Here is a 56,773-nt window from a genome sequence, read left to right as displayed (position 1 = left end):
GCGCTCAACGCCGAACGCTCCGCCGCCGGCCGGCCCGTGACCACGGCCTATGTGGCCTTGCACGCGGGCGAGGTGTTCTACGGCAACATCGGCAGCCGTGACCGGCTCGATTTCACCGTCATCGGCCCGGCCGTGAACGAGGTGGCCCGCATCGCCGGCCTGTGCCGCTCCGTGGACCGCGACCTCCTGCTCTCGGCCGCCATCCACGACGCCCTCGACCCCGCGATCCGCGACGACCTCGTCAGCGTCGGTCGCTACGCGCTGCGCGGCATGGGCGAAGCCCAGCACCTCTTCACGCCCGACCCTGGCATCGCGCGCGACGAGGCGAGGAAGCTCGCCTGGTGGCGCAAGCTCGGCGTGGACGGCGAGGCGGTGGAAGAGGGCGGGTGAAGGGGCGGCGCGGGCTGCGACAAGCTCGACATTCGGCTTCGACGGCGCCGCGGCGCCACCTGCTCGAGGCGCGCAAGTCGATCGGGCGAAGGGCCAGAGCGCAGGCGCCGCGTGCGCCAACAGCTCTCCGCCATTCTGCCCGGGCTCGTCTTCACGCCGGAGGCATCCCTGACGGCCGTTCGGGGACATCCCTGACACTTTCGCGGTGGAGCCGCTGGAGGTGCGCGTGGGCCGGCAGGAGCTTCGGGTGTCTGATCGATGGCGCGAGCTCATGGACCCGCGAGGGCCCCGCTGCGTCCGTTCACACCTCCAGGGTCAGCAGGTCGCGTCCCATCACGATCCGGCCCGTAAATACCCGGGCCACGTCGGCCTCGATCTCCGTGAGCAGGGTGTCGTCCGGGCGCGGGCGGTGATGGGTGAGCACGAGCGTCTTCACCCCGGCCCGCGCCGCGACGCGGCCGACCGTGTCGGCGCAGGCGATGATGTGGGTGGCGAGGCGCCGGGCGTCGTCGCCGCGGATTTCCGAGCGGGCCAGGAAGCAGGGAATGACCAGCATGTCCGCGCCCGCCGCCAGCCGCTCGAGGCCCGGGCAATCCACCGTGTCGCCGGAGATCGCCACGGTCTTTCCGTCCGCCTCGACCCGGTATCCGAGGCAGGTCCAGCGGCGCAGGAACGCCTCCGGCAGGCCGAGGCCGTCCCCGTGGCGGACGATCTCGGCCGTCACCGTCAGGCGTTCCGTGGACAGCACCGGCCCCGCCACGATGTCGTTCACCTCAACCGGGGCCCAGCCGCCGGAGGAGGGCTCGGCCAGTGTGCGCCAGGCGATGTCGCGGTCGTAGACCTGGGTCGTCAGCGCATCGACGATCTGCCGTGTGCCCGGCGGCCCCCAGATGGTGAGCGGCGCCGTGCGGCCGGCCATCCAGGTGTTGAGCATGACGTCGAAGAGATCGCCGATGTGATCGAAATGGTGGTGTGTGACGAACACCCGCGCCAGGCTCGCCAGCGGTATGCCGGCCCGCACGAGCTGCACCATGACGCCGCGCCCCGCATCGAACAGCAGCGGCTCGCCACCGGCCTCCACCAGCGTCGTCGTGGCCATGCGCGCGGGATCCGGCCGCGGCCCGCCGGTGCCGAGCAGGGTGACCTTCACGCCTCGTCCTCCTGCGTGTCGTGCGGGGCCCTGTTCTCCCCGATCGACAACGCGCAGATGCGCGACAGGTGCGTGCGCGGCAGCCCGGTGTCCTGCGCCCAGGCATTGAACTGCGCCTGGATGCGCGCGAAATCCCCCTTCGAGGTCGGCTGCTCGGCGATCTTCACCCCCGCGTCGCGCAGGCAGGCCACCACGTCGCGCGACAGCGCGAACCCGTCATAGCCGAGGAAGCGCAGCAGCATCTGCCCGGTCATGCCGCCGAGCCGGCTGCCGCGCCGGGTGAGCAGCGCGAGCAGCCCCACCTGGTCGTCCGCCGGCCAGCCGGCGAGGAACCGCCCAAAGCTGCCGTGCTCGCGCGCCACGTCCATGACGAAGCCGGCATTGGCCTTCACCGAGAGGATCTTGGCCGCGTGGCGGACGATGCGCGTGTCGCGCATGCGATCCTCCCAGAACTCGTCCGGCTGGAACAGGAGCGCGCCGGGCACGAACCCCTCGAACGCCGCCTCGAACCCCGCCCACTTGGCCTCGATGACCCGCCACGCGAACCCCGAGCAGAACACCCGCTTCGCCATCTCCGCCAGCACGCGGTCGTCGGAAACCTCCGCCAGCGCCGCAGCCGGCTTCACTGCCGGCAGTAACGCCGCCAGCGCCTCCGCCCCGCCCTTGCGCCGCTCGGCCCGGGCGCGGATCGCGGCGAAGGAGTGTGCCCCAGGGGCTTTGGCCATGGCGGATGCTCCGGCGCCGGCGATGAGAACAAAGCAGGACCGCACCATGCCACCGCCAAGCCCGCGCGACAACACCCGCCCCCGCCCCGCCTGCGTCCTTGACAGCGGCTGAACCCCCGCCCTATATCCCTCTCGCCTTGCGGGAGCCGACCCCCCGCAGCCTGGGGCGGAGTAGCTCAGTTGGTCAGAGCAGAGGAATCATAATCCTTGTGTCGGGGGTTCAAATCCCTCCTCCGCTACCACTCCCCAAGTCAAATTGCCCGCTGAAATGCCTTCGGAAGGCCGCGCAACCTTGCCGCGAACCGGGCTCATGCGCCCCCGGTCGTTCCGGCGGCCGCCCGTTCCGGAGCGCCGATCCCGCGCTGATCGAGGGGAGCGGTGACGCTCGCCCGACGGACTCGGTGTCACGCGCGGGCCACCGCAGCGCGTACCGATGGAGAGCCGCTGGAGCTCGCCCACCCTTTGCCCCGCAGGAACCGCGCACGGCGCAACCGACGGTTCTCCCATGACAGGTTCTGACACCCGGGCCGGGCAGGCTCAGGGTGTCAGGGGACGGCAGCGCAGGGAGGCGCATCGATCGTGGACCAAGACCAGGACGAGGACGACGACCGGCTGCAGCAAGATGAGGACGTCCGGTCGGCGATCGCGATCACGCGGATGGTGGACGATCTCGAGAAGGCCCATCCGCGGCGGACCCGCCGCATCGAGACCCAGTTGCTCTGGATCCTGGCGCGCCGGGCGGGCTATTCCGGCTACGGCCCGGAGCTCCTGCAGGTGGTGCGCAGTGCCATTCAGCAGGGAGAGGACGACCGGCGGGAGGAGGAGGCGAGGGCAGCCGAAGCGGCCGATCCCGCCATGCCGCGCCCGACGACGGACTGTGTCGGCCATGCCTGATCGGCCGGTCCGCCCATGCCATCGATGAAGGAGAAAACACATGACCGAATGGACGCAGGTTCTCGCGGCGGCGGACGCCGCGGCCCGCTGGCATGTCGCCGACCGGCGCAAGGGCCAGGCGAAGGAGCCCTACATCAACCACCTCATCGAGGTGGCTCACCTCGTGGGCCAGGCCACGGCCGGTGGCGATCCCGCGCTGGTCTCCGCGGCCTTCCTGCACGATGCCATCGAGGACCAGGGCGTGCCGGCGCAGGAGATCGCGCGCCTGTTCGGCGCGGACGTCGCCGCGCTGGTCGTCGAGGTGACCGACGACAAGAGCCTCGAGAAGGCCGAGCGCAAGCGGCTGCAGGTCCTGAACGCGCCGAAGAAGTCGGCCCGCGCCGCTCTGCTGAAGCTCGCCGACAAGACCAGCAACCTGCGCGCGGTCGCCGCGAGCCCCGCCGAAGGCTGGCCCGCGGAACGCCGCCTCGCCTACGTGGCCTGGGCCCGCGAGGTGGTGGCCGGGCTGAAGCACGACAATGCCTGGCTCGCGGCCGAGTTCGTCCACGCTGCCGATGCGGCCGAGGCAAAGATCCGGGCCGAGGCGTGACCGCCGGCACCGAATGAACGCCGCGACGGAGGACCCTCGCACGGGCCGCACCTTCGCTGTCTCTGCGGACCCGCGATCGACGATGCGCCCGGCCCCACCGTCGCGTTCTCGCCGCGCGGCACGAGATTGACCCGTCACCAAACGCTTCGGCGTCGCGCCCTCGTGCCGCGCCGACGCAGGGGCGCCCCACGAGCGCGCCGCCCCCCCTGAATCCACCGCAAGCTGAGCGGCGGAAAGACCAAGGATCATGGGGCTGGGCCGGCGCTGGCCGGCTGCATCGTCGCAGGGGCCGTTGTTGCCTTGCCTCTCGCTTCGATGGGCCTACGATGGTCCAGCAGAGAAGGCGCTTGGGGGAGGGCCTGCGGTGAACGATGGCGACGGCTTTGGCCGCAGCACAGGCGCGGTTCCGTGGCCGGGCAGCATCGTCGCCCCGCCCTTCGTCGCGGCCGAGATCCTCGATCAGGCGAAGTTGCCGCAGGCGCGCAGGAAGCTCTCGGCCATCGTGCACACCGAGATCCTGCCGCGCCTGATGCAGTTGCACGTCACCGGCGCCATCGGCGAGGGGGCGGACTTTCGGGGGCCGACCCAGCCCGAGATCGCGCGGCTGGCGGCGCTGGTGCTCGATCCGGACGTGCAGGTCTCCACCGATTTCGTGAGCGTGCTCAAGAACCGGGGCCTGTCCTGCGACGAGCTGTTCCTCAAGCTGCTGGAGCCGGCGGCGCGCTGCCTGGGAACCATGTGGGACAACGACGCCTGCAGCTTCGTCGACGTGATGCTCGGCGTCGGGCGCCTGCAGCAGTTCCTGTCGGTCTTCAACGAGTCGTTCACGGTGCCCGCCTTCAGCGAGAAGCGGCGGGTCTGCATGGTGTCGATCGCCGAGGAGCAGCACTCGTTCGGCGTCGCGATGGTGGAGACGTTCCTGCGCGCCGGCGGGTGGGACGTCCGCTCCGAGCGCGGCACCACGCTGCAGCAGGTGGCGCCCCTCATGCGGGCGGAGTGGTTCGCCGTCGTGGGCCTCACCGCGAGTTCCGACGGGCAGCTCGCCTCGCTCACGGCCACCATCCGCCAGATCAGGGAGCACTCCCGCAACCCCGCGCTCGGCATCATGGTGGGCGGGCCGCCCTTCACCCACCGTCCCGAGCTGGCGGCCCAGGTGGGCGCGGACGCGTCGGCCGCCAATGCCACGGCGGCCGTGCTGCTCGCTCAGCGCCTGTTCGACGCGGGCGCCATGTCGAACTGGCACGATTCATTTCCCGGCGCCGACCAGGGACACACGCGCCGGCGGTGACTGAGCGGCGGGGAGCGCCACGGGGCCTGGGCCAGAGCGCCCTCCCGCGCGCCCTCCTGCGCCCCTTGGGGGCGCCGAAGTCGCGAGGCCGTTCCGTTCCCCTTTGAGCCTTCACCCCAAAGGCGCATTCACGCTCCCCATGTTGCGCGCTTGACGTGTGGGCACCGCCTGAGCGCATGATTGCGCCGGAGCGGCAGCATGAGGACGATGGTGATGCGTTGGACGGTCCTGCGGAGCGATCGAAACGTCGTGCGTAGCCTCGCCGTGGCGGGCCTGCTCGCAATTTCCCTGGCGGGGTGTCAGACCCCGGAACAGTCGATGATGAGCGCGCAGGACCTGTGCGTGGATTCCGGCTACCGGCCAGGCACGCGCACGTACAACCGGTGTGTGCAAGGGGCTTATGCCGAGAACCGGCGGGATGCCCAGGCCGCCAGCAATGCCGTGGCGGCCGGCGCGGTGGCGGGCCTGGTCGGCGGGGCGGTGGTCGCCGCCAGCACGGCGCCCGTCTACGGCCCCGGCTACTACGGCTATTACGGCCCGCGCCCCTACGGCTACTACTACGGCCGCGGCTACTATGCGCCGGGCTACTACTACCGGGGCTGGTGAGCCCCTCCTCGGGCACGGCGTGAGGCGCGCGCGTCAGGCGCGCTCTTCCCAGTAGGCGGGGTCGCCGAAGGCGGTGCGCAGGTGCGCCACCAGGGCCTTGATCTTGCCTGAGGTCGCCCTGTCGCGCGGGTGGGCGACGAAGAGTTCCGCGCCCTGCGGGGCAAGCCCCACGTCGACCATGGCGAGGCGTCCGGCGCGCAGGTCCTCGTCCACGATGAAGCGCGCCAGCAGCGCGATCCCCAGCCCCGCCAGCGCCGCGCTGCGCATCATCATGCCGTTGTTCAGGCGCAGGGCGGAGCCCGGCCGGATCACCAGCGTGCCGTCCGGCCCCTCGAAGCGCCAGTCGGACTCGCGCCGGCTGTAGAGGATCGCCCGGTGCCCCGCCAGGTCCTCGGTGCGCGCGATGGGCGCGGCCCCGGCCAGATAGGCGGGCGAGGCCACGAGCAGGCGCGTGCTCGCCGCCAGGCGATGCGCCATGAGGTGCGTGTCCAGCACCGGACCGTGCCGGATCACCGCGTCGAATCCGTCGGCCGCGGGATCGACGAAGCGGTCGTCGAGCTCGAGCGAGAGTTCGATCCGGGGATGGAGAGCCAGAAAGGCGAACAGCGGCCCTGCCAGATGCAGCGTGCCGAAGCTCACCGGGGCGGACAGGCGCAGCGGGCCGGCCAGCTCGCTGCCGCGCTGGGCCAGCTCGGCCACCGCATCCTCGGCCTCGGCGATGAGGCGCCGGGCGCGGACGAGGAAGGTTCGGCCGTTCTCGGTCAGCGTGGAGCGACGGGTGGTGCGCTGCAGCAGCTGGGCGCCCAGCACGTGCTCCAGCTCGGCCAGGCGCTCGCTTACCACCGACTTGGCGAGCCCGAGGCGCTGGGCCGCCGCCGTGATCGATCCCGCCTCGGCCACGCTGACGAAGGCGGAGACGCCATCGAGCTTCAGCATCGTTCGCCCTTTCCGAACACCCGAAACGCCGGACGGCGGCTACTGCCGACGATGGCGGAGAGGCACCTTGCTGTCGAGCGTCCCCTCGATCCCCCGGAGCCCCCCATGCACACCCTGATGACGTTGACCGCCGTGGCCTTGGCCGTCACGGCGATGATGCCGTTATCGGCCACGGCGCAGCCCGCGCCGTTCCCGGCCGACTTCACCACGCGCGAGATCGCCACCAACGGCACCACGCTGCACGTGCGCCTGGGAGGGCAGGGGCCCGCCGTGGTCCTGCTGCACGGCTATGGCGAGACGGGAGACATGTGGGGCCCACTCGCCGCCGACCTGGCGCGAGACCACCGCGTCATCGTGCCCGACCTGCGCGGCATGGGCCTGTCCGCCAAGCCCTCGGGCGGCTACGACAAGAAGACCCAGGGCCAGGACATCGCCGGCGTGCTGAGCGCGCTCGGTGTGGATCGCGTCGACCTCGTCGCGCACGACATCGGCAACATGGTCGGCTATGCCTTCGCCGCGCAGCACCGCGGCGCCGTGGGGCGCTTCGTGCTCATCGACGCGCCGCTGCCCGGCGTGGGACCCTGGGAGGAGATCCTCAAGAACCCGCTGCTGTGGCACTTCCGCTTCGGCGGGCCTGACATGGAGAGGCTCGTGGCCAGGCGCGAGCGCATCTACCTCGACCGCTTCTGGAACGAGTTCTCCGCCAACCCCGCCCGCTTCTCCGAAGCCTCGCGCGCCCACTATGCCGCGCTTTACGCCCAGCCGGGCGCCATGCATGCGGGCTTCGCCCAGTTCGCCGCCTTCGACCAGGACGCCCTCGACAACAAGGCCTTCGTCGCCGCGGGCAAGCTCGACATGCCCGTGCTGGCGCTGGGCGGGGAGAAGTCCTTCGGCCTCGCCATGGCCGAGGTCATGGCGTTCGCGGCCACCCGCGTGAAGGGCGACGTCGTGCCGGATGCGGGCCACTGGATCATGGAGGAGAATCCGAAGGCCACGATCGCGCTGGTCGGCGCCTTCCTGCGCGCGAGCCCGTGAGGGGGAAGACGGCTCTATAAATGCGCCAACCGCACTCGGATCTCGGCGGACGCAATCTTGGCGCCAGCGAAATCATACAGCTTGATCGCTTTTCCAAACGCCTTCCGGGCTGCAGCCCGGCGCCGATTTTCGTGGGCGATCTCAGCGAGGCCGACGTAACAGTCCGCTTGCCCGATCAGGTCGTCTGCGGTCCGGTAGAGCTTCTGCGCCAGCTCGTACATTTTCGCGACTGCACTGTTAGCTTTCGATTGGGCCCGAGCCGCGCGCGCCAGCCGAACATGGCATGACGCCTCACCTGACAAAGCGTTCAGACCGCGGAAGATGTCCTTAGCTTTTTCCAAGCAAGTCTTCGCCTCTGAGAAATTGCGCCGCTCAAGATGGGTAGCACCCAACCCCTCGAGGCAGAGGGCCACGCCCATCAGGTCTCCTGCGGCTTGATGCATTGTAAGCGATCGGTTGAACTGTCGCTCAGCCTTTTCCGGATCGCTGCGCCCGAGAAAGATGTATCCCTCTCCCGTGATACAATTCGCCTGGCCGCGGGGGTCGCCTGCATTCTTGAAAAGAGCCATAGCTGATTGATAGTGCTTCCTAGACTCGTCGTACCTGCGCCTTTCCAAGCTAAGTTCTGCCAGCCTAGCCGCGCAATTCGCGGCGCCGAGGTTATGCTCCAGTTTCAAATAACGTCTCTGGGCAAGTTTGAAGTGAGCCCGCGCATGTACGTGATCGCCTCGCGCGAAGGCAATGTCGCCAAAGAATTTGATACAATTAGCTACACCTCTCTGTATTTTTGCCTTCTGATAAAGAGATTTAGCTCGTTCATAACAAAGAAGTGCTTGGTCAAATTCGCTACGCGCGAAGTGAATCTCACCGAAGCGCACGAAACTATCTGCCTCCCCTTTGTGATCGCGGGCAATGCGTGAAAGGATGATCGCCTGCTCGTGGCTTTTGTGAGCCGCAGCGTGTTTGGTGCGGGCAAGGAGTACATCGCCCTTGGCTCGGAGGCACAGGGCCTCGCCCCTCACATCGTCTGCTTTTCTGCACGCTCGGGCGAGTTCCTTGAACACTTGAGTTGGTAGGGACCCGATGTAGGTGAGCAGTCGGAAGCCTTCAACTGCTGCCATCGCTTCGACCCTGTGCCCTTGAGAGATGCAATCGCGCAGCGATGCCTCAAGGTTCGAAAACTCCGGAACAAGCCGCTTCATGGCGGCAGCACCCTTTGGACTTCCGATGGCCTCTCCCAGCGCCTCGAGCAGTCGAAGGAAATGAGAACGCCAACGACCTCGGTCCTCTGGGGAGGGCGCCACGTTTCGTGATGCATACTCGCGAATGGCAGGGAGTAGATCGATACGATCCACATGCTGGACAGCAAGACCGAAGCGCAAAAGAGTTTCCTGTGCTTGAGAGGCTTCTTCTCTCGAGCCAATGAGCTTATCCCGATCGACAGACTTCAGCCCAGCTGGCGAAATCCCAAGTAGGGCGAACAACCGTTTTGCAGCCGAAGTCAAATCGCTTGAATTAATTGCCAACGCAATTGACAGGGGAAGCGAGTTTGAGGCCCCTGAAGGCTGATTTCCACGAGCTTCATTTTCTTCGTCGATGCCTAGCCACTCGCTCCAGCGCTCTCGAAGGGATGCTAGGCGATAGGAGCGCAACGCTACAAGCATGATCGACAATGGATTACCACCAACCTTCTTCAAAAGAGGCGTCAAGTCAGGGTCTCGTTCGAATAGTGTCTGGGCAGTCTTTTGGAACAGATTCCGTGACGCCTGAGGGCTTAGGTCATCCACCTCATGGATCATGCTCCACGCTACGCTACCAACCGTTCGACATCCACTCATGGACACAATCGTTGATAGTGCGGGAACGCGAGATAACTTCGCCAAAGACGTCTCTGTCAGTGCGCGTTCACGAAGTGGCGCCCAACAAGTTTCCAAATTGTCGAGAACCAGCAATCCTGGCGCCTTCCCGAGGAAGGTAAGCGTCGCGTCGAATCCCAGTCTCGGATCAATTCCAACCGTCCTTGCAATTTCATCCTGGAAACGAGCGTTGGTGGATGTGCGTTCGAGCTCGACGAACCAACGTCTGCCTCCATATTGGCGGATCATTTTTCTTTGACTCCCAACTGCGCAGGAAAGGGCGCTCTTTCCAATCCCTTGCGGCCCTGTAATAAGAATCGAGGCGCCTTTGCCAGCAATTGCCTGAGACAATATTGTACTGCTGATCTGTGCTACGTCGTTATCGCGACCGACAAAATGAACTGGCGGTCCAGGAAACACTCGCGACGAATAAGTTGAAATCAGTCGATTTGAGTATTCGATCTCGATCGTTGTGTGCTTATTCAGCTCGTCTATAAGTGTTTCCAGTGAAAATCGAAATCGATTTTGCGAGCCAATCAACGAAACAGACGTCAGTATCGATAAAATTTGATCGGGCGACAAGTTCGCAGGAGGCATCCAGATGGGAGATAGATCGCGCTCTATAGTAGTACGATCTATAACTTCAACGTTTAGTGATTTTAAAACATATATAGATGCATCGGGGTGAAATTTTTTCAGTATTTCATCGATTTTTTTGAGTATTCGCTTTTGTGATTCGTTCAGTCGTGCAAGAAGATCATTCCGGTCATTTGACGTAGAAGCTCGCCTTGCACACTCCCTGAGATTAATTGCAGAATTTGACGGAACGCCGATGATCAAAGAGATCCGATCGTGAGGTGTAAAGATTTTTCTTTGAATCTGCTCCCAAAAAGAACAGAATAAATCTTTAAATTCGGGGGAATTGAAAGAGATGTTTATTCTAACCTGGATGAAAATTTTTGAGCCATTGCCGCAGACGACAAGAATGTCATCCACCGGCTCAAGGGTTTCTAAGTGGATCTCAACAATTCGGTCGTGTTCAGGACGAGGTCGAGGATCTAGCATTCGACCCAAGTACAAGGCGGCAATTGTGTTTTGATAGTGCACGCCTGCGTTTGCAGCCGGACCGCCTGGTTCAACCATTTTGTCGTTCCATACTTTGATGCAATCACACGGTGGGGGCGTTCGTTAGTGTAGCTTTGCTGCTGAAGCAGATTCAGTGGTCAGTGGACGCAGTTATTCGAGCGCTATCTCTAGAAAAAAGAGATTCAATTGGATCTGGAGAATGTAGAGGTTTTCCTCTCATCCACATTTTGATTGCCCCCCCCACGGTCACATCACGTCGAAGTACAGGAACGTGTCGCTCGCCTCGCCATCCTTCCGCTGGATGTGCCAGGCGAAGTCGCAGCGTTCCGCCAGCGCGGTCAGCGTCTCGCGCGCGTCGTCGAGGTCGTCGTCGTCGAGTTGCCAGAGGGACACCACGAGGGCGGCCACGCGCTCGTCGGCTTCGTCGGCGCGCAGGTACTTGGCGGCCTGGCGGGCGGCATTCATGGAGGCCGTCCAGCGGGCTTCGGTGACGGCGAGGGGGACCGACTGCTTGAACTCGAGGGCGTAGGTCTTGCGCTCGGCATAGATCCACAGGTCGCAACGGCCGGCGGCGTTCATGCGCCGGTCGGCCTTGTGGCCCTTCCACACGATGAACTCGGCCAGCGCCAGATACCCGGCCTGCGTCGCGGCGGACGCGAGCAGGCTCACGCTCGCCGTCTCGTTGTAGGAGAACGGATCGTCGTAGAGCTCCCTGTCGAACTTGCCGACCAGCCGGGCCGCCTTCTCCAGCCACGGCTGCCAGTCGAGGAACTCGCTGGTGCGCCTGTCGCCGTGCAGGAACGCCAGCCGCGAGCCGCGCATGGCGGTCACGCCAGGTGGATCTCGACCCATCTTTCGACCCTGCCCTGGGCGGCCTTGCTGGGCCGCAGGTCACGGATGGAGCCGGACGGCACGGCGAAGGGCGGCTTGCCGCTTTCCAGCCACGCATCGTCGGCCCGGATCACGCGGCCGCTGCAGGCCCGCGCCAGGGCGTCGAGAATGGGTCCGTAGGGCATCTCCTTCCAGCCGACATTCGCGGCATCGGTGGCCTTCACGGGCACGAAGGCCGAGAGGTCGGGATGCGTCATCAGATCCAGACCCTTGGCCCTCAGGGTGGCGTTGTGGCTGCCGTGGTGGCCCACCTTGAGATAGACGGTGCGCGCCATCAGGTCGGCGGCGCGGACGGTCTTTCCATCGACGGTCCAGGAGCGGTCCTGCCAGCTCAGCCAGTTGCCCACCTGGGCGTCCGCCGCGAACAGGGCGACGCGGCCGGTGTCCACGAACTCGAAGGCGAGCACGAGGCTGGTGTTGTTGGTGCGCTGGTCGAGCTGCATGGCGAGGTCGGCGGAAAGGCCCAGCCAGTCCGCGTCGATGCGCCGCCACGCCTGGTCGATCTCATTGCGGTCGACGCCGTTTCGCCTGGGCTGTCCGGTCGGCGTCAGGGCGGGCGGCGCAGGCAGGTCGCCGAAGTAGCGGGCCTGCGCGAACTCGGCGAGCGCCGCTTTCACCGGCCGCTTCGGGTCCGGCTCCTTGGCGCCGCCGAGCAGCGAGAAGCTGGTGCCGACATCCGCCTCGAACGGGCAGCCCTCGTCCAGGGCGGAGCCGCCGAGCGCCGCGGCCATGCCGCCGGCCAGCGCCAGGCTCAATGCCGAACCGCCGCTTCCGGATCCGAGATACATTTCGCTCGCGCGTTCCGTCACGCCCAGCAGGGCTTTGTCGCGGGGCGGCCCGAGCACGTAGACCCGCACGCCGTCGACACCGGGCAAGGGCAGGGGGCCTGCGCCCGGCTCGAAGTAGCGCACGGGCCCCTTCGTGAGCTTGATGGCGGCATCGCGCGCGGCGCGCACCTTGTCGCCCTTGGCCCCCATCGAGAAGTTGAGCACGTGCTCGACCGCGGCGCCGAGAGCGCCGAAGCTCCGCTCGCCCAGGCCTGCCTCGGCGAGGCGGGAGACCGCCCCGTTGAGGGCCGCCATCGCGTGGGTCTTGTAGCGGTCGAGCTCCCGCGCCTGGGGGTCCTCCGGGTTCTCCGTCCAGGCGAGCCAGACCTCCCCCACCTGCAGCGGCGAAAACACCTCCTTCGCGCTCAGGAAGGCGGAGACGTGGTCGGTGTGCTCATGGGTGACGACGAGCACGTCGATGACGCCCCTGGTCAGCGCCATGATGTCCGTCGCCACCCCCTTCATGAAGTCGCCCCCGCCCGACACGGCGCTGTGCACGCCGCAGTCGATGAGGATCCAGAAGGTCGTCCCGTCGCGTCTGGGAAAGCCCAGGAGATGGCAGTCGCCGATGCCCTGGCAGTAGTGGCGCACGATCAGGCGTGCGCCGCTTCCGGCGTCGGGCCTGCTGCGCCCGGAGGTCCTGCCGCCGGCGCCGGTTGCCTTGGTCTTGGTCTTCGTTTTCGTCTTCGTCGTCGCTTTGGCCACCGTAGCCTCCCTCAATCCCTGGCATGGAGCCTGGCGAACGGTTCGCCGGACGTGGCGCCGAAATAGAGTTCGCGCAGCGGAGAGCAGAGATGTCCCTGTGCCGCCATGCGCTGGCGGGCCAGTCTCGTCTCGCTGCCGATGTTCTTGACGATGCAGTAGCGGATGTTGCGGCGGTCGGTCTCCGACGAGCCCGTGCGCGCATCGATGATGAGCGTCGCGCCGCCGCGAAACCAGAACCACGCGCCGTCGGGCTGGTCGGGGTCCACCGGCACGGGCTTGCGCTGCATGATGGTGGCGATGACCTCAGGCCGGAACTGGCCGTCGGGGCCGATGCGGTTGGCCAGCCTCACGCTCGACACCTCGAACGTCGTGCCGTTGCCCTCCACGGCCTTCTCGAGCTTGCCGTCGGCGTCGTAGCGGTCCACGCCGGGCGCCAGGCCGAAATGGTAGCAAAGGCTGGGATCGGCCTCGAACTCCTTCTTCAGCGCCATCCACAAGGACCACTTGTTCGCCTTCTCCGCAGCGAACATGGCGGAGCGGTCCAGCACGTGGCCCCACGGCAGCGCCAGCTTGTCCAGCACGCGCGGCAGCCAGGGCGGTTGCGGGTCGCGCAGCGTGCCCCAGGCGAGCGTCTCCTGGGACATGGTCTTGACCCCGCGGGGCAGGATGTCGAGCTCGCGGAACGCCTCGATGAAGGCAAGCCGATAGTGGAAGCGGTCATCGCTCACGAGGTCGATGTCCGCCGTGACGATGGCCCGCAGATACTCCCCGAAGGTGATGTCCACGGAGGGGCAGTAGTCGAGGGCGCGGATGCAGATCCGCAGCACGTGGTTGGCCGCCTTGCAGGTCTCGTCCGTCAGGCGGTTGACGAGGTCGGGATGCAGCGCGCCCGCGGGCAGGATGCCGGTGCCGTTGGTCGCGATCCGCACGAGGTCGGCGGTGCGCCGGTCCACGATCTTCAGGAACGCCCGGAAAACGGCGAGCACCAGGATCGCGCCCCGGTCGTGCACCTCGAAGGTCGTCGCATAGTCGAGGGCCGCGATCTCCTGGCCCAGATAGTCGCGCAGCGCCCGTCCGCGCCCCGTCGCTTCGCCGAACTGGCGGGCCAGTCCGCCCAGCAGCGTCGCCGCGTCCAGCCGTCCCCCGGCGCTGGCCAGCTCGTGGCGCACCAGCTCGCGAATGGCGAAGCGCTGGAACAGCGCCACGATGTCGGCGAAGCCCTCGTGGAAGGCCGGCACGTCGGGGTTGGAGACCTCCTGCAGCCGCCGGTACATGCCGTCGAGCAACGCGTGCGTCATCTCGTGGGCGACGATGTCGCTCGACAGGCACGAGAAGACCATGGTGCCGGCGGTGGTTACGGAGCCGCGGGCCGAGGCCGCGGGGAAGTAGCCGAAGAGCACCGCCACCTTGGCGGGGCTGTAGTAGGCGTTGTCGGTGCGCAGCGCGTGCGGATAGAGCCGCAGGCGAGGCACCTCGTAGCGCTCGAGCTTGGTCGTGCCGTCGGGTTTCGTCATCGGGGCGTAGCGGGGCGCCCACAAGGCCTTGCGCCCGAGCGCCTCCTCGAACCGTTCGATCGTCCGCATCGCCACCGCGTAGACCATCTGCTGATGGAACTTCGGATTGCCCTCCGACGGGGGCAGGCCATCCTGCGCGAGCAGCAGCGGATCGTTCAGGTCGACGGGCGTGTAGATCCTGTCCGAGGCGGGATCCACGTCGACCACCTCCAGATACTCGCCGACCGGGCCGGGCGCGAGATCATTCTCCCAGCGCACCGCGAGCGTCGTCTCGTTCACGTCCACCGACGACAGGGCCTTGCCGATGCTGGGATCGAGGGCGAAGACGCGCAGGCGCCGGCGGGGCGGCGGCATCTGCTTCATCTCGCGCTCGATGACCGGAACCGGCTTCGCCGCCGCCGCGGCGCCGGCCTGCTTGCGTGCCAGCGCCTCCTCCAGAACCGTCTTCAGCGGCGCCGACGGCTGCCCCTCGTCCAGCGCCCACTCGAGATAGCGGCGTCGCGCCGCTCCCGATCCGGTCTCCGCGTCTCCTGCGGCGATGGCCGCCAGGTCGGGAACGGTATGGCGCTGGCCCATCTGCGTCAGTTCGAGCTTCAGCATCGCGAGGCGCGCGGGGCTCGCGGCCACGGCGGGCCCGTCCGCGCCGAGCACGAGGTCGAGCCAGCCCCAGCTTTCCCGGGCCACCGGTGAGGCCGCGAGGCTCGCGGCATTCGCCGGCTTCTGCGCCAGGGCGGCGTCGGCGCGCAGGACGCCCTGTCCGATCTTGGCGAGCGTTTCCTGCGCATCCATGCGGGCAGTCGATTTCGAGGCCGCGGCGAACAGCGCGCGTCGGATCGCTTCCACGCGCATCCAGGGCTTCGGATACTTCATCACCGCGTCGCGGTTCAGCGCGAGCCACAAGGCGGCCGCGGCGGCGATCTGCGGCGTGGCCGACGACGTGCCCGCGCCATCCATGCCCACCACTTTCCCGCAGTCGATCACGGCCCAGGGCACGTTGGGCGTGAACGCTCCCAGCGCCGTGGCCATCTTGTGGTCGGGACCGTAGTTGCCCTGCATCGTGCCGAAGGCGAGCCCGGCATAGGCGCGGCCATCGGCCATCAGGCCGCAGGCGGCGAGCACCCGGTCGAAGCGTGCCGGAAAGACGATCGACTTGGGCGAGGGCAGCCCCGCATAGTTGTTGCCGGCCGCCGTCACCATGAAGAGGCCGGCCTCGTAGGCGGCGTTGACGGCGTCGGCCAGGGCGACCGATGTCAGCCCGCCCATGCTCATGGTCAGGATGTCCGCCTTGCATGCGATGGCGTGCTGGATGCCCTGCACCATCGTTCCCGTCGTGAAGCGCACCACCCAGTCGGCGATGCGGATCGGGATCACCTGGGCGTAGGGCGCCGCTCCGATGAAGTCCTTGTATCCCGGCCAACTGGGCGACGTGCCGTCCAGTCGGTTGCCGGCGAGCAGGGCCAGCGTCGCCGTCCCATGGCCCCGGTTGCTCATCGCACTCTGGCCCGCAGGAACGTGGTCCACGGCCGAGTTGGGGTTGGGATCGCCCTTCACGAAGGTCTTCTGGCGCTTCCTGTCCAGCCCGAGGGGCATGGTGACGTGCTCGGGGTCGTAGCCGGTGTCCAGATGCGCGATCGTGACCCTGCGCAGCGCCTCCTCGAGCTTCGGGCCGAAGGTCTCGCGGGCCTTGGCGAACTCCGAGAACGCATCGGTGGCCTGCCACGCGAGGCCCGGTCCCTTGGCCTTGCCGCCCGAGCCGTCCTGGTCGGTGAAGACGCAGCGATCGCCCCCCGCCGCCACACCCATGCCGCCTCCGGGCTTGGGCGCCCAATCCCAGCTCTGCTCGATGTCGGGTTCGGCCGCCTCGACCGACAGGCCGGGCGCCAGGGCGGTTCCGGGCGTCACGAGCGCATGCGCCGCGTCCCAGGGCGTGCCGGCCGCGGGCGCATCGACGCGGTACCACGCGGTGGGGGCGGCCTTGGCGACCGAGAGACCCGGTCGGCTGCCGAGGTCGAGCACGAGTTCGGGGTTCATTCCCTGGGCCGAGAAGGCCTTCATGGCCGGCCCCTGGGTCCCCCGCATCTTAACGAGCATGCGCCTTGTCATGTGCTGTCCCTCCGCATGTTCTGTGTTGCGTGCGGTCAGATGGTCTTCACGAAGTCGACGACGGCCCGCTCGGCGAAGCAGCCCTCGAAGATGAGTTCGTCGAAAGCGGCGGTCTTCTCGTTGTCCGTGCGCTGGCCCGAGACGGAGATCCGGTAGGCGACGCCGGAGACCAGCGTCCGTCCGCCATAGGAGGGAAGTCTCATCGGGTCGGCACGAAACAGCCCCAGAAGCCTTTCCAGGAAGCCTCTTTGGCCAACCAGCCCCGCCATCACCGGGAGCGATCCGGCCGGCTTCTGAGGGTCCAGCCGGGCGATGTTCACCGCGACCTGTCCGACGACGGTCCTGGGCACGATCCGGACGGAGATCCACGCCTCGTCCTGGTTGGGCTGGGCAACCGGCTCCGACGCGGCCAGCGGTGGCCTGAAGCCGAGCTTTCGCAGGAGTTCGTTGATCGCGGTGCTTCCGCCCGCCAGGATGAACGCCGACAGCCAGCGCGAGAGCTCGTTGCTCTCGGCGGTCGGCTGGAACAGGTTCATGATGCTGGCGAAGATGTCGTAGTGGAACGCCGACGCGACCATGTAGCCGGCCAGCACCATGACGATGGATTTTACCGCACGGCCGTTCAGGAACTCCCGGTAGACGCGCCACTGAAACAGCGTGGTCAGGCCCGACTCCAGCACGGTGGACACCACGAAGAGACCCGCCAGCTGGCCGGCCAGCGCCGATGGCTGGGGAACGGCTGGCAGCGTCCCCTCCGCTCCCAGGGCGGGGCCTGCGAAAAGCCCCGCCAGGATGATGCCGAGGGCTGGATGTCCGGGGCGCCACGATCCGATCATGGGACGTGTCCTTCGCCACTGCGGCGGCCGCGTCCGGCGGTCCGCCATGTCGGCCCGGAATGACGGCGCGGCAAGACGCGGGCCTGCGTCCGGCGCGCGGGGGTCACAGCGGATGCTTCGGCTCCGGCCACGTGGTCGGGGCGGGCTCGCCGGGCAGCATGAAACTGCGAACGGCCAGGTCCATCGCCAGCCAACCCCAGTTGATCAACTGACCCTGCTCCTTGTCGGTGAAGGGGTTGAGCCTCGTGCGCAGGCGCGCCAGCTCATGCGTGACGGCGGCGGAGGCCGTGAGCGTCCGCTTGGCCGAGAGCTGGTCTACGGACCCGTCGATCCCGGCATAGATGGGCAGCCGGTCCTTGCCGCAGTCCTTGAAGAGGAGGCGCTTGCGCAACGCGCGCGCCTGGTCCGTCGCGATGTCCAGCACCCTCATCGCCTGCTTGGGCCAGAAGCCGGTGGCACTTTCCTCCGTCCCGAAGGGCGCCCCGGCATCGCTGACGATCACCGGGTTGAAGTCGTCGACGGTCTCCAGGCCGAGATTGTCGTAGGCGCCTCCATCGGTCAGCGAGAGCTGCGCCGAATAGGCCGGATCGCCGGCATGGATGGCGCCCTGGAAGGGCTTCCAGCCGGCGGGATCGAGGTCGATCGTCACCGGCGACAGGACCGGGGGGAATGCGCTCGACGCGGCAACCGCCACGGCGATCCGCAGGTCGGGCGCCGCGATCTCGCCGATCGTCCATTCGCGGATGCCGACCTTGGCGATGCGCACGAGCCGCCCCGTCTGCAGGTTCGTGGCGTTGAAGACGAATTGCGGTGTGTCGGGAAGATCGCCCAGCCGACGACCTTGGAACATGTCGTCGTAAAAGTCGGCCACGACGTCGCCGATCGTCTTGCCGGGATGGACGCTCCCCCATAGCACGGCGCGTTCGTCGATGTCGCGCCGGCAGAAATCCCGCAACGGCGCGATGACCTCCTGGTCGAGATTGACGAAGCGGCCGTCGGCCAGCGTCAGCCGTGGCCATGCGCAGGCCAGCATGCCTGCCGCGATCGAGCCGCCCGACACACTCGAAAACCGGGCGATGCGGGGCAGGACGCGCAGCTCGTTGAGCCGCTTGAGCGCACCGCAATGATACAAGGTCGCGCGGAACCCGCCCCCGGACAGGGCCAAAGCGGGCTGATTGCGGTCCAGGCTGTCGGGCACTGCATTCCCCCCCATGTCTTGTCGACGGCTTCGCTGGTCTTGTGGCGGTTCGTCGAATTCGGTGATCGACTGCGCAAGATCTGCATACACAGAGCAACGAAAGTCATGCGGCGCGCGAAACCGCGCAACCCGTGACTCGAACACTGGCGATGATGACAAAAATAGGAAAAACGTCAGAATTCACTGGAATTCGCCGGCAAAACGCAACATGAAACCGAAAGCTGCGCAAGCCGGGCGATGTGCGATTTCGCACACGTCTGTTGCAACAACCGGCAGTTTGGAAATCAGGAGACCGGACATCCATTCAGTTGCGTGAAATCGGCGGCCTGCCGAAATGTTTGCTTGCGAGGGAAGCCCGTCTTCTGGCATCCTGACACCGTCATGGGATCGTCCAGCCACTGGACAGGTCGGCCGAAGGTCAGCGGCGAAAAAATCCTCATCAAGACGCCGCGCGAACACTGCGTCACGTAGCATTTCATCGCGTGCAATCGGGTCATCCAACGATGGAAGGCGCAAGAGCGCCGTTCGGCATCTCGGCCGAAGGGAGGAACCATGGCCAAAGGCGAATCAGCGGCAACGATCTATCGGGTGATTACGGCAGTGGACTTGCGACCCGATCCGGACGAGTCATCGAAATCGATGGAAATTCTTGCCGTCGACGCGAAGGTCACGCTGGTCCACGGCCCTCTGGCGGGCTGGATGAAGGTGTCCTTCGAGGCCAGCGACGGCACCATCGTGCTGGGATGGGTGCGCGGAGACTGTCTCCAGGCCGCCCAGAGCGAGTCGATCAAGCTCTACGACGAGCCGCTCGGCGCGGCGCAGGAGATCGTCGGCGCGATCATCGACATTCGCATCCGTCTCCCCGGCTGGAACAAGGTCGACGTCGTGCTGGAGGACGGAACGGCCCGGGCCGGCTGGGTCCAGGTGGCGCCGCAGCCCGCGGGGGGCGGGACGACGAGAGGCCGGGGGCGGAAGGCATCGGACAAGCCGCAACTCGTGCTCGGTCCCAATGCCGTCTACCAGGACCACCTCATGACCGCGTCGGCCCGCTCGGGCCTCGATGCCGCCGCGCTCGCCGCCCTCATCAACGCCGAGGCCGCAAAGCTGGCGGGCGGCCTCTGGAACGCGAACTCGAAAGCGCCGAGTTCGACGGCGGCCGGCCTCACCCAATTCCTTGCCGACACCTGGAAGGGAGAGGCACGCCGGCCGAACACGCTCCTGAACGAGCGGGCCCGCTCGCTGGGCCTGGTCGATGACGCCAATGCCGTCGTGGCCGGGCAGGAGCAAAGGCTCCTCAATCTCCGCTTCGATCCGGAACTGTCGATCGTCGCGGCCGCGGAATACGGGAGGGCGAACCTGGATGCCCTCGTCGCCGCGGGGCTCGTCGAGGACGGGCTGGGCGACGACGAGCGGGCGCGGTTCATCTACCTCGCCCACCACGAGGGGCTCGCCGGCGCCAAGGCGTTCCTGACGAACAGGGCGTCCTATTCCTACAGCGACGTGGTTCGTCAGGTCGGCAAGGACAAGGCGAAGGTGATCGTCGACAAGGCGGGCGGAGACACGACGGCGGCCTACCGGTCCTGGCTCGAAGCGTACATGGACGAGAAGATCAGGCCGTCCGACTTCCGGACCGGTGCGCCCGGGGGCGGCGGCGGGCCGGGGAGCGGGATGCCGGCTCTCAAGAGTTTCGCTGGTCCGACGGTTCCCCTGGCCGAGCTCAGCCAGCGCACGGCCCTCGCCAAGGCCATCCAGTGGCGGCTGACGGAACTCGGCTATCTCGACCCGCCCGCCGACGGCCGGTTCGGGCCCGTCTCGACCTGGGCGCTCGGAGCCTTCTGCGAACTGAACGGCCTGAGCATGGGCGACGGATTTTCAACGGCCATCGCGAGTCCGCTCCTGGCGCCGCGGCGCCTGCTCCCGGCGCTGACGAAGTCCGGCACCTGGTTCGACAAGGTGGTCGCGGCCATGCAGCAGAAGGCCTACTTCATCAACCGCCATCCGGATTGCCTCAACATCGTCTATCTCGAAGGCGTCAACCCCGACGGCACGCTCAATGACGATGCGCCCGACGTGTTCAACGACGTGCGGATCGTGTTCGGCGTGGATGCCCAGGGGAAACCGCGGATCGACGGCATTTGGGACGGCACGACGGAGCCGGGCCGGGTGTGGACCGAGAACCCGATGAATCCCAAGGGCGCGGCCCGGATTGCCTTCAACCAGTACAAGGCATGGGTTGTCGGCACCCACCACGCCGGAACGGGCTCGGCCCACGAGGCGCTCGTCCAGGTGGAGCCCGTCAGCGTCTATCGCGACCTCAACAGGGACTACAAGCGCACCGGCGACGTCCTGGACACGGGGCTCTTCGGCATCAACCAGCACTGGGGCTACGACCAGCCGTCCGGCAGCCTCGGACGCACGAGCGCCGGCTGTCTCGTCGGCCGTACGAGGGCCGGCCACCGAGAGTTCATGCGGCTGATCAAGCGGGATCCCCGTTACGCCGCCAACGGCGGATACCGCTTCATGACGGCGATCATGGCCGGAGACGAAGTCCTGGCATGACGATGCAGGGCGCGAGGCGATCGCCTCGCGCCGCGCGCTCGGCCCGCCGACGGCTGGCGCTTGACGCACCTCAAGGCCCAGTGCCGCCGATCCTGCGATCCTCTCCTCGACTGCAACGCAAGCGAGCCAGCGTGCCATGGGCCTCAAGGACATTCTCGTGCTGATGGACGGGCCGACGCACGTCGCCGTCGACTACGCCGTCTCCCTTGCCGGCGCGTTCGACGCGCACCTGACAGGCGCCGATGTGGGCCCCCCGGTCCGTGGCGCGCAGCGCGTGCCGCGCTTCGTGGTGGAGCAGCAATTGGCGGACGCGCAGCGCGACCGCGACGCCCGGTCGGTCTCCTTCGTGGAGAGCGCGCGGGCCCGCGGCGTCACGGGCGAGACGGTGGCCATCGCCTGCGTCGTCGACGACGCCGCCAAACAGTTCGGCATCCTCGCCCGCCACTTCGACCTGACCGTCATGGCCCAGCCCGATCCCGACCTGGTGCTCGACGACCCCATGCTCGAGGCGGCGCTCTTCGGCTCCGGGCGACCGGTGATGATGGTGCCGTCCGTCCACCGCGCGCCGGCCGCGTTCGAGCGGATCATGGTGGCCTGGGATCGCAGCGAGGTCGCTGCCCGCGCCATCGCCGGTGCGCTTCCGCTCCTGAAGCGGGCTCGCCTGGTGCAGGTGGTGACCGTGGATCGCAAACCGCCGGAGGCGGTGGACCATCCCGGCTTCAACATCGCCAGGCACCTCGCGCGCCACAGGATCCCGACCGAGCTCAAGGTTGTGACGACGACGATCGACATCGCCAACACGCTGCTCTCGCTCGTGGCGGACGAGAGCACCGACCTGCTGGTCATGGGCGCCTACGGCCACTCGCGCCTGCGCGAGCGCATCCTCGGCGGGGCCACCCGCGGCGTGCTGTCGTCCATGACCGTCCCCGTTCTCATGGCGCACTGAACGGCGCGGTCCGGACCACACGCACGGCTGGTCCGGCGGCCGGCCGCTTTCAGGGCTCGACAAGCCGGTGGGGGTGGCCCATCTGAAGGGGATGTCCTCCCCGTCCGCCCCCGTTGTCTCCCGCCTGGGGGCCTTGCGCCATATTCCCGCGGTCGTCCGGCTCGTCTACGAGGCGAGCCCGCTGCTGGCGGTGTCCAGCATCGCGCTGCGCACGGTCCGGGCCCTGCTGCCCGTGGCGATCCTTTTCCTCGCCAAGCTGATCCTCGACGAGGTGGTGGCGCAGGCGCGCGGGCCCTCGCCGGGCGGGATCGCCGCGTGGTGGGCGGCCGGAAAACTGGACCGCCTCGCGCTGCTGGTGGGCGCCGAGTTCGTGCTCGGTGCGGCGAGCGACGTGCTGGCCCGCGCCAGCTCGCTCGTCGACAGCCTGCTGGCGGAGCGCTACAGCAACCACGCCAGCGTCCGGCTCATGCGCCACGCCGCCACGCTCGATCTCGAGCAGTTCGAGGACAACGACCAGCAGGACCGGCTCGATCGCGCGCGCCGGCAGGTCACCGGACGCACGACGCTGCTCTCCCAGCTCTTCGCCCAGGCGCAGGACCTGCTCACCGCGCTCACGCTCGCCGCCGGCCTCGTCGTCTATGCGCCCTGGCTCCTGCCGCTGCTCCTCGTGGCGCTGATTCCCGCGCTCGCCGGAGAATTGCATTTCAACGCGCAGGGCTATCGGCTCAACTATTTCCGCACGCCCGAGCGGCGCAACCTCGACTATCTGCGCTATCTGGGCTCGAGCCTGGAAACCGCCAAGGAGGTCAAGCTCTTCGGTCTCGGCGACTTCCTCGTGCGCCGCTTCGCGGGCTATGCCGACGCGATGTACGAGGCCAACAAGGGCCTCGCCGTCCGCCGCACGCTGTGGGGCGGCGCCCTCGCGCTCGTCGCCTCGCTCACCTACTACGCCGCCTATGCGGCCATCATCTGGAACACCGTCTCCGGCCATTTCAGCATCGGCGACCTCAGCTTCCTCGCCGCCTCGTTCCTGCGCCTGCGCACCCTGCTGGAGGGCCTGCTGCTGGGTTTCGCGCAGATCGCGGGCCAGGCGCTCTACCTCGAGGATCTGTTGTCGTTCTTCGCCATCCGCCCGCGCGTGCGCTCGCCCGAGGCGCCGCTGCCCTTCCCGCAGCCCATCCGGTCCGGCTTCGTCTTCGAGGACGTGGGCTTCCGCTATCCGAACGCGGGAGGCTGGGCCGTCCGGCATCTCGACCTCCGGATCCCCGTCGGCGAAGTCCTGGCCCTGGTGGGCGAGAACGGCGCCGGCAAGACCACCATCGTCAAGCTGCTCGCCAGGCTCTACGACCCCACCGAGGGGCGCATCCTGCTCGACGGCCGCGACCTGCGCGACTACGACCTCGGCGCGCTGCGCCAGGGCGTGGGTGTGATCTTCCAGGATTTCGTGCGCTTCCACTTCACCGCCGGCGAGAACATCGGGGTCGGGCTCGTGGGGGAGATGGAGGACGCGGAGAAGGTGCGCGACGCGGCGCAGCGCAGCCTGGCCGACAAGGTCGTGGCGCGCCTGCCCCTGGGCTACGACAATCCGCTGGGCCGGCGCTTCGACCAGGGCGTCGATCTCTCGGGCGGGGAATGGCAGAAGATCGCTATCGCCCGGGCCTACATGCGCGATGCGCAGGTGCTCGTCCTCGACGAACCCACGGCGGCGCTCGACGCGCGGTCGGAAGCCGAGGTGTTCCAGCGCTTCAGGGACCTGAGCCAGGGCCGGACGGTGGTGCTGATCTCGCACCGCTTTTCCACCGTGCGCATGGCCGACAGGGTGGTCGTGCTCGCCGATGGCCGCGTGGCCGAGGAGGGCACGCACGAGGCCCTCATGGCCCTGCGCGGGCGCTATGCGGAGCTCTTCGAACTGCAGGCGGCGGGATACCGGTGACCCGGCCCCGCCGCCGTGCAGGTCAGATGGTCTCGACCATCAGCTCGCGGTGAAGGTGATGCCGCCGGAGTCCCGGTAGGTCTTGGGCCCGGTGCGCGTCCAGGTGGAGCAGCTCTCCGTACCGGGGTTGATCTTGTCCCAGGTGATGCAGAGCCAGTTGTTGCGCATCGTCCACTTGCCCTTGTCGTCCGGGGTGTTGGCGATGTTGGAGTTCATGAGCGCCGCCGTGTTGTCGGTGTAGAACACCGTCGTGCCGGTCTGGCTGCCGTCTTCGCTGCGCCAGGTGAGCGGCCGGCCGAGCAGTTCCGAGCGGATCGCGTTCCGCGACAGTTCCGCGCTGCGCGCGGCGCGGGTCGCCTTCCGGCCGCCGGTCGAGGTGTTCTGCGGAATGCCGAGCACGCCCTTCACGCCGCCCGCGACCCCGCCGAAAATGCCACCGACGGCACCGCCCACGACGCCGCCCACCGGCCCCGCCGCCTTGTTGCCGACCGCCGCGCCTTCCTGGGCGCCACGAACGACGCCCTGGGCCATCGAGGGCGCAGGCATGGCAAGGAGGAACGCCGCAGCAGAGAGCGCGGTCGCCGTACGCAAGGAAATCATGGGGGAGGTCTCCGAGTGATGATGACCCGACAACGATCAAGCACCGGCAAAGTTCCAGCCGCTTCGCGCGCTGTGCAGTTCGAGGCGCCCCAGGTGGAGGATGGGCCCGCGATGCACCGATAGGAGGGCGCCGGCGTGGCGCCCTCGAGCGCCATCGTTCAGCCCCGGCCGGCTTGCCGCCGGCGGGCGAGTTCGCGGTAGAGCGCCTCCGGGCTCACCGCGATTTCGGCCGCGACGTCCACCCAGCGCGTCTCGGCCGGAGGAGGGCCGTTCACGTCCAGCCAGGCCGAGAGGCGCTCGGCGACGGTGCGGAGCGAGAGGATCTCCGCGCGCAGCCGCGTCGCCTGCACCTCGTGAGACAGGCGGGCCATCCAGGCCTCGGCGAAGGCCGCATCGCCGAACCGCGCCTTCAGGTCGGCCACCCGCACGCTCTCGACGATCGACTCACGCCGGGCGACCGCGTCGCAGTGGTAGGTGGCCGAGAACAGCGAGGCTTCGGCGAGAAGAGCGCCCGGCCCGGCGCGCTGGAGCACCAGCACGCTCCCGTCGGCCCCGTGACGCACCAGCTCGACGAGCCCGTCCACCACCCGGTGCACGGCGACGACCGGGGCCGCGCGGGCAAACAGCACCTGTCCCGGCGCGAGGCTGCGACGCGCGATGGGAAGACCCTGAAAAGGTGACGCCGACATGATCGCGATCATGCGCGCGGTGGCGCATCGGGGGCAAGGTGCGTGACCGATCCGCCGGAGCTCCGATCCATGCCTATGCGCCCGCTCGCCCTTGCCGCCATCCTCCTCACGCTGACGTCGGCGTCCCTGCCGGCGCGTGCCCAGCACGCCCACCACGGCATGCCGATGCCTGCCGCGACGGCTCCGCGGGAGGCTGGCCAGTCCGCTTTCGCGGCGATCCAGGAGATCGTGGCGCTGCTCGAGGCCGATCCGAAGACGGACTGGAGCAAGGTCGACATCGAGGCCCTGCGTGCCCATCTCGTTGACATGGATGCCGTGACGCTGCGCTCGCGTGTCGCCGCCGAGCCCATCGAGGGTGGCGCACGTTTCGTGGTGACGGGCGACGGCGAGGTGTCGAGCTCGATCCGGCGCATGGTCCAGGCGCACGCCGCCGCCATGGACGGCACCGGCGGCTGGCGGCTCGTCGCCGAGGACCGTCCCGACGGCGCGGTACTCGCCGTCTCGTCCCGGCTCCCGTCCGATGTGGCGAAGATCCGCGCGCTCGGATTCATCGGCCTGATGACGCGCGGCATGCACCACCAGCAGCATCACCTGATGCTGGCGCGCGGCATGAACCCGCATCGCTGAGGCCGCAACGGCGCCACGCCTCGCCAGGTGCCGCTCGACGCCGCAGCGAGGCGGCACCGACGCGGGACGGCTCAGGCCAATGAGCCGTGGGTGTGACTGGGATCGGCCAGGGTCTCGATCACCCGGCAGTCCGCCACGCGCCCCGCGGCGCAGTGGTCGACCATGCGCTCGAGTTCGGTCTTGAGCGCGACGAGCCTGGCGATGCGCCGGTCGACCTCGGCGAGGCGTGTCCGCGCGATGGCGTCGGCGGCGGCGCAGGACTGGTCCGGGTGGTCCTGCAGCGACAGCAGCGTGCGGATGGCGTCCACCTCGAAACCGAGTTCGCGCGCGTGTCGGATGAAGGCCAGCCGGCGCAGGTCGCCGGCGTCGTAGACCCGCCGGTTGCCGTCCGTGCGCGGCGGGGCCGGCAGGAGCCCGATGCCCTCGTAGTAGCGGATCGTCGGGACCTTCACGCCGGTGCGCCGGGCCACTTCGCCGATCGGGAACGATTCTGCGCTCATGGGGCTTGCTCCTCTAGTCGCTAGAGGATGTAGGACCGGTCCGACGGAATTCCCAGAGGCACGTCATGAGCGAGACCCTTCAGACGCGCTACCGCGTCACCGGAATGGATTGCGCGGCCTGCGCGGCCAAGATCGAGACCGCCGTGCGCCGCATGCCCGGTGTCGAGGACGTCACCGTGTCGGCGACGGCCGGTTCGATGACGCTGCGTCACGCCCCCGCCACGGACCTGGCGGCCCTCGAGACGAAGATCGCCGGGCTCGGCTACGGCGCGCAGCGCGCCTCCGCCGCATCCTCGCCGGCGCCGACGCTGGCCGAGCCAGCCGCCGCCTGCTGCGGGCATGACCACGATCATGCAGGTCGCAACGCCGACCACGGCCACGCGCACCGGCACGAACACGGTCACGATCACGATCATGGTCACGGCCATGAGGCCGAGCGCGGCGGCGTTGCGGGACTGCATGGCCACGACCACGGCCCCACGGAGGGGCCTTGGTGGCGGTCCAGCAAGGGTCTGCTGACGATCGCCAGCGGCGTCGGCCTCGCGGCCGCCTATGGCGTCGGAAGGCTGGTTCCCTCCGCCAACATGTGGGCCTTCGAGGCGGCGATGCTCATCGGGCTCGTGCCGATCGCAAGGCGCGCCGTCATGGCGGCCCTCGCGGGGGTGCCCTTCACGATCGAGACGCTCATGACCATCGCAGCCGTTGGCGCGGTGATCATCGGCGCGGGGGAGGAGGGAGCCGCGGTCGTCTTCCTGTTCCTGGTGGGCGAACTGCTCGAGGGCGTCGCCGCCGGAAAGGCGCGCGCCAGCATCACGGCGCTCGCCACGCTCGTGCCCAAGACGGCTCTCGTCGAGACGGACGGCGGGACGCGGGAGGTTCCGGCCGAGACGCTTCCGGTCGGTGCGGTCGTGCTGGTGCGGCCGGGCGATCGCGTGCCGGCCGACGGGCTGATCCTGTCGGGCGAGAGCTCCATCGACGAGTCACCCGTGTCGGGCGAGAGCGTGCCGGTGCGCAAGGGCCAGGACGACACCGTGTTCGCCGGCACGGTCAACGGCGAGGCGGCCCTGCGCGTTCGCGTCACGGCCGCGGCCGCCGACAACACCATCGCCCGCGTGGTGAGGCTCGTGGAGGAGGCACAGGAGAGCAAGGCTCCCACCGAGCGCTTCATCGACCGGTTCGCGCGCTTCTACACGCCGGGTGTCCTGGTCGTCGGCGCCCTCGTTGCCACCGTGCCGCCGCTTCTCATGGGTGGCGCGTGGTCGGAGTGGATCTACAAGGGCCTCGCCATCCTGCTCATCGGCTGCCCCTGTGCACTCGTCATCTCCACCCCCGCCGCCATCGCGGCGAGCCTGTCGGCCGGTGCCCGGCGCGGCCTGCTGCTGAAGGGCGGGGCGGTGCTGGAGGCCATCGGCAAGGTCACCACCGTGGCACTCGACAAGACGGGCACGCTGACGGCCGGCAAGCCGCGGGTCACGGACGTCGTGCCGCTCGGCCGCGACGCCGGCGAGGTGCTGCGCCTCGCCGCCGCCCTCGAGACAGGCTCGAGCCATCCGCTGGCCCAGGCCATCCTGGCGCGCGCCGCGGCGGATGGGGTGCGCGCCGCCCAGGCCTCCGACGGAAAGGCCCTCGGGGGCAAGGGGGTCACGGGCATCGTGGACGGCGTGGAGGTGTTCCTCGGGTCCGCGAAGGCGGCGGCGGAGCGTACCGCCCTGGACGCCCGCACGCTGGATCGCATCGAGGCGCTGAACCACGACGGCAAGACCGTGTCGGTCCTCGTCGCCGGCACCGCCGCAGCGGGTCTCATCGCGATGCGCGACGAGCCGCGCCCCGACGCGAGGGCCGCACTGGCGGCGCTGAACGGCGCCGGCTTGAAGACCGTCATGCTCACCGGCGACAACCGCCGCACCGGCGAGGCCGTCGGCCGCGAACTCGGCATCGAGGTCCGGGCCGAACTGCTGCCGCAGGACAAGCAGCGCATCGTCGACGAACTCCAGCGCTCCGGCGAGCGCGTCGCCAAGGTCGGCGACGGCATCAACGACGCGCCCGCGCTGGCGGCGGCCCATGTGGGGATCGCCATGGGCGGCGGCACCGACGTGGCCCTGGAGACGGCCGACGCCGCGGTGCTGCACGGTCGCGTCATGGACGTCGTCGAGATGATCGCGCTGTCGAAGAAGACCATGGCGAACATTCGCCAGAACATCGCCATCGCCCTCGGCCTGAAGGCGGTCTTCCTGGTCACCACGATCGCCGGTGTCACGGGCCTGTGGCCGGCGATCCTCGCCGATACCGGCGCCACGGTCCTGGTGACGGCGAACGCCATGCGGCTCCTGCGCGCCTGAGCGGCCGCCACGCCGCCTCGGCATACGCCCTTCCGCGGGTCACGTCCGGATCGTGCGATCCGGACACCGCACCGGGCGCGCGTTCAACGGCATAGGGGCTCGCCGCACTGCGCCGCGCTCTGTGTGAAGCGGCGCATGGCCTTCGCTCCCGGGTAGCCGAGAAGGCTGACCGAGCCGAGCACGAAGGACGGCGTCACGCCGAAGCCGAGCGCGGCGGCTGCGTCCTCGTGGGCCTTCACGGCCGTGGCGAGGGCCTCGGCCTCCCGGCCGACGATCTGCGGATCGAGGCCGATCTCGGAGGTGACGGTCCGGAGCTTTCCGGCCGTCACCGGGCCCGGCCGCCGGAACATCTCGGCGTGGAACCGCAGGGCCATGTCCTGGCCGTGTCGCGTGGCGATGGCGATCGAGAAGGCCGCGGCCACCCGCGAGCTGGTCGCCAGGATGGGATTGTGCACCAGGACCACGCCGACCTCGTCGTCCTGCCGCACCAGGGCTTCCATGTCCGGCGCCGCGCGCCGGCAGGCGGGGCAGTTGTAGTCGAAGAACTCGATGATCCGGACGAAGGGCGAGTCCGTGCCCAGCATCATGCGCCCCGGCAGCTCGTCGATGGGCGCCACGAGCTCGACCGCGGTCCGCATGTTCTCGACCGGCGCGCCGTCGTCGTCCTTGAGCTCGAACCATCCCTCGGCCCACGCGGGGCGGATGCATCCGCCGGCGAGACCGGCGGCGAGAAGCGTGCGGCGGGAGAGGGGCATGGGATGCGGCAGTCCTGAGCGGTGCAAGGTTGTAGGTTCGGCTCTTCGAACATACATGCGGAGCAGAATTGGGGCGGGGCCCCGCGGCGGGCGACACTGCCCCATCGCGGCGTGGCCCGGAAGCCCGCGCCGTTCAAGGCAGGAGTGCGGCATGAGCCATTCGATCCACGTCGTCTGTCCCGTCTGCGACCAGGTGAACCGGTTTGCCGCCGACCGCCCCGCCGCGCAGGCCGTCTGCGGCCGCTGCAGCTCGCCCCTGTTCCTGGGCAAGCCGGTCGATCTCGACGATGCCCGCTTCGACAAGCACGTCACGCGCAGCGACCTGCCGGTGATCGTCGATTTCTGGGCCCCGTGGTGCGGCCCGTGCCGCGCCATGGCCCCGGTGTTCGAGCAGGCCGCACGGGCCCTCGAGCCGCGCGCCCGCTTCGTGAAGGTCAACGTCGACGAAAACCCCGCGGCCGCGGCGCGCTTCGGCGTACGCGGCATCCCGGCCCTCTTCGCCATCAAGGGCGGCTCCGTGCAGGAGCAGCATGCGGGCGTGGCGGACGGCAAGCTGCTGGCCTCGTGGGTGGAGAGGCTTTCGGGCTGACGGTCTGGTAGGCTGGGCCCTCCCGTTGCCGGATCCGGTCCCGTGACCACCTTCGTCGCCCTGCTGCGCGCCGTGAATGTCGGCGGCACCGGAAAGCTGCCGATGGCCGACCTGCGCGCGCTCTGCGAGGCCGCGGGTTTCAGGTCGGTTCGCACCTACATCGCCAGCGGCAATGTGGTCTTCGACGGGGAGGCCAGCGAGGCCGAGGTGAAGGCCCTGCTGGAACGGCGCCTCCACGACCTTGCCGGCCGCGCCGTGGGCGTCATGGTGCGCACCGGACCGGAGATGGCCGCGATCCTCGCGCGCAATCCCTTCGCCGATCGGGCACCGAACCGCACGGTGGCGATCTTCCTCGATCGGCCCCCGCCCCAGGACCTGCTCGAGCGCCTCTCGGGCAGGGTCGACGAGGAGGTCGCGCTCGGGACGCGCGAGGTCTACGTCCACTACGGCGAGACCATGGGCCGCTCGACGCTGCGCCTGCCCGGCACCGAGACCGGAACGGCCCGCAACATGAACACCGTCGCCACGCTCCGGGACATGGTGCTCGGCACCCGCGCCTGAGGCGAAGACATCGCGTCTGCCGGGTTTGTGAGCGAAAGCTGCACAATTCCACGGCATCGATAAAATTCGAGCGACTGCGGATAGCTGGCCTTTGGAGTTGGCCAATACAAAAAGACGCAACTTAGAATTGAATTTGTGAGCCGCCATGAGTGCTGTCGCGGTTTTTCGGTCTTGCCTTCGCTTCCTGCGGCATGCCGGCGGGGCTTTGTCTCCCGCCTTCGCCGTGATGCTGGTCCCGACCGTCCTGGTGATCGGCATCGGCGTCGACTACAACACCACCTTGCGCATCCGGACCAAGCTGCAGACGGCCGCGGACATGGCCGTACTCGCCGCCGCCAAGCTCGAGGATACCGACGCGTCGCGTGAAGCCACGGCGAAGCGCTACTTCGAGTCGCAACTGCCGCATGATGTGCTCGCCATGGTGAAGACGATCGACTTCAAGCTGGCCAAGGACCTGAAGACGATCACGGGCAGCGTGCAGGCCAGCGTGCCGACGAGCCTGACGCACATCATCGGCCAGACCGCCATGGCCACCAACGTCACCTCGACGGCCGCCATCGCCAAGCCGTCGGTGCGCCAGCTGGACATCGTGATGTGCGTGGACGCCACCGGCTCCATGACCGCGACGCTGAACGCCGTGAAGGCGAACGTGCTGAACTTCGAGTCGAACCTGAACGCCGAACTGACGAAGCGCGGCACGGACAAGTTCGACCTCATCCGCGCGCGGGTCATCTACTACAGGGACTACGGTGGCATCAAGCTGAACGGCAACAACACCTACGTCTATGTCTGGAACAGCGGGACCTACGTCAACAAGTACATCAAGGCGTCGGATCCCGACTACTGGACCTACGTGGGCGACATACCGCCCATGAAGGCCTCGGGCTTCTTCGAGCTGCCGGCCAAGCGCACCGACATGCAGACCTTCGTCAATCCCGAGGTGGCCTGGGGTGGTGGCGACCTGCCGGAGGCCGGGCTCGAATGCGTCAACGAGGCCATGGACAGCCCCTGGGCCAAGGTCGGCGACGTTCCCCCCGCGCTCGGGAAGGCCATCGAGGCCATCTACCCCGTCATCGTCGTCTGGACCGACGCCGCGGCCCACAAGCCCAACTACTCGGTCAGCGTGAAGAACCCGAATTACCCGTCGGCGCAGAAGTTTCCGCGCAGCTACCCGGGCCTGCTCAGCAAGTGGAACGACCCCGCGGTCGTCAACCAGCTCAACATGCTGCTGATTTTCTTCGGCAACCCGGATCTCAACAGCAACGACGACGACGGCAAGGCCGATGGCTGGCAGACGGTGAAGACCTGGCCGCGCTTCACGGTGGGCGGGACACTGACCGAGGGCAACCAGAACATGGTCTCGAAGATCGCCGACGCCATCGCGAAAGTCGTGAAGTCGCCGACGCTCACCAACTGAGAGTGCGTGAATCGGTCGGGCGATCGATCCAGCGGCTCAGTCGTCGCGTTCGCGACCGACGCCCGGCCGGGGCGCGGCCGTTCGGACCGGGTTCACTGGCCGCACGCGGCCAGAACAGGCTCGACCGCCTCCGCGAAGCCGGCAAGCCCGAAGCGAGCCTTTGCGGCGCGGTCGCCCTCGACCGTCAAGGTGAGTTCGCTTTCCCGCTTCATCTTTTCGATGACCGGCATGGCCGCGGCCGTCTTCCACCAGCCCGTCGCGCGCCCGTTTCCTGAAACGCCGGCCGGCGCCGGGTCGGTGGCCTCCTCGCCGATCCTGTAGGCGAGGCGGACGGACAGGTTGGAACGCGAGGTCAGGCTGGTCGGAAACGCCACCACGAGGCTGACCGTGCTCTGCCAGCACTGCACGAAGAGCTGCGCCGAACGCGGCGCATCCGGGGCGTTGGTGACGTGCATGTCCTCGGTCGTGAGCGAGAGCATCGTGGCCGTCTCGCCCGTGGCCGGCGACGTCTTGCGTTCGAGCATCCACCCACCGGCCAACGCGGAGGAGGGAAACAGCAGGCTGGCAACGACGCAACGAAAAATCGAATTCACAAGACACCTATCGAGCCGTGCAAAAAACGGGGGACAAAATTCGCGCCCGGCGAGCAATTTGCTTCGCATAGTGGAGATGGTCATTGATATCAAGCAGCAAAAATGAATTCAGCTGCAGTAACACACCTATGTGACGAGTAGTGTCTACTTTAAATCGCAAATAATTCGTTGGAATACCAAGAGTTGCAGAGTCGTCACGCCGACAGCCTACGGCCATCGCTCGCGGACCGGGTGCCGCCACGAGCGCCGTAGGCTCGTCGCGCGGCTCAGGCCGGCTTGGACGACGAGGGTGCCGGCGCCGTTGCCTTCGGTCCGCGCAGCAGGGACACCGCGCCGGCCAGCAGGGCGAAAGTGCTCGCCGCGATGCCCGCCGCGGCCAGCAACTGCCCCTGGACGGCGCACCAGGCGACGGCCGCCCAGCCGAGCGTCACGGCCAGCTCCGCCACGGCGAAGCCGGCGGAGTTGCGGAAGCGGTCGCCGAAGTCGCGCCTGGCGTTGCGCCGCGGCTCGGCCATGGCCAGCAGGGTGGCGCTGCCCGTGGCCGCGACGCAACCCAGCGCCGTGGCCGCCGCGACGGCCGGGTCCTGGACGGCCAGCAGCAGGAGAGGCAGTCCGAACAGAGCCGCCATCGCGATCAGCGCGGCCTCGACCTTGGCGCGGGCCACGCGGGCCGCCGCCACCGGCGCCGTCGCGATGAGCTCCGGCGCTTCCTCCGCGGCCAGCGTCAGCCAGGCCAGCCCGCCCGCGAGCTTGCCGGCGAACACCACGAGCATCGGCGCGGTGAGCGCCAGCACGAGGTTGCCGCTGCTGTCGAGGCCCGCCAGGGCCAGGCAGGTCGGCACGAGCGCGATGGACCTTTGCAGCACGGGCATCAGCACCCACGGGTCGCGGGTGAGCAGGCGCAGTTCCTTGTGCCGCAGCGTCGCGGCGATCCCGCGTCCGAAGACGGGGCCCCGGGCCTTCCCGGACCGCCGCCCCTGCGCCGGTAAAGTTTCGGCGGCACCGCCGGCCAGGGCCCGTGCCCTCTGGAACGCGGGTCCCAGGGCCGCCACGGAGAGCAGGAACAGGGCGACGCTTCCGACGCCCAGCCACGACAGCGCGAGGAGGTCCCCCGTGAGCGTGCGCCCGAGATCCGCCGCGATATGGCCCAGCGTCGGCAGCACGCCCTCGGTCTGGCCGGACAGCCCGGACAGGATCGCGACCTTGTCTTCGGTGGGCAGGCGATTGAAGCCCTGCACGGCCATGCCGAGGCCCGTACCGATCAGCACCGCGAGCACCTGGCCGAGGCTCCGCGTCAGGCGCGGGCCCACGAGGCGGACGAGCAGCAGCGCCAGGGCCATGCCGCCGGCGGTCGCGCTGAGCGACAGGGCGGCCAGCACGGGATAGAGGGCGAGCCAGGTCGGCGTGCCCTGCACGAGACCCATGTGGGCCAGCGGCAGGATGAAGATCGCGAAGGGCCCGCCGGTGATCACGGCGACGGCCAGGGCCCGTGTCGCGAAGATCCTGTCCGGCGGGATCGGGGCCGTGTGGATCAGGTCGATCGCACCGGCCTCGAAGAAGGCCCGCGTGGCCGCGGTCAGGGCCTGGGCCAGCAGCAGCGACCACAGCATCACGAGCGCGCCGCCCAGGAGCGGCAGGACCAGAGCGTCGTCGATGCGCTCCGGCACCCGGTTCAGCATCCGCACCGCGCCGAAGGCGACGAGGTGCAGAACGAGCGCCACGGCGACCAGCACCATGGGCAAGGCGCGCCCCCAGCGCCGCCGGGCATCCGACACCCGCCGCCGCCACAGCCGCAGTTCATGGCCCAGCAGCAGCCGGATCGACCCGGCCACCGGCACCCGTCCGAGCGAGGCGCTCATGCCGCGTCGGCCCGGGCCGCCGGGCTTTCCGTCCGGGAGCCTGAAACGAGGTCGAGGAACACGTCCTCCAGCGTCTCCGGGCGCCCGGCGCCCGGGCCGGGCACCCCCAGTCGGTGCTGGGCGGCGGCCTCGCGCAATTCCTGCAGGCTGCCTTCGGCGATGAGACGCCCGGCCTGGATGATCCCGATGCGGGTTGCCAGCCGCTCGGCCACCTCCAGGATGTGCGTCGTCAGGATGATGGTCGCTCCCGCCGCCGCGCGTGCCGTCAGGATGTCCTTCACCTGCCTCGCCACGGCCGTGTCCAGGCCGGTGAGCGGTTCGTCCAGGATCAGCAGCGACGGGTTGTGGATCAGCGCCCCCGCGAGCGCCACCTTCTGGCGCATGCCGCGGGAAAAGCCCTCGCAGCGGCTGTCGCGCGCATGCCAGAGGTCGAGGCCGCGCAACAGCACGTCCGCCTCCCGCGCCGCCTCGCCCGCCGGAACGCCCCACAGGCCGGCCACGAACTCCAGGTACTCCAGCGGCGTCAGCTTGTCGTAGATCATCGGCTCGTCGGGCAGCCACGCGGTCACTTGCCGCGCCGCGAGCGGGTCGGCCAGGGCATCGATCCCGTAGACCTCGATGCTGCCGGCATCGGGCACCAGGAGCCCGGCCACCATGCGCAGCGATGTGGTCTTCCCTGCCCCGTTGGGCCCCAGCAGGGCATAGAACTCACCCGCGGCGATGGTCAGCTCCAATCCGTCGACGGCCGGCCTGTCGAAGCGCTTGTGCAGGTTTCGGATGCGCAGCGCGGGCGGGGAGGGAAGGGTCATGATGCCTGTCTCGTCGCGAGCCCTTTCGGGCCGAGCGCCGATCCTCGCATCCAAATGGTCGAAAAAGGCTGAAGCCGGAGCCACGAGATGACACCGGCCGTCGCAGCCCGACGCCTGGGCCGGGCGACGTCCCGGCGAACGCGGCCCCCGACCGTTTTCGGCAGGCTTCAGCGCTTGCGGCCGGTATTGTGGGCCACCGCCGCCTTGATGAGCGCCTTGAAGGCCTCGGCCTCGACCATGCCGCCTTCGCGAATGTCGATGGCGCGCCGCGTTCCACCGCCGAAACCGGCGTTGAACAGGCCCGCGGGGTCGGGGAGTGCCGCCCCATGCGCGAAGGTCAGCTTCACATACGCCTTGTAGACCTCGCCGGTGCACAGGATCCCGTCGTGCTCCCAGGTCGGCACGCCCCCCGGGTTGGTGGGCTTCTGCCACTTGATCGTCTCCACCACCTGGGGATCGGCCTCCCGGATGAGGCCGCGAAGCCGGGCCAGCGTGGCGCCGCGCCAGCCGCCGATGTCCGCGATGCGTGCGTCGACGCGCGAGGAGGACTCGGTGTCGGTCATGCTCGATTCTCCAAGGATCGGTGGGACGGCGGGGCGGGGCGCCCGGGCCGGCCTGCATCGCAGACCAGCCTTCCGCGCCGTCGTCGTGCCCGTCAAGCCATGTATGGTGCCTTCGTTCCTCGGACGATCCACGTCGCCCGTCGCCCCAAGGAGAAGTGTGTGACCATTTCCAACGCCTCGCCCATCGGCTTCGTCGGCACGGGAAGCATGGGAGGCGCCGTGGCGATGCGCTGGCTCGCCGGCGGTCAACGTCTGTGCATCCTGGCCGGCCCGCGGCGCAGCAACACCGACGCCCTGGTCCAGGCCGGCGCGCGGGAGGCCGGCAGCGCGGAGGAGGTCGGCGCCTGCGACCTCGTCGTCACGTGTCTTCCGTCCTCGGAGGTCGTCGAACGCGTCTCCCGGGACGTCATCCTGCCGGCGGTCCGCCCGGGCAGCATCCATCTCGACCTGACGACGGGAGATCCGCGCGTGGGCATGGACCTCGCGCGGGCCTACGAGGCGCGGGGCGCGCACTATGTCGACGGTGCCATCCTGGGCGCTCCGGAGCAGGCCGTGGCCGGCGAACTGACCATCATGCTGGGCGCCGCATCCGAACTCGCCGAGCGTCTTCGGACGCCTCTCGCCGCGGTCGCACGCCGGGTGCTGCCGATGGGGCCGACAGGGGCGGCGCACAGGGCGCGGCTGATCATGGGCTTCATCGGCATGGCGACGGCGGCGGCCAGCGCGGAAGCCCTCGTCGCGGCGACGCATGCCGGCATCGCCCTCCCGACCTTCGCCGAACTCCTCGGCGAGACGGGCATGACCAGCAGCACGTTCCAGGCCATGGCGGCCGCCGCCATCGACGGCGACGAGGCCCGCCGCAAGCTCAGCCTCGGCAACGCCGCCGAGAACACCCGTTGCCTCGCCGCGCTGATGGAGGATCTCGGCGTCGCCGCTCCCGTCGCCCGAGCGACCGCACAGACGTTCCGGGAGGCGGTGGCGCAGGGTCATGCCGACGCGTTCGTCCCCGCGCTGACCCGCCTCAAGCGCGGCACGCCAGCATAGGTCGCCGCGGTCAGGCCGCTGCCGACCCGTCGCGCGGGAGGACGATCCGGAACTCCGTGAAGCGACCGGGTTCGGACGTGACGTCGATTCTGCCGCCGTGCTGCGTCACGACGATGTCGTGGCTCAGGGACAGGCCGAGGCCGGTGCCTTCCCCCGGCGGCTTGGTGGTGAAGAACGGCGTGAACAGCTTCTGCACCACGGCCTCCGGCATGCCCGTGCCGTTGTCGTGGATCCGGATCTCGACCGCGTCCGCCGTGCCCGTGGTCGTCACCGTCAGGCAGGGCTCATAGCCGGGCTCGCCGCCCTCGGCGCGCTGGCGGACGGCATAGAAGCCGTTGCTGAACAGATTCAGCAGCACGCGGGCCAGCTCCTGCGGCCTGACGTCGGCCTCGCCGGCCTCCGGCCCGAAGTGGCGGCGCAGCGCCACGCTGAACCCCTGATGCTCGGCGCGGGCCCCGTGATAGGCCAGGCCGAGGCTCTCGTCGACGAGGGCATTCACCGCGATGCGCCGAAGCTCCCCCGACCCGCCGCGCGAGTGTTGCAGCATGGTGCGCACGATGGAGTCCGCGCGCCGTCCATGGCTGGCCACCTTCTCCAGGTTGCCCTTCAACAGCCCGGCGATCTCGTCGATCTCGGTGCGAACCGCCGGGCGGAGCCCGGCGGGGCGCAGCACGTCGATCAGTTCGTCCACGAGATCGGCGGACAGCGCCGCGAAATTGTTGACGAAGTTCAGCGGATTCTTGATCTCGTGGGCGATGCCCGCGGTGAGCTGGCCGAGCGACGCGAGCTTCTCGGTCTGCACCAGCCGATCCTGCGCCAGCCGCAGGTCGTCGATGGATCGCTCCAGCTCCACGGTCCGCGTCTGAACCTGCTGGAACAGGCTGGCATTGCGCACGGCGATCACGGCCTGGTCGGCAAAGCTGCGGACCAGGCCGATGTCCCTGTCGGTGAACCCGATCGCTTCTTCCCGGGGAATGGCCATGCAGCCGATGCCCCGCCCGTCCTGGACCAACGGCACATACAGCATCGATCCGAACCGCGCCTTGGTCAGGACGGTGCGGTCCTGCCATCGTGGGTCCTTCTGGACGTCGACGATCTGCATCGCTTCGCAGGCACGGACCGCGTCGGGGATCGGCCGGTTGTCATCGAGGCGGTAGCGAGTGGCCCGCAGATGAGCCCGCAAGTCCTCGGGCACTTTCGAGTGAAAGGCCGAGGCCACCAGCTCGTCCCCGGCGACGAGGTAGATCGTGCCGCGCGCGCCGCCGCACAGGCGGACCGCGGTGTCGATGATCGTCGTGAGGACGCCGTCGAGGTCGAGGATCGACTGGCTGACCACCTTCAGCACGTCGGCGGTCGCCGTCTGCTGATCGAGCGCCGCCTTCAGGTCTCTCGTGCGGGCCTGGACCTCGCCGAACAGACGCGCATTCTCGACCGCGACCACCGCCTGGCTGGCGAAGCGGCGAAGCAGCCCGACCTGCCGGTCGGAAAAGAGGCCGGGCATCGGACGCGTCAGGCCGAGGACGCCGACGACCGTCCCGTCCCGCAACAGGGGAGCCGACAGGCTGCCCCGGTAGTCGCCCACGCGGTGCGCACCGTAGCCGCTGAACCGCGGATCGTTGGGCAGGTCCGCGATGTTCAGCACCTCTCCGAGGGCGGCGGTCCGGCCAGTCGCAGTGCTGGAGCCGGAATCCGGCAGGATCGGATTGGCGCTCGCGAGGTCGACCCACTCCTCCGGGTAGCCCACGTGGGCCTCGAGGTGCAAAAGGTCCCCGCGCCTGATCCAGATGACGCCCCGTTCGCCGCCGCACAGGTTGATCGCGGACCGGATGAGCTGGACCAGCACCGCGCCGAGGTCCATGTCCGATCGCCCGATCGCCGCGAGGATCTCGGCGGTCGCGGCTTGCTCGGCGCGTGCCTCGGCGAGCTCGGCGGAAAGGGCGGCGGTGTCGGCTCGTTCGTCGGCGGAAGACACGGATGCAGTCCTGCGGCCAACTGGCCGGCCCAAAAACGCGTATCGCGCTCACCTTACTCCACGGTGGCGCGAACGCCTATTGCCGCGCAATCGCCGCGCCGCGCCCGCGCAGGATGTACTTCTGGATCTTGCCGGTGGCCGTCTTCGGCAGATCCTCGACGAAGGTGAACCACTGTGGGGTCTTGAAGTGGGCCATGTTGTCCCGCGCGAACTGCTTCAACTCCGCCTCCGTCGTGGAGGCGCCCGGCAGCAGCACCACGAAGGCGTGCGGCGCCTCGCCCCATTTCGGGTGCGGCATGCCCACCACCGATACCTCCTGGATGGCGGGATGGCGCAGCAGCACGCCTTCCACCTCCACGGACGAAATGTTCTCGCCGCCGCTGATGATCACGTCCTTGAAGCGGTCGCGGATCTCGACGAAGCCGTCCGGATGGACGACGGCGGCGTCGCCGGTGTGGAACCACCCGTCCACGATGGCGCGGGCGGTGGCCTCCGGGTCGTTGAAGTAGCCCTTCATCACCACGTTGCCGCGGACGACGATCTCGCCCAGCGTCGCGCCGTCATGGGGCACGTCCTGGTCCCCGTCCGCGACAACGCGGATCTCGCCGGAGCTGACGAGCTCGACGCCCTGCCGCGCCTTCACCGTGCTCAGGTCGGCCCGCTCCAGGCCGGCGTGCTCCGGCCTTTGCTCGCACACGAGGATCAGGGGCGAGGTCTCGGTGAGCCCGTAGACGTGCGTGACCTGCCAGCCGAGACCGGTCTCGATGCGCTCGATGGTGACGGCGGCGGGCGGTGCACCGGCGGTCAGCAGGCGCACCACCTGTCCCTTGGCGAGTGCGCGGGTCTCCTCCGGGGCGTTGGCGATGGCGATGAGCACGGTGGGCGCGGCGCACAGCGTGGTCACCTTCTCGCTCCCGATCAGCTGGAAGATCGCCGTTGGCTCGACCTTGCGCAGGCAGACATGGGTCGCGCCGCGTGCCGTCACGTTCCACACGAAGGTCCACCCATTGGCGTGGAACATCGGCAGGGTCCAGAGATAGGCATCGGCCGGCGACATCGGGAAATGCACCAGCGTGCCCAGGACGTTCAGATAGGCGTTGCGGTGCGTGATCATCACGCCCTTGGGCTTGGCCGTCGTGCCGCTGGTGTAGTTGATCGACAGGAGGTCGTCCTCGTCGATCGCGACCGGAGCGGGTGTGGCATCGGCGCCGGCGAGCAAGGCCTCGTAGTCGAGCCATCCGTCACGCGCCCCCTCCAGGGCCACGAAGCGCTCCACCTTCGGCATCCGGTCGCGGATCGCGTCCACCGCGTCGAGATAGTCGGAATGCACGCACAGGATCCGGGCGCCGCTGTGGTTGACGATGTAGGCGAAGTCGTCCGCGGTGAGCCGGAAGTTGATCGGCACCACCACGGCTCCCGTCATGGGCACCGCGTAGAAGGATTCGAGCTGGGCGTGGGTGTTGGGCGCGATGTAGGCGACCCGGTCGCCGTGCCGGATCCCCAGGCCCTGCAGGGCGGCTGCCCAGCGGTCGCACCGGTCCAGGAAGGCGCGGTAGGTGAGGCGCAGGTCGCCATCCACGACGGCGAGCCGTTCCGGGTAGAGGCGCCGCGCCCGGCGGGCGAATTCGAGGGGGCTGAGTGCGACCTTCACCGGCGGCGTCCTTTCTCGGGGCAGGGGGATGGTGTCGCCGACCGGGCGGCGGCCCGCGCATCCCTCGTCCCGGTGGCCACGAACGGGTGGCCACGACGCCATGCCCGCAGCACGGCCCGGTGGGCCGTGCTGGCGGTGCGGCGTCTCTCGGAAAGGCTGGTCATGGCGCGGTCGGCGGATGGATACAGGCCGCCAATCTGGCCGCCGGCCGGCCGGGCTGTCTAGTTGGCAGTCGTCAACCTGAGAGCTGGTGGAGCAATCCCCAGCGCAGCTTTGCACCTGAAGACTCCCCGGCGCGACCATCCCTCCGCCGTCCTGCCCGGCCTCGGCCCTTCGACATGCACACAAGTGATTGTCGATGGCTGAGCGCGTTTTCCCTCCCCTGCAGGGGAGGGTGGATCGCGCGAAGCGCGAGACGGGTGGGGGCGGTGCCGCAGGACTTGGCGCGACGACAGGGCCGGCCCCGGCATATCCGCTCTTTCTTTGCCGCTGTCCCCACCCGTCAGCCGCTTTGCGGCTGCCACCCTCCCCTGCAGGGGAGGGAGAGCGCCCTTCCTTCGGGCTCGAGTGAGATGTGTGAATCCCGAAGGGACGAGCCCGGCCAGGGCGCGGAGAGGGAGGCGCACGCTGGACGGGCGATGGGTGCGCAAGCTCTGAACGTCGCCATGGCCTCCCACTCGGCGCACTTCCAATCGGTGAGCTACTCAGCCGCGACCTGGGCGTGCGGGTCGGCGAGGCCGAACATGGCGCGCGCATGCTCCGGCACCGCGATGCCCGGCGTGCGGTAGTTTTGGAAGTGGTCGATGAGGCGGTCCTCCTGCTCCAGGAAGAGCCGGCCGGTGATGCCGTTCACCAGCCGGGGCACGCCGTACTTGTGGCAGCTGATGGAGACGGCCGACATGCCGCCCATGCTCAGCGTCGCCAGGGCGTTGAAGGCGTAGACGCGATCGATGCCGGGCGCGCTGCCGGCCTCGCGCTCCTGGAACCGGTACTCGCGGTCGAGATAGGGGAAATTCAGCTTGGCCTGGGGCGGATCGGCCTCGGGCGGCGTGAAGCGGTGGCGCCAGAGCAGCGCCTTCTGCGCCAGCCGCGCCAGTTCCGGGCGGCTCGCCATGTCGACCGTGACGCCCGTCGCCGAGATCACGTGGTCGAAGTGGAACACGCCTTTCGGCGTCTCGACGCGCACCTTGTCGCCCTCCATGGCGACGCGGGTCCAGGGCGAGCCGACATGGGCGCGGTAGTTGGCAAAGGCCAGAGCGCGGAAGAAGTGGTGCTCCGCCGGCGACTGGCTGAGACCCACCATGAAGCGCGAAAGCTCCCATTTGGTGACGTCGCTCAGCTCGCAGCCGTGGAAGAGCTGGCCCGCCGTCTCCACCTCGCGGGCCGCATCGATCATCGGAAGTTGCGGGCGGCGCATGAACATGTCGACGGATTTCGCGCCGGCATCGAGTGCCGTCACGGTGGCGTCGAAGGCCGAGGCCCCCGCGCCCAGCACGCCGACGGCGAGACCGGCGAAGCGGGCGGGATCGTAGGGATCGCACGAGTGATTGTAGCGCTCCGGGGGCAGGGCCGCCGCGATGAAGGGCGCCACGTTCCAGGCTCCCCCTCCCTCCATGCCGGTCGCCAGCACCACCTGCCGCGCCAGGATGGTGCGGCCGTCATCGGTCGTCAGGCGTACGACATCCGCATCGAAATCGATGTCGGAGACCCCGACCTCGTTCTCGATCTCGAGATCGGCGATCTCGCGATACCAGCGCAGGTAGTGCATCCAGTCGGTCCGCGGCACGCGCTCGATGCGGTCCCAGGCGACGGCGCCGTGCTTGGCCTTGAAGAAGCTCTCGATGGACAGGCTCGGATAGCCGAGATCGGCGCCGGTGATGTCCTTGGGGGAGCGGATCTCGTAGTTGCGGGCATAGGTTTCCCACACGCCTTCGAAACCCTTCGGATTGCGGTCGAGCAGCAGCACGTTCGTGACGCCGCGCCGCTTGAGCGCGTGCGCCGCCACGAGACCGTTCTGTCCCGCGCCGATGATGACCACGTCGCGCACGGGTTGCCCGTCGACGGTCTTGGGCAGGACCCATGGCTTGGTCGCGAAGGACAGCATCGCCATCTCGGCCCGGGCCTGGTCGGCGAGGGCGGCGAGGCGTTGGGCGACTGAGGGCATCACGAGGGCGTTCAAGGCGATCTCCGGGGCAAGAACTGGTGATCCGAGCCTGATGCTCGCGGATCCGAGCGGCGGGCGGGTAGCGGCGAGATGGCACCGGCGCGTTGCCTGTGAGGCAACGCTCAGCCGGCCTGCGCCCTTGTTGGGGCGGCGGTCGGGTCATGGCCGCTCGCGCCCACGACACGGTCGCGGAACACGGGCAGGGTCTCGCGGATGAGTTCCAGCAGCACGGCTCCCGCGTTCGGCAGATTGCGGCCGGGCTGCGTGTAGACGCACAGGTGCGGCGACTTGGCGCGCTTGTCCTCCAGCGGCGTGAAGGCGATGCGGCCGAGCTCGATGTCCTGGAGGATCCCGACCGCGGTCCGGAAGCCCGTCCCGAGCCCGTTCTGCACCAGCGCCGTGATCAGGTCCGGTGCGTTCGTCTCCACCACGCCCTGCTGGGTCAGGCCGCTCGCCAGCCGGTTCGACAGGCCCACGCCGCCCCCGGTCCCCTCCTTGGCCTGCACGAGCTGCTCCTCGAACAGGTCGCGCATCGACACCACCGGCTTTTCCGACAGCGCGCTGCCCGGCGGCGAGATGACGCCGAGCGGGATCTCCTCGGACGCCGTGATGAACACGTCCGAGCGCGTCGGCGGCGACATGGCGAGGCCGATGTCGGTCAGCCCCTGGGCCACCTGCTCCAGCACCTCGAGGGCGGAGCAGACCTCCACGTAATAGGTGACGCGGGGATAGCGCTCGTGGAAGCGCGCCAGCAGAGGCGCCACGAAGTCGCGGCCTATCCCGTCCTCGCAGGAGATCCGGATGTGGCCGCGGCGCAGGCCGCGCAGGTCGTCGATGGTGGCGATGGTGCGCTCGAGGTCGTGCTCGAGGCGCAGCGTGTAGTGGTAGAGGACCTCGCCGGCGGCCGTCAGCCGCACGCCGTCCGCATTGCGGTGGAACAGCTTGCACTGCAGCTGGTCCTCCAGCTTCAGGATCTGGCGGTTCACCGCCGAGGGAGCCACGTTCATGAGCTCGGCCGCCGCCCGCATCGAGCGCGTCCGCACCGTCTCGGCGAAGTAGCGCAACGCCACCAGGTGGACGTGGACGAAGCTGTTGGGCATGGCGTGACGGCCTGGGCCGGCAGGGGGAGGCGTCAGGCGGCCGGCCGTTCCGCAAGAGCGCCGGGCAGCGGCCGGTAGACGAGGCGGGGTACCACCTCCTCGCGCATCAGCCGCATCCCGACATGCACGTCTTCAAGATCCATGCCGGCGATGCGCATCATCACGTCGAGCCGGTCCACGCCGGTCTCGGCCAGGTAGTCGTTCAAGGCCGCGGTGACCTCGTCGGGGGAGCCGGCGACGACGTTGATCCAGCGCAGCCGCTCCTCTTCGCTCGACGGTGTCTCCGACACGATGCCTTTGGCCAGGGCCTCGCGGAAATAGGGCCCCTTGCTCATCTGGCCCCAGTAGATGTCCGCCGCCCGGCGGCTCTTGGCCAGCGCCTCCTCGTGCGTGGGCGCGATGAACACCAGGCGCACGCCCCTGGCCTGGCCCAGGCCGCCGGCCGCCCTGTAGCGCTGCACGTAGCCTGCCTGAACGCTGGGCAGTTCGGCCTGGCCCATGACGAAATTCAGGCCGCGCGCCGCGATGTGCTCGATCGTGGCGTCGTCGCGGCAGGCGACGAAGAGGCGCGAGACGATGTCGACCGGCGATGTGGGGACGATGGGCGGCAAGCCGGTGGCCGGGCTGTCCGTCAGCGCGTTCAGGAGATCGTCGAGCAGGCCGCGGAAGTGTGCCGCCTTGGCCGCGCCCTGCAGGGCGCCGGGCTGGTTCGAACCGAGCCCCACCCCGAAATCCACCCGGCCTCCCGACAGGACCGCCAGGGTGTTCATCTCCTCCGCCGTCCGCATCGCGGAGGTGGTCGCCAGCACGCGCACGCCCGTCCCGAGCCGGATCCGCCGCGTCTGCGCGGCGGCGTAGGCGAGCACCATCTCGGTCGCCGCGAGGCGACCCCAGAACACGGCGCCCTCGCGCCGGTGGTGATGCTCACCGATCCAGGCCGTGTCGAAGCCCAGCTCGTCGGCGAGGCGGATGGTCGAGAGCACCTGCTCGTAGAGGTCGGCGTCGCTGACCTCGCTGGCGGCCCAGCCCTGGTCCATCAGCCCCATCGGTGGTGGTTTGGTGGGCATGGTGTCCTCTCCAGGTCCAGGGGATCAGGTGGAAGCCGTGCGGCGCCACGGCATGGCGAGGCGCTCGGCGACGACGACGGCGCCGAAGACGCACAGGCTCATGGCCGTGCAGGTCAGGGCCGTCGCCCAGACCTCGGGGATCTGGTAGCGGGCCCCGTAGAGCGTGATGAGGAAGCCCAGCCCTTCCGACGAGGCGAGCCATTCCGCCACGATCGAGGACACCACGCAGGTGCAGGCGGTGAGCTTGAGGGCGTTGAACAGGAACGGCACGGATGCGGGCAGGCGCACCATGAACAACACCTGCCGGGGCGACGCGGAGAGCGTGTAGAGCAGCTCCTTCACGTCGGTGTCGGCGCTGCGCAGGCCGCGATAGGCGTTCACCAGCATGGGGAAGAAGGTCAGGAACACGGCGATGAAGATCTTCGGCGCCATCCCGTTTCCGAGCCACAGGATGAGCACGGGTATGATGGCCACGATCGGCACCGCCTCGGCGGCGATGGCGAGCGGATAGATGGTGCGGCGCGTGAGGTCGGAATGCACGAAGGCGATGGCGATCAGCAGGCCGAGCGTGTTGCCGATGGCAAAGCCGGCCAGCGCCTCGCCCAGCGTCACCAGCATGTTGGCGAGGATCTCGCCCCCCGAGGTGGAGAAGGCCGAAACGATGGCCGCGGGCGAAGCCAGGATGAGGGCGTCGATCTTGCCGGTCGCGGTGACGTACTGCCACAGGGCGAGGCCTGCGACGAGCAGCAGGGCGGGCAGCACGACCTTGCGGGCGCGCTCCCACCGGGTGGGCCCCTCGTCGGCCACGGGCGCGGGAGTCGCCGCTGCGGTGGCGGGGATGAGCACCGATGCGTCCACGGCGCTCATGCGTCCATCTCCGCGGCCGTCGCGGTGAAGCGTCCGCACAGGTGCTCGGCGACGTGCACGAGGCCCAGCAGCGAGAGGGTGAGGCCGGCCGAGGTGAAGATCGCGGCCCACAGGCTGGCGAGCTTGAAGTACTGCGAGGAGACTACCACGAGGTAGCCCAGGCCCACATTGGCCCCGATCCATTCCGTCACGAGCGCCGAGATGAAGCAGGACGACGCGCTGATCTTCAGCGCCGCGAAGAAATAGGGCACCGCGGTGGGGAAGGAGACCAGGAAGAGGCGCTGTCGGCGGCTGGCGGAGAACGTGTGCAGCAGCTCGTCGAGGTCGGCATCGACGGCGGCGAGCCCTCTCATCATGTTCAGGAAGGTCGGGAAGTACACCGTGAAGGACACGATGGCGATGATCGGAGGATAGCCACGCCCGAGCAGGACGACGACGACCGGCGCGAACACGATGATCGGGATGGCACGGCTCACCAGCGCGTAGGGATAGAACATGTCCCGCAGCGCCGGCACCGACGAGAGCACGGCGGCCGCCACGACGGCGGTCGCGTTGCCGATGACGAAGCCCGACAGGGCCTCGGTCAGCGTCGCGGTGCCGTGGCGCACCAGCACCTCGGTGTTGTTCACGAATTCCAGGGCGACCGCCTGGGGCGCCGGCAGGAAGTAGAAGGGGATCAGGCCGGTGGCCGAACCCACCGCCCACAGCAGCACCAGGCCGAGGAGGCAGGCGGCGGGCGGCAGCACGGCGCCGAGGAGCGCGCCGATCCGTGAAGGCTCGTCCGGGCCGGCGGCGGCCATCGCAGGGACCAGGGGGATGTCTGTCATGGATCGCCCTCCGTGGGCGGCTCGCGCGAGCCGCCCGTCGCGCAGGCTTCAGATCTTCGGCACGCCGGCCATTTCCAGGATCTCGGTCGTGGTGATGGCGGCGGGATCGATCTTCTTCGATGCGGTCTTGGCCTCCAGCGCGTTCGCGGTGGTCTCCTCCCAGGTCTTGGGGTCGACCCAGAGGATGCCCTTCTCGGCGGTGAGCGGCGACTTCATGTAGTTGGCCTGCTGCACGGCCTGGAACGTCTGCTGGTCGATGTTGAGGCCGTCGTTGAACTTGCCGTCGACGATGAACTTCGCGGCGGCCGCCGGGTCCTTGAAATACTCGGTCCAGGCCTTGGCCTCCGCCTTCATGTAGGCGGCCAGGATCTTCTTGTTCTCGGGCTTCTCCAGGAAGTCGTTGCGCACGATCCACGAGCCGGACTGCGAGTTCATGCCGAAGGAGCCGAGCGGCAGGACGTTCACCGGCACGCCCGCCTGCTCAATGAGCCGCGGCTCGTTGAAGGCGAAGGTCGTGATCATGCACTCGACCGTGCCGGCGATGATGTTGGAGATGTCGCTGTTGCCGATGGGCGTGACCTTCACGTCGGCGATGTTCACGCCGTTCTTGCCCAGGAACGCGGTGGCGAAGACCTGCGCGGCCTGCTTCACGCCGAGCTTGCGGCCCACCACCTGCTTCGGCGAGGTGATGCCGCTGTCCTTGCGGCAGGTCATGGCCGTCGGCGCCGTCTGGAACTGGCCGGCGATGACCTTCAGGGGCGCGCCCTTGTCGACCGCCGCGACGACGGACTCGGCCGCCGTCATGCCGAGCTGCGCAATGCCCGAGGACACCATCTGCACCTGGTCGATGCCGTTGCCGCCGGGGATGAGCTTCACGTCGAGGCCGGCTTCCTTGAAGTAGCCCTTCTCGCGGGCGTAGAGCGCACCGAAATTCTCGACGTTGGGGATGTAGGACAGCACCACCGTCAACGACTGCGCGCTCGCGGGCAGGGCGGCGCCCAGCGTCAGGGCTGCAGCGCCGGCAAGTCCGCCGAGAAGGGTCTTGGTCATGGGTCAGGTCTCCGGGAGATCGTGGGGAAGGCGGGGCTGCGCGAGGCGAAGGCGGATCAGTGCAGTGGCGCGCCCCCGTGCAGGGCATGGCGCAGTTCGGCCTCGCAGGCCGTGAAGCGCGGGTCGTCGCGCATCGCCGCCGTGCGGTCGTGGCCGAAGCCGATGCGCACCAGGTGCGAGATGCGGCCCGGGCGTGGCGTCATCACCGCGACCTGGTCGGACAGGATGATCGCCTCGCTGATCGAGTGCGTGACCAGGAGCATGGTCGCGCCGGTCTCGCGCAGGATCCTCAGCAGCTCGAAGTTCAGCTTCTCGCGCGTGATCTCGTCGAGGGCGCCGAAAGGCTCGTCCATGAGCAGGAACTGCGGGCGCAGCGTCAGCGCCCGGGCGATCGCCGCGCGCTGCCGCATGCCGCCGGAGAGCTCGTGCGGATAGGCGTTCTCGAACCCGGCGAGGCCGACGAGCTCGATCATCTGCATCGCGGTGTTGCGGCGCTCCACGGGTTGCGCGCCGGCCACTTCCAGGCCGAGCTCCACGTTGCCGAGGATCTTGCGCCACGGCAGCATCGTCGACTGCTGCGACACCAGGGCGAAGGTGCGGTTGGCGCGGGCCTGCGCCGGGGAGAGCCCGTGCAAGGTGGCGACGCCGGCCGTGGGCTTCACGATGTCGGCGAAGATGCGCAGCAGCGTGGACTTGCCGCATCCCGACGCGCCGATCAGGGACGCCCAGGTGCCGCGCGGAATGTCGAGGCTGCACTCGGCGAGCGCCACCGTCTCGTGCTGGCCCCGCCTGTAGGTCATGCCCACGGCCTCGGCCCTCAGGCCGATCGGACCCGGGTCGCTCGCGGCCATCGTCGTGGTCATCATCGGGCCTGTGTCGCGCACGGGGGCGGAGACCGGGAAACGGGGAAAGCGAAAGGACATGGCCCACCTTCGCGCGGCCCGCATGCTCGCGCGACGGACCGGCGCCATCACTTCAGGACAGTGTGCGATCGGGCGGTCTTGGGCTCACGCTCACGGCTGTTCGCCGCCCTCGACATGAACGCTAGGTCAGCCGCGAACGAGCCGACAAGTGAAGTTTTCAGGTCGAGGCGTTGCGCGTTCGGCAACGCTGCGCGAGTTGCCCAGTGTTTGGCGCGCCACTGCCGAAAGCACCGGCACGATGCCGCGCCGGCGATCACCTCGGGGATGAGCCTTTTTGGATTGTCCGTGCTGCCCGATCGGCAACGCCGGCCGCTTCGCACGGCCAAGCGTCTCGCGCGGCTCCGGTTTTCCGATCGGCATCGATCCTGCACGGCCTCCGCAGCGAGCTTCACGGGGTGCCGTCCGGCACCCTATCGTTCCGGACGGACGGCAATCGCGGGAGTCAGGCATGACCGAAGGCACTCGGACGACGGCGGGGCTCGACACGCTCATGGCGGAAATGCCCGCCTGGGGGTCGGAGTTCACCGGCACCTTTTCCAACCACGCGCCGATGGTGATCACCGCGCTCGACCGGATCGGCGGCGATCCCGAACGGCTGCGGGACTTCTTCGTCCACTACCGCGACACCAAGAACCTCCTGCCCTTCGGCCATCCCACCGAGGCGCTCGATGCGCGGACCTGGCAGACGGCCCTGGGCCTGCGCGAGCGCGAGCCGGACCTGCGGGCCTTCTTCGCGCAGGAGGTCGCTGGCCTCGGCATCGACGGCGCCGTTCGCCGCTACGTGCCGCACCTCGCGCCGGGGGTGCCGGCCAGCGCCTTCCACGGGCTGATGCGGCTCGCCTACGGCCTTCTGCGCCGCGACGCCGACGACGTCGCCGTCGCGCTCGGCTACTGGGCCGCGACCTACTTCACGCTCCCCGCACCCACCGGCGCCGCGCCGATCACGCAGGATCCCGCCGAGGTCCTCGCCCGCACGGCCGCCATCGAGCCGCTGCATCGCCTGAAGCTCCACGACCTCCTGTGGCAGAACATGCGTGACTGCGGGCAGACGCCGGAGTTTCGACCCGTCGTCGACTGGCTCGCCATCGGTCCCGACACCATGCGCCGGATGGCTGGCACCGCGATCGTGCTCTTCGCGGCGACGCAGCACTTCGCGGCCCTGCACGTCGTCACCGGACTGCACTGGATCCGTCTCGTCGCGCCCTTCGTCGACCAGGACACGGTCGACACGCTGCTGCGGCGCTTCTGGCAGGGCGTGGCCGGCCTCGTGCCCGAAATCGGCTTTCCGGTGTTTCCCGACGCCGCGACCGTCGCGCGCTGGCGCGCCATCCCGGCCCCGGACTGGCCCGCGCTGCAGGCCGCGGCGGCCCGGAGCTACGACGAGCACGACATCTCGATCGCCTATTCCGGGCACGAGGAGGACAAGGTCTACGGCGATCCGCTCTACCGCGTGGCGGTGGCGCGGCGCCTCGGCCTGATCGGAGACTACGCGTGAGCACGCCAGCGCCCCTGCCCGTGGGAGACTGCATCATCGAGGCCGGCACGGTGCTCGTCGGCGTCGGGCCCGACGGACGGATGGAGACGCGCCACGACGTCGGAATCCGCGTCCAGCAGGGCAAGATCGTCCAGGTCGGCGCGATGCCGGCCGTCGCCTACGGCAACGATCATCTCCCCCGCCATGGCTCGCGCGGCATGATCGCCATGCCGGGGCTCGTCAACGGCCACCATCACTTCGGCCTGACGCCGCTGATGATGGGCGTGCCCTTCGCGCCGCTCGAACTCTGGCTGCCGCGCTTCCGCGCCATGCGTGGCGTCGGCACCCGGCTCGACACCCTCTACTCCGCCATCGAGATGCTGGAGAGCGGCACCACCACGGTGCACAACATCAACAGCGGGCTCGCAGGCACTCCGGATCAGTGGATGGCGATGGCCGACGAGACGCTCACGGCCTATGGCGACATCGGAATGCGGGCCGGCTTCTGCTTCATGATCCGCGACCGCAACGTCCTCTCCTACGAGGACGACGCGCAAACGCTGGCGGCGCTGCCGGAACCGGCTCGGGGCTGGCTCGCCGCCAAGCTGAAGGGGACCATGCTTCCCATCGCGTCCATGATGGACTTCTTCCGGGCGCTCTGCGACCGGTGGCAGGTGGCCCGGCCAGGGCACGTGCGCATCAACCTCGCGCCGGCGAACCTGCACTGGTGCAGCGACGAGGCCCTGCAGACGATCGTCGAGACGGCACGCAGCCGGAAGGCGAACGTGCACATGCATCTCATCGAGACCGAGCGGCAGGCCCTCTTCGCCGAGCGTCGCTTCGGCCGCAGCGCCATCGCCCATCTCGACGCGCTCGGCTGCCTGGGGCCGGAGATGACCTTCGGGCACGGCAACTGGGCGACGCGCGAGGACCTCGACAGGCTCGCTGCCTGCGGCTGCTCGATCTGCCACAACCCGTCCTCGGGGCTGCGGCTCGCCAGCGGCATCGCGCCGATCAACGAGATGCGCCGGCGCAAGATTCCCGTCGCGCTGGGGATCGACCAGTCGAACCTCGCCGACGACCGCGACATGACGCTGGAGATGAAGCTCGCCTGGGCCCTGCACCGCGAGACCGGGCTGTGGACCGATCGCCCCGACGCGGCCGCGATCCTGCAGATGGCGACCGAGCATGGCGCGCGCACCGTCGGCTTCGGCGGCTTCACCGGGCGCCTGGAGCCCGGATGCCAGGCCGACATCGTGCTCATGGACCGCGACAAGGTCGGCCGTCCCTGGCTCTCGCCGCGCACGCCGCCCGAGGAGGCGGTCCTTCATCGCGGAGGACGTCACGCCATCGACCAGGTCTTCGTCGGCGGTCGGCTCGTCGTCGACGGCGGCAAGGTCATCACCATCGACCGTGACGCCGTGCTCGCGGAGATCAAGGCCCGCCTGTCGCAGCCGCCGTCGGCCGCCGAGACGGAGGCCGAGGCGATGGTGGACCTCATGATGCCCGCGCTGGAGGCCTTCCACCGCGAGCGCACGGTGGAGGCCGGCGTGAAGAGCTACCGCTACAACCGGATGGCGGATTGAAGCGGGAGAAAAGCCGATGCGTGAGTGGATCAAGGCCCCCCTGGCGATCCTGGCGGAGAACGCCGCCGGCGGCCTCGTCGTCGAGGATGGCCGGATCGCCGAACTCCTGCTTGCCGGCGCCGCCCCGCCGTCCCCGGTCGATGCCGTGTTCGACGCGTCACGGCATGTCGTCATCCCGGGCCTCGTCAACACGCACCACCACATGTTCCAGACACTGACCCGCGCCCACCCGGCCGGGATCAACAAGGAGCTCTTCCCCTGGATCGACGCGATGCTGCCCCTGTGGTCGCGGCACGTGAACGCCGACAATTTCCGCCTCGCCACCCGGCTCGCGCTGACCGAGCTCCTGATGTCGGGCTGCACCTGCGTCTCCGACCACCACTACCTGTTTCCGCCGGGGCTCGACGACGCGATGGACATCCAGGCCGAGGAGGCGGCGGCGCTCGGCATGCGCGTCACGCTCACGCGCGGCTCCCTCAACCTGACGATCGAGGAAGGCGGGCTCGCGCCGGAGCGCGGCACGCAGGATGCCGACACGATCCTGGCCGATTGCGAGCGCATCATCGGGCGCTATCACGACACGTCCGACGGCGCGATGACCCGGGTGGCGCTGGCCCCGTCCGCGCCCTTCGTCGTGTCGAAGCGTCTCATGATGGAGACGGTCGGTCTGGCCCTGCGCCACGGCTGCCAGTTGCACACGCACCTCGCCGAGACGCGCGACGAGATCGACTACTGCCGGGAGCGCTTCCAGTGTCGGCCCGTCGACTATCTGGAGGACGTGGGCTGGATGAACGACCGCGTTTGGCTTGCCCACGGCGTCCATTTCAACGACGACGAGATCACGCGCCTCGGCCGGGCCGGCGTGGGGGTTTGCCACTGCCCCACCTCGAACATGGTGCTTGCGTCGGGCCAGTGCCGCACCCGCGACCTGGAGGCCGCCGGGTCTCCCGTCGGGCTCGGCGTGGATGGCTCGGCCTCCAACGACAGCTCGAACCTGATGGAGGGCGTTCGCCACGCCCTCATGCTGAACCGACTGCGCTACGGTTCGGCCGCCGTGACCCATCTCGACGCCCTGCGCTGGGCCACGGAAGGCTCCGCCCGCTGCCTGGGCCGCGACGACATCGGCACGATCGCCGTCGGAAGACAGGCCGACCTCGCCCTCTACACGCTCGACGAGCTGCGCTTCTCCGGTGCCGGCGACCCGCTGGCGGCCCTCGTGCTCTGCGGCGCCCACGCGGCGGATCGCGTGATGGTCAAGGGCTCGTGGCGCGTCGTGGACGGACGTCCGCTGGGCGTCGACCTGCAGCGCCTGCGCCGCGAGCACGGCGAGGCGGCGAAGGTTTTTCTGGAGAAAGTGTGATCGGCGCGACCTTCGGGGTCTACGCGGAGCACCTCAGGATCGGGACGCCATAGCGGCCGGCAAACGCGTTGTCCGAAACGAAGGTCAGTCCTTCGGACAGGGCCTGTGCCACGAGCAGATGGTCGAAGGGGTCGCGAGCATGCCTAGGCGACCGGAACCGTCAGCGCCTGCCGAGGCCGCGAAGCGCCGCTGCGCCGTCCCGCGCCGCGTTTGCGACATCCTCGAACAGATGGGCCAGCTCGTCGAAGACGCTCGCGTCCGGCTCGTCGGTCGCGACCTCGTCGAGATCCGCCAGCAGGGCGACGAGGCCGGCGATCAGATCGCGCTGGTGGCGCGCCTCGGACAGGTCGCGGCGAGCCTGGCGCCGCGCCTCGAGGGTCGCGAAGCGGGCGAGGGCGTCGTCGAGACGGGCCCGACACGTGCAGTCGAGGTCGACGGTCCGCAGCACGGCCTCGACGCGGCCCAGCACCGTGGCGGTCGCGACGGGCCGTTCGTTCATCCCGGCCTCCGCGAGATCCGCACACGCCACACCTTGGGGCCCTGTTCCTCGTAGTCCCAGTCGAAGCGGTCCGCGAAATACTCGCTGAACTGATAGTGCAGCGGCACCGGATCGTGGTCGTTGACCAGCATGAACGCCTCGCCCGGCTGCAGCATGTCGAAGGTGCCGAACACGATGGGGTGGCGCATCCGCGGCGCGATCTGGCGCACGTCGATGATGGTTTCAGTCACCTGGCCGCAAGCACACATGAGGGATCTCCGGTTGGCGCGCGCTGCCTCGGGACGGGCAGCAAGGCCCTCAGTGTGCCGGGCGGAACCTCCGCGGTCTTTGTGCGGGAACAACCTCGCGGTCCGTCGGCCGGCCGCCGTCCCGACCGGGTGCGCCGCGTCCGGCGCGAGACGGAAACGGCCCGGGAGCCTACGCCTCGATCGCGCGCTCGAGGCTCTCCCGCAGGGAGCGCACGTCGCGCGTCAGCCGGGCGATCTCGGCGCGCGGCAGATCGACCGCATCCGCGATGCACCGGACCACGTCTGCGGCCTCGCCGCGCAGGGCCTCTCCCTTGTGCGTCAGGGCGACCATCACGCGCCGTTCGTCCTCGACCGAGCGCCGGCGCGTGATGAAGCCAAGCGCCTCGAGCCGCTTGAGGAGCGGGGTGAGCGTGTTGGTGTCGAGGCCGAGCCGCTCGCCGATGCGACCCACGGTCACGTCGTCCTGCGCCCACAGGCACATCATCACGAGATATTGCGGATAGGTGAGACCCAGCCGCTGCAACGGTTCGCGATAGACGCGGTTGAAGGCGAAGCCCGTCGAATAGATCGCGAAGCACAGCAGATCGTCGAGATCGGGCGGCGAGGCCCTCGCGGCGGGCTTCGCCCTCGCAGGGGACTTGGCCCGTGCAGGGGACTTGGCCTGTGCAGGGGACTTGGCCTGTGCAGGAGACTTGGCCTGCGCAGCGGGCTTGGTCTTCACCGGGGACTTGGCGTTGCGGGTGCTCATGGAGGGAAAATAGATCGTGCGCGATCCTATCGCAAGCGTTGACATCCGCCGGGTCGCGGCGCTAGAAACATCGCCATTGGATCGCACGCGATATAACGGCGAGCGATACAAATGAATTTCCGCAACCGGACAATCCAAGAGGAGCCCCCGATGCCGGTCGATGCCAAGTACACCACCTCTGCAACCGCAAGCGGCGGCGGCCGCGACGGCCGTACGGCGCTCGCCGACGGGACGATGACCCTCGATCTCGTCGTGCCCAAGGAACTCGGCGGCCCCGGCGGCAATGGCGCCAACCCCGAGAAGCTCTTTGCGCTCGGCTACTCCGCCTGCTTCCTCGGCGCCATGCGCGTGGCCTCGGCCCAGACCAAGATCAAGCTGCCGGAAGGCTCGACCGTGTCGGCCACCATCGGCATCGGTCCGCGCTCGGAAGGTGGCTTCGGCATCACCGCCGCGCTCGACGTCTACCTGCCCGGCCTGCCCGAGGCCGAGGCGCGCACGCTGGTCGACACGACCCACACCATCTGCCCGTACTCGAACGCCATCAAGGCGAGCGTGGACGTGAAGACCACGACGCGCGGCTGAGGCACGTGCGCGCACGCTGACGCTGCGTCCTTCGACACGCCGCCTGCGGCGGTTGCTCAGAGCTTGTGAATCTTTCTCTTAACTGCCCCCAAGCCCCTCATCCTGAGCCACGGCCCGCAGGGCCGTGAGTCGAAGGACGCACAAAAATGCCGCTGCGGGCATGCTGCGTCCTTCTACTCGGCCGCTTTGCGGCCGGCTCAGGATGAGGGAGATGGGGGCGGGGATAGATTCACATCCTCTCAGGATGAGGAGCTTGGTGGGTGTTGATGACCTCCCACGTCCTCATCCTGAGCAGGCCGCGGAGCGGCCGTGTCGAAGGACGCAGAACCTTTCCGCGCGGGGTCGATCTCACCCCGCGATGTATGGCTTCCGCGTGAGCCCCGACAGCACCTCCGCGCCGCCGGCGCGCAGGATCACGATCTCCTCCAGCCGGACGCCGAACTCGCCCGGCAGGTAGATCCCCGGCTCGATCGAGAAGACGTGCCCTTCCTGCAGGATCGTGTCCGCCGTCGCGGTGATGTAGGGCGGCTCGTGGATGTCGATGCCGAGCCCATGGCCGGTGCGGTGCACGAAGCGCGGGCCGTAGCCGGCCTTGGTGATCACGTTGCGCGCCGCCTCGTCGACACTGCGCGCCGTGACGCCCGGCTTGGCCGCCGCGAGGCCCGCCTGCACGGCCTCCTCGACGACCCCGACGATCGCCATGAAGCGCGGATCGGGATGGCCGCAATAGGCGACGCGGGTCATGTCGCTCGGATAGCCGTCCATGCGCCCGCCGATGTCGATGAGCACGGGCTCGCCGGCTTTCAGCACGCGACCGCCGGTGTGGTGGTGCGGGAAGGCGCCGTTCTCCCCGAAACAGACGCTGCGGAACTGCGTGGTGGCGCCGTGGGCCTCGTAGAAGCCCTCGACCAGGCGCGCGATCTCGAGCTCCGTCACGCCGGGCTTCAGGGCGGCGTAGGCCGCCTCCATGGCGCGGTCGTTGAGGAGCGCGTTCGCCTTGAGGATCCCGTATTCCGTCTCGTCCTTCACCGCCCGCAGCGCGCCCACCGTGTCGTCGGTGAAGCGCCGCGTCGCGCCGGGCAGCGCATCGAGCAGGAGGAGCGCGAAGTCGGCCCGCATGGTCTCGTCGACCACGACCGACGGCGCGGCCTTGCCGGCGAGCACGGCCGCCAGCGCCTGCCGGAGCGCGTCGTGCGGGCCTTCGGCATCCGCCCAGGGGAAGAACGGCAGGTCGGTCTTGGCGCGCACGCTGTCGACATTCAGTGCCGGCATCAGGAAGCAGGCCTGGTCGCGGCCGAACAGCAGCATCACCGGCCGCTCGTCGCCGTGCGGCGACACGCCGGTCAGGTACGCCATGTGCGACGTCGGCCCGAGCGCCACGAGATCGGTGCCCGTCTCGGACATGAGGGCACGCAGGCGGGCGAAGCGGTCAGCGGTGGACATGGCGATTTCCTGTTGGTGTGCGGAGGGGTGTTTCGCTTCCGGCGGGCCGGCGATCAGCGCTGTTGCAATCGTGTCCAGTTCACATCCCCCCAGCCGTCATCCCCGGGCTTGGCCCGGGGATCCACGACTTTGCCGGGGCCCTCCCAAGTCGTGGGTGGCCGGGCCAAGTGTTTAGACCGGGGAGATGGTGGACACCTGTT

49 protein-coding genes and 1 tRNA gene (1 of these 50 cut by a window edge) are annotated in these 56,773 nt (G+C 68.9%); 20 read left to right on the top strand and 30 right to left on the bottom strand.

All coding sequences use genetic code 11. The annotated features are described in order from the left end of the window. A protein-coding gene (locus Q0Q47_RS21370; RefSeq protein WP_293864511.1) for an adenylate/guanylate cyclase domain-containing protein crosses the window boundary here: on the top strand, window positions 1–390 show its final stretch. 921 nt of this gene lie to the left of the window's left edge; only the last 390 of its 1,311 coding nucleotides appear in the window; its start codon lies off the left edge, out of view; it ends in the stop codon at window positions 388–390. A 301-nt stretch (window positions 391–691) separates the two neighbouring features. Here Q0Q47_RS21370 and Q0Q47_RS21365 read toward each other — a convergent pair whose 3' ends face one another. Beyond that, window positions 692–1,540 carry an MBL fold metallo-hydrolase gene (locus Q0Q47_RS21365; RefSeq protein WP_293864508.1) on the bottom strand — a complete coding sequence of 283 codons (849 nt, stop codon included), beginning with the start codon at window positions 1,538–1,540 and terminating at the stop codon, window positions 692–694. Further along, complete coding sequence (locus Q0Q47_RS21360) at window positions 1,537–2,265, bottom strand: DNA-3-methyladenine glycosylase I (RefSeq protein WP_293864505.1); 729 nt, start codon at window positions 2,263–2,265, stop codon at window positions 1,537–1,539. The genes Q0Q47_RS21365 and Q0Q47_RS21360 overlap by 4 nt, the downstream gene beginning before the upstream one ends. Before the next feature lie 165 nt (window positions 2,266–2,430). Between Q0Q47_RS21360 and Q0Q47_RS21355 the strand changes: the two genes are divergently transcribed. The 5 genes from Q0Q47_RS21355 to Q0Q47_RS21335 all read left to right on the top strand — a co-directional run bounded on the left by Q0Q47_RS21355 (window position 2,431) and on the right by Q0Q47_RS21335 (window position 5,642). Then, window positions 2,431–2,507: transfer RNA gene (locus Q0Q47_RS21355), tRNA-Met, on the top strand. A 337-nt stretch (window positions 2,508–2,844) separates the two neighbouring features. After that, window positions 2,845–3,159: a hypothetical protein gene (locus Q0Q47_RS21350; protein WP_293864502.1), complete on the top strand. Its 315-nt coding sequence runs from the start codon at window positions 2,845–2,847 to the stop codon at window positions 3,157–3,159. Between the two features lie 40 nt (window positions 3,160–3,199). Then, window positions 3,200–3,748, top strand: a complete 549-nt coding sequence (locus Q0Q47_RS21345; RefSeq protein ID WP_293864499.1) for an HD domain-containing protein — start codon at window positions 3,200–3,202, stop codon at window positions 3,746–3,748. 364 nt (window positions 3,749–4,112) lie between these two features. Next, window positions 4,113–5,036 carry a B12-binding domain-containing protein gene (locus tag Q0Q47_RS21340; RefSeq protein ID WP_293864496.1) on the top strand — a complete coding sequence of 308 codons (924 nt, stop codon included), beginning with the start codon at window positions 4,113–4,115 and terminating at the stop codon, window positions 5,034–5,036. 387 nt (window positions 5,037–5,423) lie between these two features. Beyond that, a complete protein-coding gene (locus Q0Q47_RS21335; RefSeq protein ID WP_293864493.1) occupies window positions 5,424–5,642 on the top strand; it encodes a hypothetical protein in 219 nt (72 codons plus the stop codon). Between the two features lie 33 nt (window positions 5,643–5,675). On the opposite strand, the gene Q0Q47_RS21330 is transcribed toward Q0Q47_RS21335, so the two are convergent. Continuing rightward, entirely contained in the window at window positions 5,676–6,578 is a 903-nt protein-coding gene (locus tag Q0Q47_RS21330) for a LysR family transcriptional regulator (RefSeq protein ID WP_293864490.1), read from the bottom strand. 156 nt (window positions 6,579–6,734) lie between these two features. Between Q0Q47_RS21330 and Q0Q47_RS21325 the strand changes: the two genes are divergently transcribed. After that, window positions 6,735–7,613, top strand: coding sequence for an alpha/beta hydrolase (locus tag Q0Q47_RS21325; RefSeq protein WP_293864565.1), 879 nt, complete (start codon window positions 6,735–6,737; stop codon window positions 7,611–7,613). Window positions 7,614–7,627: 14 nt separating this feature from the next. Here Q0Q47_RS21325 and Q0Q47_RS21320 read toward each other — a convergent pair whose 3' ends face one another. The 6 genes from Q0Q47_RS21320 to Q0Q47_RS21295 form a co-directional block, all read right to left on the bottom strand. Continuing rightward, on the bottom strand, window positions 7,628–10,612 hold the full coding sequence (locus tag Q0Q47_RS21320) for a tetratricopeptide repeat protein (RefSeq protein WP_293864487.1): 2,985 nt from the start codon (window positions 10,610–10,612) through the stop codon (window positions 7,628–7,630). Window positions 10,613–10,801: 189 nt separating this feature from the next. Next, a complete protein-coding gene (locus Q0Q47_RS21315; RefSeq protein WP_293864484.1) occupies window positions 10,802–11,386 on the bottom strand; it encodes a hypothetical protein in 585 nt (194 codons plus the stop codon). After that, a complete protein-coding gene (locus Q0Q47_RS21310) occupies window positions 11,383–12,978 on the bottom strand; it encodes a hypothetical protein (protein ID WP_293864481.1) in 1,596 nt (531 codons plus the stop codon). The genes Q0Q47_RS21315 and Q0Q47_RS21310 overlap by 4 nt, the downstream gene beginning before the upstream one ends. Window positions 12,979–12,989: 11 nt before the next feature. Continuing rightward, window positions 12,990–16,595, bottom strand: coding sequence for a S8 family serine peptidase (locus Q0Q47_RS21305; RefSeq protein ID WP_293864478.1), 3,606 nt, complete (start codon window positions 16,593–16,595; stop codon window positions 12,990–12,992). Between the two features lie 35 nt (window positions 16,596–16,630). Beyond that, window positions 16,631–17,431 (bottom strand): hypothetical protein, encoded by an 801-nt coding sequence (locus Q0Q47_RS21300; protein WP_293864475.1) that lies wholly within the window; start codon window positions 17,429–17,431, stop codon window positions 16,631–16,633. Between the two features lie 103 nt (window positions 17,432–17,534). Further along, window positions 17,535–18,629: a patatin-like phospholipase family protein gene (locus Q0Q47_RS21295; protein WP_293864472.1), complete on the bottom strand. Its 1,095-nt coding sequence runs from the start codon at window positions 18,627–18,629 to the stop codon at window positions 17,535–17,537. A gap of 639 nt (window positions 18,630–19,268) precedes the next feature. Between Q0Q47_RS21295 and Q0Q47_RS21290 the strand changes: the two genes are divergently transcribed. The 3 genes from Q0Q47_RS21290 to Q0Q47_RS21280 all read left to right on the top strand — a co-directional run bounded on the left by Q0Q47_RS21290 (window position 19,269) and on the right by Q0Q47_RS21280 (window position 24,067). Next, window positions 19,269–21,188 (top strand): peptidoglycan-binding domain-containing protein, encoded by a 1,920-nt coding sequence (locus Q0Q47_RS21290; protein WP_293864469.1) that lies wholly within the window; start codon window positions 19,269–19,271, stop codon window positions 21,186–21,188. Between the two features lie 136 nt (window positions 21,189–21,324). After that, complete coding sequence (locus Q0Q47_RS21285) at window positions 21,325–22,134, top strand: universal stress protein (protein ID WP_293864466.1); 810 nt, start codon at window positions 21,325–21,327, stop codon at window positions 22,132–22,134. A gap of 91 nt (window positions 22,135–22,225) precedes the next feature. Then, the gene (locus Q0Q47_RS21280; RefSeq protein WP_293864463.1) at window positions 22,226–24,067 is read left to right on the top strand and encodes an ABC transporter ATP-binding protein; all 1,842 of its coding nucleotides are present in this window, start codon (window positions 22,226–22,228) and stop codon (window positions 24,065–24,067) included. A 39-nt stretch (window positions 24,068–24,106) separates the two neighbouring features. On the opposite strand, the gene Q0Q47_RS21275 is transcribed toward Q0Q47_RS21280, so the two are convergent. Together Q0Q47_RS21275 and Q0Q47_RS21270 are read right to left on the bottom strand one after the other, a co-directional pair. Further along, window positions 24,107–24,667, bottom strand: a complete 561-nt coding sequence (locus tag Q0Q47_RS21275) for a hypothetical protein (RefSeq protein WP_293864574.1) — start codon at window positions 24,665–24,667, stop codon at window positions 24,107–24,109. A gap of 158 nt (window positions 24,668–24,825) precedes the next feature. Then, window positions 24,826–25,356 (bottom strand): Crp/Fnr family transcriptional regulator, encoded by a 531-nt coding sequence (locus Q0Q47_RS21270; protein WP_293864460.1) that lies wholly within the window; start codon window positions 25,354–25,356, stop codon window positions 24,826–24,828. A gap of 69 nt (window positions 25,357–25,425) precedes the next feature. Between Q0Q47_RS21270 and Q0Q47_RS21265 the strand changes: the two genes are divergently transcribed. Beyond that, window positions 25,426–25,983 (top strand): hypothetical protein, encoded by a 558-nt coding sequence (locus tag Q0Q47_RS21265; protein WP_293864408.1) that lies wholly within the window; start codon window positions 25,426–25,428, stop codon window positions 25,981–25,983. A 71-nt stretch (window positions 25,984–26,054) separates the two neighbouring features. On the opposite strand, the gene Q0Q47_RS21260 is transcribed toward Q0Q47_RS21265, so the two are convergent. Then, on the bottom strand, window positions 26,055–26,483 hold the full coding sequence (locus Q0Q47_RS21260) for a helix-turn-helix domain-containing protein (protein WP_293864405.1): 429 nt from the start codon (window positions 26,481–26,483) through the stop codon (window positions 26,055–26,057). 65 nt (window positions 26,484–26,548) lie between these two features. Here Q0Q47_RS21260 and Q0Q47_RS21255 point away from each other — a divergent pair, with 65 nt between their 5' ends. After that, complete coding sequence (locus Q0Q47_RS21255) at window positions 26,549–28,822, top strand: heavy metal translocating P-type ATPase (protein ID WP_293864402.1); 2,274 nt, start codon at window positions 26,549–26,551, stop codon at window positions 28,820–28,822. Window positions 28,823–28,905: 83 nt separating this feature from the next. On the opposite strand, the gene Q0Q47_RS21250 is transcribed toward Q0Q47_RS21255, so the two are convergent. Then, a complete protein-coding gene (locus tag Q0Q47_RS21250; protein ID WP_293864399.1) occupies window positions 28,906–29,577 on the bottom strand; it encodes a DsbA family protein in 672 nt (223 codons plus the stop codon). Between the two features lie 151 nt (window positions 29,578–29,728). Here Q0Q47_RS21250 and trxC point away from each other — a divergent pair, with 151 nt between their 5' ends. From trxC to Q0Q47_RS21235, 3 genes are all read left to right on the top strand, one after another. Further along, window positions 29,729–30,166 carry a thioredoxin TrxC gene (gene trxC, locus Q0Q47_RS21245; protein ID WP_293864396.1) on the top strand — a complete coding sequence of 146 codons (438 nt, stop codon included), beginning with the start codon at window positions 29,729–29,731 and terminating at the stop codon, window positions 30,164–30,166. Window positions 30,167–30,208: 42 nt separating this feature from the next. Beyond that, window positions 30,209–30,727, top strand: a complete 519-nt coding sequence (locus tag Q0Q47_RS21240; protein ID WP_293864393.1) for a DUF1697 domain-containing protein — start codon at window positions 30,209–30,211, stop codon at window positions 30,725–30,727. Between the two features lie 145 nt (window positions 30,728–30,872). Next, on the top strand, window positions 30,873–32,144 hold the full coding sequence (locus Q0Q47_RS21235; protein WP_293864390.1) for a pilus assembly protein TadG-related protein: 1,272 nt from the start codon (window positions 30,873–30,875) through the stop codon (window positions 32,142–32,144). 92 nt (window positions 32,145–32,236) lie between these two features. On the opposite strand, the gene Q0Q47_RS21230 is transcribed toward Q0Q47_RS21235, so the two are convergent. The 4 genes from Q0Q47_RS21230 to Q0Q47_RS21215 form a co-directional block, all read right to left on the bottom strand. Beyond that, the gene (locus Q0Q47_RS21230; RefSeq protein ID WP_293864387.1) at window positions 32,237–32,821 is read right to left on the bottom strand and encodes a hypothetical protein; all 585 of its coding nucleotides are present in this window, start codon (window positions 32,819–32,821) and stop codon (window positions 32,237–32,239) included. A 182-nt stretch (window positions 32,822–33,003) separates the two neighbouring features. Then, window positions 33,004–34,596, bottom strand: a complete 1,593-nt coding sequence (locus Q0Q47_RS21225; RefSeq protein ID WP_293864384.1) for a hypothetical protein — start codon at window positions 34,594–34,596, stop codon at window positions 33,004–33,006. Continuing rightward, the gene (locus Q0Q47_RS21220) at window positions 34,593–35,405 is read right to left on the bottom strand and encodes an ABC transporter ATP-binding protein (protein WP_293864381.1); all 813 of its coding nucleotides are present in this window, start codon (window positions 35,403–35,405) and stop codon (window positions 34,593–34,595) included. The genes Q0Q47_RS21225 and Q0Q47_RS21220 overlap by 4 nt, the downstream gene beginning before the upstream one ends. A gap of 167 nt (window positions 35,406–35,572) precedes the next feature. Beyond that, window positions 35,573–35,968, bottom strand: a complete 396-nt coding sequence (locus Q0Q47_RS21215) for a DUF1801 domain-containing protein (protein WP_293864378.1) — start codon at window positions 35,966–35,968, stop codon at window positions 35,573–35,575. Window positions 35,969–36,127: 159 nt separating this feature from the next. On the opposite strand from Q0Q47_RS21215, the gene Q0Q47_RS21210 reads away from it, so the two are divergent. Continuing rightward, window positions 36,128–37,012 carry an NAD(P)-binding domain-containing protein gene (locus Q0Q47_RS21210; RefSeq protein ID WP_293864375.1) on the top strand — a complete coding sequence of 295 codons (885 nt, stop codon included), beginning with the start codon at window positions 36,128–36,130 and terminating at the stop codon, window positions 37,010–37,012. A 10-nt stretch (window positions 37,013–37,022) separates the two neighbouring features. Here the strand turns inward: Q0Q47_RS21210 and Q0Q47_RS21205 are convergent, their stop codons facing one another. The 9 genes from Q0Q47_RS21205 to Q0Q47_RS21165 all read right to left on the bottom strand — a co-directional run bounded on the left by Q0Q47_RS21205 (window position 37,023) and on the right by Q0Q47_RS21165 (window position 48,633). Further along, window positions 37,023–38,984, bottom strand: coding sequence for a GAF domain-containing protein (locus Q0Q47_RS21205; RefSeq protein ID WP_293864372.1), 1,962 nt, complete (start codon window positions 38,982–38,984; stop codon window positions 37,023–37,025). Window positions 38,985–39,060: 76 nt separating this feature from the next. Then, window positions 39,061–40,635: a long-chain-fatty-acid--CoA ligase gene (locus tag Q0Q47_RS21200; protein ID WP_293864369.1), complete on the bottom strand. Its 1,575-nt coding sequence runs from the start codon at window positions 40,633–40,635 to the stop codon at window positions 39,061–39,063. A 700-nt stretch (window positions 40,636–41,335) separates the two neighbouring features. Next, the gene (locus Q0Q47_RS21195; protein ID WP_293864366.1) at window positions 41,336–42,814 is read right to left on the bottom strand and encodes an NAD(P)/FAD-dependent oxidoreductase; all 1,479 of its coding nucleotides are present in this window, start codon (window positions 42,812–42,814) and stop codon (window positions 41,336–41,338) included. A 107-nt stretch (window positions 42,815–42,921) separates the two neighbouring features. Beyond that, window positions 42,922–43,899 carry a LysR family transcriptional regulator gene (locus Q0Q47_RS21190; RefSeq protein ID WP_293864363.1) on the bottom strand — a complete coding sequence of 326 codons (978 nt, stop codon included), beginning with the start codon at window positions 43,897–43,899 and terminating at the stop codon, window positions 42,922–42,924. Between the two features lie 32 nt (window positions 43,900–43,931). Further along, complete coding sequence (locus tag Q0Q47_RS21185; protein ID WP_293864360.1) at window positions 43,932–44,966, bottom strand: LLM class flavin-dependent oxidoreductase; 1,035 nt, start codon at window positions 44,964–44,966, stop codon at window positions 43,932–43,934. Window positions 44,967–44,990: 24 nt separating this feature from the next. After that, window positions 44,991–45,833: an ABC transporter permease gene (locus tag Q0Q47_RS21180; RefSeq protein WP_293864357.1), complete on the bottom strand. Its 843-nt coding sequence runs from the start codon at window positions 45,831–45,833 to the stop codon at window positions 44,991–44,993. Then, entirely contained in the window at window positions 45,830–46,660 is an 831-nt protein-coding gene (locus Q0Q47_RS21175) for an ABC transporter permease (protein ID WP_293864354.1), read from the bottom strand. The genes Q0Q47_RS21180 and Q0Q47_RS21175 overlap by 4 nt, the downstream gene beginning before the upstream one ends. Window positions 46,661–46,708: 48 nt before the next feature. Beyond that, the gene (locus tag Q0Q47_RS21170) at window positions 46,709–47,710 is read right to left on the bottom strand and encodes an ABC transporter substrate-binding protein (protein WP_293864351.1); all 1,002 of its coding nucleotides are present in this window, start codon (window positions 47,708–47,710) and stop codon (window positions 46,709–46,711) included. Window positions 47,711–47,766: 56 nt separating this feature from the next. Further along, window positions 47,767–48,633, bottom strand: coding sequence for an ABC transporter ATP-binding protein (locus Q0Q47_RS21165; RefSeq protein ID WP_293864348.1), 867 nt, complete (start codon window positions 48,631–48,633; stop codon window positions 47,767–47,769). A 448-nt stretch (window positions 48,634–49,081) separates the two neighbouring features. On the opposite strand from Q0Q47_RS21165, the gene Q0Q47_RS21160 reads away from it, so the two are divergent. From Q0Q47_RS21160 to Q0Q47_RS21150, 3 genes are read left to right on the top strand one after another with little or no spacing between them, the layout of a single operon-like run. Further along, window positions 49,082–50,128: a questin oxidase family protein gene (locus tag Q0Q47_RS21160; RefSeq protein WP_293864345.1), complete on the top strand. Its 1,047-nt coding sequence runs from the start codon at window positions 49,082–49,084 to the stop codon at window positions 50,126–50,128. Next, window positions 50,125–51,693 carry an amidohydrolase family protein gene (locus Q0Q47_RS21155; RefSeq protein ID WP_293864342.1) on the top strand — a complete coding sequence of 523 codons (1,569 nt, stop codon included), beginning with the start codon at window positions 50,125–50,127 and terminating at the stop codon, window positions 51,691–51,693. The genes Q0Q47_RS21160 and Q0Q47_RS21155 overlap by 4 nt, the downstream gene beginning before the upstream one ends. Window positions 51,694–51,709: 16 nt before the next feature. Beyond that, window positions 51,710–53,053 (top strand): 8-oxoguanine deaminase, encoded by a 1,344-nt coding sequence (locus Q0Q47_RS21150; RefSeq protein WP_293864339.1) that lies wholly within the window; start codon window positions 51,710–51,712, stop codon window positions 53,051–53,053. A gap of 160 nt (window positions 53,054–53,213) precedes the next feature. Here the strand turns inward: Q0Q47_RS21150 and Q0Q47_RS21145 are convergent, their stop codons facing one another. The 3 genes from Q0Q47_RS21145 to Q0Q47_RS21135 form a co-directional block, all read right to left on the bottom strand. Beyond that, window positions 53,214–53,552, bottom strand: coding sequence for a hypothetical protein (locus Q0Q47_RS21145; RefSeq protein WP_293864336.1), 339 nt, complete (start codon window positions 53,550–53,552; stop codon window positions 53,214–53,216). Continuing rightward, a complete protein-coding gene (locus Q0Q47_RS21140) occupies window positions 53,549–53,800 on the bottom strand; it encodes a DUF2249 domain-containing protein (protein ID WP_293864333.1) in 252 nt (83 codons plus the stop codon). The genes Q0Q47_RS21145 and Q0Q47_RS21140 overlap by 4 nt, the downstream gene beginning before the upstream one ends. A 169-nt stretch (window positions 53,801–53,969) precedes the next feature. Next, entirely contained in the window at window positions 53,970–54,548 is a 579-nt protein-coding gene (locus tag Q0Q47_RS21135; RefSeq protein WP_293864330.1) for a MarR family transcriptional regulator, read from the bottom strand. Window positions 54,549–54,698: 150 nt separating this feature from the next. Between Q0Q47_RS21135 and Q0Q47_RS21130 the strand changes: the two genes are divergently transcribed. After that, window positions 54,699–55,130 carry an Ohr family peroxiredoxin gene (locus tag Q0Q47_RS21130; RefSeq protein ID WP_293864327.1) on the top strand — a complete coding sequence of 144 codons (432 nt, stop codon included), beginning with the start codon at window positions 54,699–54,701 and terminating at the stop codon, window positions 55,128–55,130. 348 nt (window positions 55,131–55,478) lie between these two features. On the opposite strand, the gene Q0Q47_RS21125 is transcribed toward Q0Q47_RS21130, so the two are convergent. Next, window positions 55,479–56,573, bottom strand: a complete 1,095-nt coding sequence (locus Q0Q47_RS21125; RefSeq protein WP_293864324.1) for a Xaa-Pro peptidase family protein — start codon at window positions 56,571–56,573, stop codon at window positions 55,479–55,481. Window positions 56,574–56,773: the final 200 nt, after the last annotated feature.

The sequence above is a fragment of the uncultured Alsobacter sp. genome (assembly GCF_945952055.1).
GTDB lineage: Bacteria > Pseudomonadota > Alphaproteobacteria > Rhizobiales > Beijerinckiaceae > Alsobacter.
Note: the sequence above shows the minus strand (reverse complement) of the source record. Positions and strands in the feature narration are given on the sequence as shown.

Excerpts from the sequence above, each read along its gene's own strand:
- Q0Q47_RS21360 (WP_293864505.1), bottom strand. The coding sequence starts at position 2,265 with ATGGCCAAAGCCCCTGGGGCACACTCCTTCGCCGCGATCCGCGCCCGG.
- Q0Q47_RS21345 (WP_293864499.1), top strand. The coding sequence starts at position 3,200 with ATGACCGAATGGACGCAGGTTCTCGCGGCGGCGGACGCCGCGGCCCGC.
- Q0Q47_RS21330 (WP_293864490.1), bottom strand. The coding sequence starts at position 6,578 with ATGCTGAAGCTCGATGGCGTCTCCGCCTTCGTCAGCGTGGCCGAGGCG.
- Q0Q47_RS21325 (WP_293864565.1), top strand. The coding sequence starts at position 6,735 with ATGCCGTTATCGGCCACGGCGCAGCCCGCGCCGTTCCCGGCCGACTTC.
- Q0Q47_RS21320 (WP_293864487.1), bottom strand. The coding sequence starts at position 10,612 with ATGGTTGAACCAGGCGGTCCGGCTGCAAACGCAGGCGTGCACTATCAA.
- Q0Q47_RS21305 (WP_293864478.1), bottom strand. The coding sequence starts at position 16,595 with ATGACAAGGCGCATGCTCGTTAAGATGCGGGGGACCCAGGGGCCGGCC.
- Q0Q47_RS21300 (WP_293864475.1), bottom strand. The coding sequence starts at position 17,431 with ATGATCGGATCGTGGCGCCCCGGACATCCAGCCCTCGGCATCATCCTG.
- Q0Q47_RS21290 (WP_293864469.1), top strand. The coding sequence starts at position 19,269 with ATGGAAATTCTTGCCGTCGACGCGAAGGTCACGCTGGTCCACGGCCCT.
- Q0Q47_RS21285 (WP_293864466.1), top strand. The coding sequence starts at position 21,325 with ATGGGCCTCAAGGACATTCTCGTGCTGATGGACGGGCCGACGCACGTC.
- Q0Q47_RS21280 (WP_293864463.1), top strand. The coding sequence starts at position 22,226 with ATGTCCTCCCCGTCCGCCCCCGTTGTCTCCCGCCTGGGGGCCTTGCGC.
- Q0Q47_RS21275 (WP_293864574.1), bottom strand. The coding sequence starts at position 24,667 with ATGATTTCCTTGCGTACGGCGACCGCGCTCTCTGCTGCGGCGTTCCTC.
- Q0Q47_RS21270 (WP_293864460.1), bottom strand. The coding sequence starts at position 25,356 with ATGTCGGCGTCACCTTTTCAGGGTCTTCCCATCGCGCGTCGCAGCCTC.
- Q0Q47_RS21265 (WP_293864408.1), top strand. The coding sequence starts at position 25,426 with ATGCCTATGCGCCCGCTCGCCCTTGCCGCCATCCTCCTCACGCTGACG.
- Q0Q47_RS21260 (WP_293864405.1), bottom strand. The coding sequence starts at position 26,483 with ATGAGCGCAGAATCGTTCCCGATCGGCGAAGTGGCCCGGCGCACCGGC.
- Q0Q47_RS21255 (WP_293864402.1), top strand. The coding sequence starts at position 26,549 with ATGAGCGAGACCCTTCAGACGCGCTACCGCGTCACCGGAATGGATTGC.
- Q0Q47_RS21250 (WP_293864399.1), bottom strand. The coding sequence starts at position 29,577 with ATGCCCCTCTCCCGCCGCACGCTTCTCGCCGCCGGTCTCGCCGGCGGA.
- trxC (WP_293864396.1), top strand. The coding sequence starts at position 29,729 with ATGAGCCATTCGATCCACGTCGTCTGTCCCGTCTGCGACCAGGTGAAC.
- Q0Q47_RS21235 (WP_293864390.1), top strand. The coding sequence starts at position 30,873 with ATGAGTGCTGTCGCGGTTTTTCGGTCTTGCCTTCGCTTCCTGCGGCAT.
- Q0Q47_RS21230 (WP_293864387.1), bottom strand. The coding sequence starts at position 32,821 with ATGACCATCTCCACTATGCGAAGCAAATTGCTCGCCGGGCGCGAATTT.
- Q0Q47_RS21225 (WP_293864384.1), bottom strand. The coding sequence starts at position 34,596 with ATGAGCGCCTCGCTCGGACGGGTGCCGGTGGCCGGGTCGATCCGGCTG.
- Q0Q47_RS21220 (WP_293864381.1), bottom strand. The coding sequence starts at position 35,405 with ATGACCCTTCCCTCCCCGCCCGCGCTGCGCATCCGAAACCTGCACAAG.
- Q0Q47_RS21215 (WP_293864378.1), bottom strand. The coding sequence starts at position 35,968 with ATGACCGACACCGAGTCCTCCTCGCGCGTCGACGCACGCATCGCGGAC.
- Q0Q47_RS21190 (WP_293864363.1), bottom strand. The coding sequence starts at position 43,899 with ATGCCCAACAGCTTCGTCCACGTCCACCTGGTGGCGTTGCGCTACTTC.
- Q0Q47_RS21185 (WP_293864360.1), bottom strand. The coding sequence starts at position 44,966 with ATGCCCACCAAACCACCACCGATGGGGCTGATGGACCAGGGCTGGGCC.
- Q0Q47_RS21180 (WP_293864357.1), bottom strand. The coding sequence starts at position 45,833 with ATGAGCGCCGTGGACGCATCGGTGCTCATCCCCGCCACCGCAGCGGCG.
- Q0Q47_RS21175 (WP_293864354.1), bottom strand. The coding sequence starts at position 46,660 with ATGACAGACATCCCCCTGGTCCCTGCGATGGCCGCCGCCGGCCCGGAC.
- Q0Q47_RS21170 (WP_293864351.1), bottom strand. The coding sequence starts at position 47,710 with ATGACCAAGACCCTTCTCGGCGGACTTGCCGGCGCTGCAGCCCTGACG.
- Q0Q47_RS21165 (WP_293864348.1), bottom strand. The coding sequence starts at position 48,633 with ATGTCCTTTCGCTTTCCCCGTTTCCCGGTCTCCGCCCCCGTGCGCGAC.
- Q0Q47_RS21160 (WP_293864345.1), top strand. The coding sequence starts at position 49,082 with ATGACCGAAGGCACTCGGACGACGGCGGGGCTCGACACGCTCATGGCG.
- Q0Q47_RS21150 (WP_293864339.1), top strand. The coding sequence starts at position 51,710 with ATGCGTGAGTGGATCAAGGCCCCCCTGGCGATCCTGGCGGAGAACGCC.
- Q0Q47_RS21145 (WP_293864336.1), bottom strand. The coding sequence starts at position 53,552 with ATGAACGAACGGCCCGTCGCGACCGCCACGGTGCTGGGCCGCGTCGAG.
- Q0Q47_RS21140 (WP_293864333.1), bottom strand. The coding sequence starts at position 53,800 with ATGTGTGCTTGCGGCCAGGTGACTGAAACCATCATCGACGTGCGCCAG.
- Q0Q47_RS21135 (WP_293864330.1), bottom strand. The coding sequence starts at position 54,548 with ATGAGCACCCGCAACGCCAAGTCCCCGGTGAAGACCAAGCCCGCTGCG.
- Q0Q47_RS21130 (WP_293864327.1), top strand. The coding sequence starts at position 54,699 with ATGCCGGTCGATGCCAAGTACACCACCTCTGCAACCGCAAGCGGCGGC.
- Q0Q47_RS21125 (WP_293864324.1), bottom strand. The coding sequence starts at position 56,573 with ATGTCCACCGCTGACCGCTTCGCCCGCCTGCGTGCCCTCATGTCCGAG.